Origin of the sequence: Flavobacterium sp. (assembly GCF_040382755.1) — a bacterium.
Taxonomy (GTDB): domain Bacteria; phylum Bacteroidota; class Bacteroidia; order Flavobacteriales; family Flavobacteriaceae; genus Flavobacterium.
In genome coordinates this window covers 1-57,671 of the sequence record NZ_JBEIET010000002.1, presented here as the reverse complement: position 1 = coordinate 57,671, position 57,671 = coordinate 1, and the positions used below count along the sequence as shown (strand labels likewise).

General features: G+C 30.7%; 59 protein-coding genes (1 of these 59 running past the window's edge). 42 read left to right on the top strand and 17 right to left on the bottom strand.

The window, feature by feature from the left end; translation table 11 throughout:
• From gldG to ABWO04_RS00495, 30 genes are all read left to right on the top strand, one after another.
• Positions 1–533 carry the end of a gliding motility-associated ABC transporter substrate-binding protein GldG gene (gene gldG / locus ABWO04_RS00640; RefSeq protein ID WP_353076529.1) on the top strand. The gene continues 1,150 nt to the left of window position 1, outside the view, so only the last 533 of its 1,683 coding nucleotides appear in the window; the start codon falls outside the window, past its left edge; the stop codon is at positions 531–533.
• Positions 534–603: 70 nt separating this feature from the next.
• Positions 604–1,722 (top strand): DNA polymerase III subunit beta, encoded by a 1,119-nt coding sequence (gene dnaN, locus ABWO04_RS00635; RefSeq protein ID WP_291242309.1) that lies wholly within the window; start codon positions 604–606, stop codon positions 1,720–1,722.
• 438 nt (positions 1,723–2,160) lie between these two features.
• On the top strand, positions 2,161–3,567 hold the full coding sequence (gene mnmE, locus ABWO04_RS00630) for a tRNA uridine-5-carboxymethylaminomethyl(34) synthesis GTPase MnmE (RefSeq protein WP_353076536.1): 1,407 nt from the start codon (positions 2,161–2,163) through the stop codon (positions 3,565–3,567).
• 235 nt (positions 3,568–3,802) lie between these two features.
• The gene (locus tag ABWO04_RS00625; RefSeq protein ID WP_353076528.1) at positions 3,803–4,156 is read left to right on the top strand and encodes a helix-turn-helix domain-containing protein; all 354 of its coding nucleotides are present in this window, start codon (positions 3,803–3,805) and stop codon (positions 4,154–4,156) included.
• A gap of 3 nt (positions 4,157–4,159) precedes the next feature.
• The gene (locus ABWO04_RS00620) at positions 4,160–5,278 is read left to right on the top strand and encodes a tyrosine-type recombinase/integrase (protein ID WP_353076527.1); all 1,119 of its coding nucleotides are present in this window, start codon (positions 4,160–4,162) and stop codon (positions 5,276–5,278) included.
• 71 nt (positions 5,279–5,349) lie between these two features.
• On the top strand, positions 5,350–6,177 hold the full coding sequence (locus ABWO04_RS00615) for a hypothetical protein (RefSeq protein WP_353076526.1): 828 nt from the start codon (positions 5,350–5,352) through the stop codon (positions 6,175–6,177).
• 123 nt (positions 6,178–6,300) lie between these two features.
• A complete protein-coding gene (locus ABWO04_RS00610; RefSeq protein ID WP_353076525.1) occupies positions 6,301–6,657 on the top strand; it encodes a helix-turn-helix domain-containing protein in 357 nt (118 codons plus the stop codon).
• Positions 6,657–7,844 (top strand): hypothetical protein, encoded by a 1,188-nt coding sequence (locus ABWO04_RS00605; protein WP_353076524.1) that lies wholly within the window; start codon positions 6,657–6,659, stop codon positions 7,842–7,844. Before ABWO04_RS00610 ends, ABWO04_RS00605 begins: the two co-directional genes overlap by 1 nt.
• A 116-nt stretch (positions 7,845–7,960) precedes the next feature.
• Positions 7,961–8,827, top strand: a complete 867-nt coding sequence (locus ABWO04_RS00600; protein ID WP_353076523.1) for a DUF6371 domain-containing protein — start codon at positions 7,961–7,963, stop codon at positions 8,825–8,827.
• A gap of 165 nt (positions 8,828–8,992) precedes the next feature.
• Positions 8,993–9,340 carry a hypothetical protein gene (locus tag ABWO04_RS00595; RefSeq protein ID WP_353076522.1) on the top strand — a complete coding sequence of 116 codons (348 nt, stop codon included), beginning with the start codon at positions 8,993–8,995 and terminating at the stop codon, positions 9,338–9,340.
• On the top strand, positions 9,337–9,531 hold the full coding sequence (locus ABWO04_RS00590) for a hypothetical protein (RefSeq protein ID WP_353076521.1): 195 nt from the start codon (positions 9,337–9,339) through the stop codon (positions 9,529–9,531). Before ABWO04_RS00595 ends, ABWO04_RS00590 begins: the two co-directional genes overlap by 4 nt.
• Positions 9,518–9,706 (top strand): hypothetical protein, encoded by a 189-nt coding sequence (locus ABWO04_RS00585; protein ID WP_353076520.1) that lies wholly within the window; start codon positions 9,518–9,520, stop codon positions 9,704–9,706. Before ABWO04_RS00590 ends, ABWO04_RS00585 begins: the two co-directional genes overlap by 14 nt.
• 171 nt (positions 9,707–9,877) lie before the next feature.
• Positions 9,878–10,081, top strand: a complete 204-nt coding sequence (locus ABWO04_RS00580; protein ID WP_353076519.1) for a recombinase family protein — start codon at positions 9,878–9,880, stop codon at positions 10,079–10,081.
• A gap of 286 nt (positions 10,082–10,367) precedes the next feature.
• Positions 10,368–10,613 (top strand): hypothetical protein, encoded by a 246-nt coding sequence (locus ABWO04_RS00575; protein WP_353076518.1) that lies wholly within the window; start codon positions 10,368–10,370, stop codon positions 10,611–10,613.
• 94 nt (positions 10,614–10,707) lie between these two features.
• Complete coding sequence (locus ABWO04_RS00570) at positions 10,708–11,034, top strand: DUF6660 family protein (RefSeq protein WP_353076517.1); 327 nt, start codon at positions 10,708–10,710, stop codon at positions 11,032–11,034.
• A 95-nt stretch (positions 11,035–11,129) separates the two neighbouring features.
• Complete coding sequence (locus ABWO04_RS00565; RefSeq protein ID WP_353076516.1) at positions 11,130–15,479, top strand: CusA/CzcA family heavy metal efflux RND transporter; 4,350 nt, start codon at positions 11,130–11,132, stop codon at positions 15,477–15,479.
• 11 nt (positions 15,480–15,490) lie between these two features.
• Entirely contained in the window at positions 15,491–16,780 is a 1,290-nt protein-coding gene (locus tag ABWO04_RS00560; protein WP_353076515.1) for an efflux RND transporter periplasmic adaptor subunit, read from the top strand.
• 26 nt (positions 16,781–16,806) lie between these two features.
• A complete protein-coding gene (locus ABWO04_RS00555; protein WP_353076514.1) occupies positions 16,807–17,124 on the top strand; it encodes a heavy metal-binding domain-containing protein in 318 nt (105 codons plus the stop codon).
• 15 nt (positions 17,125–17,139) lie between these two features.
• A complete protein-coding gene (locus tag ABWO04_RS00550) occupies positions 17,140–17,496 on the top strand; it encodes a heavy-metal-associated domain-containing protein (RefSeq protein WP_353076513.1) in 357 nt (118 codons plus the stop codon).
• A gap of 20 nt (positions 17,497–17,516) precedes the next feature.
• The gene (locus ABWO04_RS00545) at positions 17,517–17,864 is read left to right on the top strand and encodes a DUF3703 domain-containing protein (protein ID WP_396164658.1); all 348 of its coding nucleotides are present in this window, start codon (positions 17,517–17,519) and stop codon (positions 17,862–17,864) included.
• Positions 17,865–17,874: 10 nt separating this feature from the next.
• Positions 17,875–19,866: a heavy metal translocating P-type ATPase gene (locus ABWO04_RS00540; RefSeq protein ID WP_353076511.1), complete on the top strand. Its 1,992-nt coding sequence runs from the start codon at positions 17,875–17,877 to the stop codon at positions 19,864–19,866.
• Positions 19,867–19,925: 59 nt separating this feature from the next.
• Complete coding sequence (locus tag ABWO04_RS00535) at positions 19,926–20,303, top strand: hypothetical protein (RefSeq protein WP_353076510.1); 378 nt, start codon at positions 19,926–19,928, stop codon at positions 20,301–20,303.
• Between the two features lie 192 nt (positions 20,304–20,495).
• A complete protein-coding gene (locus tag ABWO04_RS00530; protein WP_353076509.1) occupies positions 20,496–21,368 on the top strand; it encodes a DUF3347 domain-containing protein in 873 nt (290 codons plus the stop codon).
• A 6-nt stretch (positions 21,369–21,374) separates the two neighbouring features.
• A complete protein-coding gene (locus ABWO04_RS00525) occupies positions 21,375–21,839 on the top strand; it encodes a TlpA family protein disulfide reductase (RefSeq protein WP_353076508.1) in 465 nt (154 codons plus the stop codon).
• A gap of 1 nt (position 21,840) precedes the next feature.
• The gene (locus tag ABWO04_RS00520) at positions 21,841–22,338 is read left to right on the top strand and encodes a heavy-metal-associated domain-containing protein (protein WP_353076507.1); all 498 of its coding nucleotides are present in this window, start codon (positions 21,841–21,843) and stop codon (positions 22,336–22,338) included.
• Positions 22,338–23,153: a hypothetical protein gene (locus ABWO04_RS00515; protein ID WP_353076506.1), complete on the top strand. Its 816-nt coding sequence runs from the start codon at positions 22,338–22,340 to the stop codon at positions 23,151–23,153. The genes ABWO04_RS00520 and ABWO04_RS00515 overlap by 1 nt, the downstream gene beginning before the upstream one ends.
• Positions 23,154–23,168: 15 nt before the next feature.
• Positions 23,169–23,897 (top strand): DUF3347 domain-containing protein, encoded by a 729-nt coding sequence (locus ABWO04_RS00510; RefSeq protein ID WP_353076505.1) that lies wholly within the window; start codon positions 23,169–23,171, stop codon positions 23,895–23,897.
• Positions 23,898–23,900: 3 nt separating this feature from the next.
• Positions 23,901–24,461, top strand: a complete 561-nt coding sequence (locus ABWO04_RS00505) for a helix-turn-helix domain-containing protein (protein WP_353076504.1) — start codon at positions 23,901–23,903, stop codon at positions 24,459–24,461.
• A 93-nt stretch (positions 24,462–24,554) separates the two neighbouring features.
• Positions 24,555–25,268, top strand: coding sequence for a heavy-metal-associated domain-containing protein (locus ABWO04_RS00500; RefSeq protein WP_353076503.1), 714 nt, complete (start codon positions 24,555–24,557; stop codon positions 25,266–25,268).
• A 16-nt stretch (positions 25,269–25,284) separates the two neighbouring features.
• Positions 25,285–27,543 (top strand): multicopper oxidase domain-containing protein, encoded by a 2,259-nt coding sequence (locus ABWO04_RS00495; RefSeq protein ID WP_353076502.1) that lies wholly within the window; start codon positions 25,285–25,287, stop codon positions 27,541–27,543.
• 258 nt (positions 27,544–27,801) lie between these two features.
• Here the strand turns inward: ABWO04_RS00495 and ABWO04_RS00490 are convergent, their stop codons facing one another.
• Entirely contained in the window at positions 27,802–28,299 is a 498-nt protein-coding gene (locus ABWO04_RS00490; protein ID WP_353076501.1) for a hypothetical protein, read from the bottom strand.
• 78 nt (positions 28,300–28,377) lie between these two features.
• On the opposite strand from ABWO04_RS00490, the gene ABWO04_RS00485 reads away from it, so the two are divergent.
• Positions 28,378–30,474 (top strand): LTA synthase family protein, encoded by a 2,097-nt coding sequence (locus tag ABWO04_RS00485; RefSeq protein WP_353076500.1) that lies wholly within the window; start codon positions 28,378–28,380, stop codon positions 30,472–30,474.
• Positions 30,475–30,492: 18 nt separating this feature from the next.
• On the opposite strand, the gene ABWO04_RS00480 is transcribed toward ABWO04_RS00485, so the two are convergent.
• The 4 genes from ABWO04_RS00480 to fabG form a co-directional block, all read right to left on the bottom strand.
• Positions 30,493–31,590, bottom strand: a complete 1,098-nt coding sequence (locus ABWO04_RS00480; protein ID WP_353076499.1) for a VIT1/CCC1 transporter family protein — start codon at positions 31,588–31,590, stop codon at positions 30,493–30,495.
• A 17-nt stretch (positions 31,591–31,607) separates the two neighbouring features.
• Positions 31,608–33,635, bottom strand: a complete 2,028-nt coding sequence (locus ABWO04_RS00475) for a hypothetical protein (protein ID WP_353076498.1) — start codon at positions 33,633–33,635, stop codon at positions 31,608–31,610.
• A 65-nt stretch (positions 33,636–33,700) separates the two neighbouring features.
• Entirely contained in the window at positions 33,701–34,069 is a 369-nt protein-coding gene (locus ABWO04_RS00470) for a four helix bundle protein (RefSeq protein ID WP_291242441.1), read from the bottom strand.
• A gap of 94 nt (positions 34,070–34,163) precedes the next feature.
• Complete coding sequence (gene fabG, locus ABWO04_RS00465; RefSeq protein WP_353076497.1) at positions 34,164–34,910, bottom strand: 3-oxoacyl-[acyl-carrier-protein] reductase; 747 nt, start codon at positions 34,908–34,910, stop codon at positions 34,164–34,166.
• Between the two features lie 134 nt (positions 34,911–35,044).
• On the opposite strand from fabG, the gene ABWO04_RS00460 reads away from it, so the two are divergent.
• On the top strand, positions 35,045–36,235 hold the full coding sequence (locus ABWO04_RS00460) for a cytochrome-c peroxidase (RefSeq protein ID WP_353076496.1): 1,191 nt from the start codon (positions 35,045–35,047) through the stop codon (positions 36,233–36,235).
• 57 nt (positions 36,236–36,292) lie between these two features.
• Here ABWO04_RS00460 and ABWO04_RS00455 read toward each other — a convergent pair whose 3' ends face one another.
• From ABWO04_RS00455 to ABWO04_RS00405, 11 genes are all read right to left on the bottom strand, one after another.
• Positions 36,293–36,721: a hypothetical protein gene (locus ABWO04_RS00455; RefSeq protein ID WP_353076495.1), complete on the bottom strand. Its 429-nt coding sequence runs from the start codon at positions 36,719–36,721 to the stop codon at positions 36,293–36,295.
• A 109-nt stretch (positions 36,722–36,830) separates the two neighbouring features.
• Positions 36,831–37,703 (bottom strand): succinate--CoA ligase subunit alpha, encoded by an 873-nt coding sequence (sucD, locus tag ABWO04_RS00450; RefSeq protein WP_291242445.1) that lies wholly within the window; start codon positions 37,701–37,703, stop codon positions 36,831–36,833.
• 141 nt (positions 37,704–37,844) lie between these two features.
• Positions 37,845–38,786, bottom strand: a complete 942-nt coding sequence (locus ABWO04_RS00445) for a UDP-3-O-(3-hydroxymyristoyl)glucosamine N-acyltransferase (RefSeq protein WP_353076494.1) — start codon at positions 38,784–38,786, stop codon at positions 37,845–37,847.
• A gap of 69 nt (positions 38,787–38,855) precedes the next feature.
• Complete coding sequence (gene efp, locus ABWO04_RS00440) at positions 38,856–39,416, bottom strand: elongation factor P (protein WP_353076493.1); 561 nt, start codon at positions 39,414–39,416, stop codon at positions 38,856–38,858.
• Between the two features lie 32 nt (positions 39,417–39,448).
• Positions 39,449–40,234 (bottom strand): acyl-ACP--UDP-N-acetylglucosamine O-acyltransferase, encoded by a 786-nt coding sequence (gene lpxA / locus ABWO04_RS00435; RefSeq protein WP_291242448.1) that lies wholly within the window; start codon positions 40,232–40,234, stop codon positions 39,449–39,451.
• Between the two features lie 65 nt (positions 40,235–40,299).
• Positions 40,300–41,694, bottom strand: a complete 1,395-nt coding sequence (locus ABWO04_RS00430) for a bifunctional UDP-3-O-[3-hydroxymyristoyl] N-acetylglucosamine deacetylase/3-hydroxyacyl-ACP dehydratase (RefSeq protein ID WP_353076492.1) — start codon at positions 41,692–41,694, stop codon at positions 40,300–40,302.
• A 4-nt stretch (positions 41,695–41,698) separates the two neighbouring features.
• A complete protein-coding gene (gene lpxD / locus ABWO04_RS00425; RefSeq protein WP_353076491.1) occupies positions 41,699–42,718 on the bottom strand; it encodes a UDP-3-O-(3-hydroxymyristoyl)glucosamine N-acyltransferase in 1,020 nt (339 codons plus the stop codon).
• A 25-nt stretch (positions 42,719–42,743) separates the two neighbouring features.
• Positions 42,744–43,973, bottom strand: a complete 1,230-nt coding sequence (locus tag ABWO04_RS00420; RefSeq protein ID WP_353076490.1) for an HD domain-containing protein — start codon at positions 43,971–43,973, stop codon at positions 42,744–42,746.
• 157 nt (positions 43,974–44,130) lie between these two features.
• Entirely contained in the window at positions 44,131–44,514 is a 384-nt protein-coding gene (locus tag ABWO04_RS00415; protein ID WP_353076489.1) for an HU family DNA-binding protein, read from the bottom strand.
• A gap of 346 nt (positions 44,515–44,860) precedes the next feature.
• Positions 44,861–45,379: a hypothetical protein gene (locus ABWO04_RS00410; protein ID WP_353076488.1), complete on the bottom strand. Its 519-nt coding sequence runs from the start codon at positions 45,377–45,379 to the stop codon at positions 44,861–44,863.
• 107 nt (positions 45,380–45,486) lie between these two features.
• Positions 45,487–46,860, bottom strand: a complete 1,374-nt coding sequence (locus ABWO04_RS00405) for an SNIPE associated domain-containing protein (RefSeq protein ID WP_353076487.1) — start codon at positions 46,858–46,860, stop codon at positions 45,487–45,489.
• A gap of 625 nt (positions 46,861–47,485) precedes the next feature.
• On the opposite strand from ABWO04_RS00405, the gene porX reads away from it, so the two are divergent.
• From porX to ABWO04_RS00355, 10 genes are all read left to right on the top strand, one after another.
• Positions 47,486–49,066: a T9SS response regulator signal transducer PorX gene (gene porX, locus ABWO04_RS00400; RefSeq protein ID WP_353076486.1), complete on the top strand. Its 1,581-nt coding sequence runs from the start codon at positions 47,486–47,488 to the stop codon at positions 49,064–49,066.
• Between the two features lie 51 nt (positions 49,067–49,117).
• A complete protein-coding gene (gene tsaE, locus ABWO04_RS00395) occupies positions 49,118–49,534 on the top strand; it encodes a tRNA (adenosine(37)-N6)-threonylcarbamoyltransferase complex ATPase subunit type 1 TsaE (RefSeq protein WP_353076485.1) in 417 nt (138 codons plus the stop codon).
• Positions 49,535–49,708: 174 nt separating this feature from the next.
• Positions 49,709–50,230 (top strand): hypothetical protein, encoded by a 522-nt coding sequence (locus ABWO04_RS00390; RefSeq protein ID WP_353076484.1) that lies wholly within the window; start codon positions 49,709–49,711, stop codon positions 50,228–50,230.
• 251 nt (positions 50,231–50,481) lie between these two features.
• Complete coding sequence (locus tag ABWO04_RS00385) at positions 50,482–50,781, top strand: nucleotidyltransferase family protein (protein ID WP_353076483.1); 300 nt, start codon at positions 50,482–50,484, stop codon at positions 50,779–50,781.
• Positions 50,774–51,112 (top strand): HepT-like ribonuclease domain-containing protein, encoded by a 339-nt coding sequence (locus ABWO04_RS00380; protein WP_353076482.1) that lies wholly within the window; start codon positions 50,774–50,776, stop codon positions 51,110–51,112. The genes ABWO04_RS00385 and ABWO04_RS00380 overlap by 8 nt, the downstream gene beginning before the upstream one ends.
• 149 nt (positions 51,113–51,261) lie before the next feature.
• Complete coding sequence (locus ABWO04_RS00375) at positions 51,262–51,921, top strand: hypothetical protein (protein WP_353076481.1); 660 nt, start codon at positions 51,262–51,264, stop codon at positions 51,919–51,921.
• A gap of 210 nt (positions 51,922–52,131) precedes the next feature.
• Positions 52,132–53,328, top strand: a complete 1,197-nt coding sequence (locus tag ABWO04_RS00370) for an alanine dehydrogenase (protein ID WP_353076480.1) — start codon at positions 52,132–52,134, stop codon at positions 53,326–53,328.
• 19 nt (positions 53,329–53,347) lie between these two features.
• Entirely contained in the window at positions 53,348–54,436 is a 1,089-nt protein-coding gene (locus ABWO04_RS00365) for an AI-2E family transporter (protein ID WP_353076479.1), read from the top strand.
• Positions 54,436–55,611 carry a THUMP-like domain-containing protein gene (locus ABWO04_RS00360; protein ID WP_353076478.1) on the top strand — a complete coding sequence of 392 codons (1,176 nt, stop codon included), beginning with the start codon at positions 54,436–54,438 and terminating at the stop codon, positions 55,609–55,611. The genes ABWO04_RS00365 and ABWO04_RS00360 overlap by 1 nt, the downstream gene beginning before the upstream one ends.
• A 95-nt stretch (positions 55,612–55,706) precedes the next feature.
• Positions 55,707–56,285 (top strand): hypothetical protein, encoded by a 579-nt coding sequence (locus tag ABWO04_RS00355; RefSeq protein ID WP_353076477.1) that lies wholly within the window; start codon positions 55,707–55,709, stop codon positions 56,283–56,285.
• Between the two features lie 7 nt (positions 56,286–56,292).
• Here ABWO04_RS00355 and nhaA read toward each other — a convergent pair whose 3' ends face one another.
• The gene (gene nhaA, locus ABWO04_RS00350; RefSeq protein ID WP_353076476.1) at positions 56,293–57,441 is read right to left on the bottom strand and encodes a Na+/H+ antiporter NhaA; all 1,149 of its coding nucleotides are present in this window, start codon (positions 57,439–57,441) and stop codon (positions 56,293–56,295) included.
• Positions 57,442–57,671: the final 230 nt, after the last annotated feature.

The following is a 57,671-nucleotide window of genomic DNA, read 5'->3' as shown; positions in this document are numbered from 1 at the left end:
TTTTAATGGAAAGTTCAAAATATTCTAAAGTAATTGGTACTCCTAGTATAGTTTCTTTAGAAATGATTGGAGAAGAAACTTCAGAAAAAGATTATATTAATGGTGGATTTATTCCTGTAGCAGCTTTATTAGAAGGTTCATTCACATCCATGTTCAACAATCGTGTTTTACCTTTTAAAGATGGGAAATTTCTATCAAAAAGTTTTCCTACAAAAATGATTGTAATTTCAGATGGAGATGTGATTAAAAATCAAATTGACAAAGGAGCACCTATTGAATTAGGATATGATAAATACACCAGTCAATATTACGGAAACAAAGAATTTATACTAAATAGCGTAAATTATTTATTAGACGATAACGGACTTATTAACATAAGAAGTAAAGATGTCACCCTTCCATTATTAGATAAACAAAGCGTTCAAGACAACTACAGTCAAACACAAATGCTAACTGTGGCGTTACCCATTGTGTTATTAGGAATTTTTGGTTTATTATTTACCTACTTAAGAAAGAAAAAATATAATCGTTAGTTGTTAATAAGTATATTTTTAGATTTAATTGTAACCCATTATATTTGTAAAAGAAAAAAATTAGAAAATGATGAATTTTATAGTATCCAGTTCGTATTTATTGAAACAATTACAAGTTTTAGGAAGTGTTATTAATAGTAACAACACCTTACCTATTCTTGATAATTTTTTATTTGAATTAGATAATAATCAATTACACGTTTCAGCTTCCGATTTAGAAACTACTATGTCGGCAAGCTTAGAAATCGAATCAAACAGCAAAGGAAGCGTTGCTATACCAGCAAAATTGCTTTTAGATATTTTAAAAACGTTTCCAGAGCAACCTTTAACGTTTACAGTTGAAGAAAACAGTACTGTAGAAATTAGTTCAAATTCTGGTAAATATGCGATTGCATATGCTGCTGGTGAAGAATTTCCAAAAGCAGTTGCGTTAGAAGACCCTTCTACAACTATTGTTCCTGCAGAGGTATTAGCAACAGCAATTGGTAAAACCATTTTCGCAACTGGTAACGACGATTTACGACCTGTTATGAGTGGTGTATTTTTCCAGTTTTCTACAGAAGGATTAATTTTCGTAGCTACAGATGCTCATAAATTAGTAAAATATGCTCGTGCAGATGTAAAAGCATCTCAAAGTGCCGAATTTATTATGCCTAAAAAACCTTTAAATATTTTAAAAGGAATTTTAGCCACTTCAGATGCAGAAGTTAAAGTAGAATATAACGATTCTAATGCTACCTATTCATTTGAAAACTACATCTTAACGTGTCGTTTAATTGATGGAAAATATCCAAATTACGAAGCGGTAATTCCAAAAGAAAATCCAAATAAATTAATATTAAGTCGTGTTACTTTTTTAAATTCAGTGCGTCGTGTGGCTATTTTTGCTAACAAAACTACGCACCAAATTCGTTTAAAAATTGCAGGAACCGAATTAAATATTTCAGCAGAAGATATAGATTATTCAAACAAAGCAGACGAACGTTTAACGTGTGATTACCACGGAGACGATTTACAAATTGGTTTCAACTCTCGTTTTTTAACCGAAATGTTAAACAACCTAACAAGTGATGAAATTCAATTAGAAATGTCATTACCAAACAGAGCCGGAATTCTTACTCCTATTGATGGATTAGATGAAGGCGAAACTGTTACTATGTTAGTAATGCCAGTAATGCTTAATAACTAAAAAATTTACAACCAACCTAACTACTACTTAAAACCACAATAGCTTTTAGCTTTTGTGGTTTTTTTATTGGTGTTTGGGTACACAGATGAAGCAGATTAGAATGAATTAAACTGATTTTTTAATTTGATAATTCGTTACATAAAAATAAACCCAACGTTTGTCACCCTGAAAGGGTCTCACGCAATACGCTTCACTTTTGTAATTAAACAAACTAAAAGAGATCCTTTCAGGATGACAAACGTAGTGGTCATTGTGTGTGGTTACTGAGTTACTCAAATCTTCCGGTGGCTGAGGCTCTCGAAGCCACCGGATATATCAATAGTGGCTTCGAGAGCCTCAGCCACCATTAACAAATTAACTCCTCAAAAAAAACTATTCACTAATTACTATTTACTAATAACTAAAATTTTATCTTTGCCAAGAAACAAAACGTATCATATGATTTTACAAGAAACCATAGTTGCCTTAGCTACGCCATCTGGCGCTGGAGCAATTGCTATTATTCGATTATCTGGGAAAGACGCTATTAGTATCGCTGCCGAGGTATTTCAATCGGTTTCTGGTAAAAATATTGCGGTGCAAAAAACGCATACCATTCATTTAGGACATATTATGGATGATGCAAAAACATATGATCAAGTATTAATTTCCATTTTTAAAGGTCCAAATTCATATACAGGCGAAAATGTAGTAGAAATTTCTTGTCACGGCTCTGTTTTCATTCAACAACAAATCATTCAATTACTGCTTCGCAAAGGAGCGAAAATGGCGCAAGCTGGAGAATTTACATTACGTGCCTTTTTAAACGGAAAATTAGATTTATCCCAAGCAGAAGCTGTGGCCGATTTAATCGCATCAGATAACGAAGCAAGTCATCAAATTGCTATGCAACAAATGCGCGGTGGATTTAGTAACGAGATTGCGAAATTACGTGAAGAATTATTAAACTTTGCTTCATTAATTGAATTGGAATTAGACTTTGCAGAAGAAGATGTTGCTTTTGCTGACCGAACCGCTTTTAACGAATTATTAGCACGTATAGAATTTGTTTTAAAACGTTTAATTGACAGTTTTGCAGTAGGAAACGTAATTAAAAACGGAATTCCGGTAGCCATAGTGGGCGAACCCAATGTAGGAAAATCTACGCTATTAAACGCTTTATTAAACGAAGAACGCGCCATAGTTTCAGACATCGCTGGAACCACCCGAGACACCATTGAAGATGAACTGGTAATTGACGGAATTGGTTTCCGATTTATTGATACCGCTGGAATCCGTGAAACGAAAGATGTGGTGGAAAGCATCGGAATTCAAAAAACATTTGAGAAAATTGAACAAGCGCAAGTGGTTCTTTTTTTAATTGATAGTTTACAATTGATAATTGAAAATGAAAACAAATTTAAAATTGAAATTGAAAAAATCAAGAATAAGTTTCCTCAAAAACCACTTGTAATGATTATTAATAAAATAGATTTTTTAAACGAAGAGCAACATAAACTCCTTTCAGAAAAATTATCCATTATTAATTATCCATTATCCATTTCAATTTCTGCCAAAGAAAAAACAGGCATTGACGAACTTAAACACACCTTGCTTTCATTTGTAAATACAGGTGCTTTACGAAATAATGAAACCATTGTAACCAACTCACGTCATTACGATTCGTTATTAAAAGCGTTAGAGGAAATTCAGAAAGTAAAATGGGGCTTAGATGCTGGAATTTCATCTGATTTAATGGCAATTGACATCAGAAGTGCTTTATATTTCTTTGGTGAAATTACGGGCGAAGTAACTAACGATGAGTTACTTGGTAATATTTTCGCTAACTTTTGTATCGGAAAGTAATAATACTATTACTTAATATAAAACAATCTGACTTAATCTATACAAATCCTTATATTATAAGACTTTATATAGTACTTAAAATTATTTTTATTAATATCTACTTGTATATAATAATATAAAAATTGTATCTTTGATGTATCTTAATGCTTCAGGGTACAATTATTTACATAAATAATATATTATTACGATACTTCCTGTTACATTATGTTACAAATTTTTACAATAATTTATACAAATGAGCAGCAACATTATAATACCCAAAATTTGTTTAGAGTGTAATAAAGGTTTTATTGCTAAAACTACCGTTACAAAGTTCTGCTCACAAAAATGTGCAGCAAAAGCATACAAGAAAAAAAAGAAATCTCAAAAAATAGCAAATACTCAAAAAATTGAATATGAGAAATCAGTAGGAATAAATATGCAGTTAATTCAATCTAAAGAGTATTTAAGTATTAAAGAGACTTGCTTACTACTTGGAATTAGTAGAATGAGTTTATATAGGTACATAAAGAACAAGACGATTGCTACTTCTAATATTGGGGGAAAAGTAATAATAAAAAAACAAGTAATTAACGACATAATAAAATAGAAAATGGGAGTTCATTTAAGAAAAAAGAAAATAGCCAATGGGAGAGAAAGTTTGTTTTTAGACTTTTATCCCCCAATAAAAGGAAGCAATGGAAAATTTACACGTAGAGAATATCTAAACAGATATATTTATGAAAAACCAAAAACAGCAGAACAAAAACGCCATAATCAAGAGAATATTAATTTTGCTGAAGGAGTTAAAAATAAAAGGGAAAAAGACATATTAAATGAGCAAGATGGAATTTTCAATTCTCAAAACAAGAAACGAGACTTTTTAGTTTTTTTTCAACATTTGTGCGAAAAACGTAGAGAAAGTGATGGTAATTACGGTAATTGGTTAAGCGCATTAAAATACTTGAATGACTTCACTAACGGAAAATGTGTAATGGGAGATATAACTGAAGATTTTTGTAATAAATTTAAAGAATACCTTTTACATGCTGACCGATTAAACACAGTTAAAGGCTTAAGGCTATCTCAAAACTCTGCATTAAGTTACTTCAATAAATTTCGGTGTGCCATCAACGAAGCATTTGATGGAAGACAATTAAATGAAAATCCATTACGTCACATTAAGGGAATCAAACAAAAAGAAACTAAGAGAGAGTTTTTAACACAAGAAGAACTTCAAATTCTGGCACAAACAGAATGTGATTCAATAGCATTAAAAAATTTAGCCCTTTTTTCTGCGCTTACAGGGTTAAGATGGTCTGATATTAAGAGTTTAAAATGGATTGATATTCAACAAACAGCAAAAGGTTATTTTATACATATCATTCAAAAGAAAACTTTAGACGTTATTATGCACCCAATAAGCGAAACAGCAGTTAAACTACTTGGGGTAAAAGGAAAACCAAATGAACTAATTTTTGGAGGTTTAAAGTATTCAGATAGTAATAATGACAAGATTAAAAGATGGATATTAAGAGCAGGTATCCACAAAAAAATAACACTACATAACTTTCGTCATACCTATGCAACTTTACTTCTAAATAAGGGTGTCGACATATATACTGTTTCTAAAATGCTCGGTCATAAAAAAATTGAGACAACAATGATTTATGCAAAAGTATTAAGCGAAACAAAGGTAAATGCAGCAAATTTAATTTATATTGAGTTATGACAGAAGATAGTCACCTTAGAACATCATACAGACACGTATATGATGTTGATGCATTTGAAATTCTCGATAGAATGAAAGAGAAATACAAGTCAAATAATAATATTATATCAGTGAAATCTTTAAAATTTGAAGAAGATAATTTAGTTAAATTTTTGATTGAAGAAGGCTTCAATGAGGTTGAAAATCAAAAAAATAGAAATTTTATTCTTCCTTCTAATTATAATTTGTACAATAAATTTCTTAGTTATAAATTATTGACTATGGATGTGTTTAAAATTGAACCATTATTATCTTATCAGTCTGTATTATTCTTGGGTAATGAATATGCATCTAAAGATAATTTTATTGGACTTCTTGAGTTTTTAATTTATGATATTGTTAAAGAAAAGGTATTGCCAAATGAGCAAATACGGTTAGAGAAAATGGTTAATTGGCTTGAAAGAAACAGAACATTTTTAAATAAGAAAGCATATTATAAAACTCCAAGGATAAATGATTCAGAAAATAAGAGAATAGTTACTATGGATACTGATTTTGCAAATGTATTTTTTGAAAAATTTAAAGTCTTTTTTAAAGGACAAGAAACTGAATTATTTGATTTTTTAATTAACAATGAGTCAACAGAATTATTGAACTTCAATGGAAAATCGAATCAATTGGCGGAGTTATTCAAAAGATTAAGATATAATTCAAAAATTCAAGTTTCCAGCATTAAAGAATTAGCAAATTGGATAGTTAAACATTTTACTGCAAAGAACAAACAAAAGGAATTTGTGGAATTAAAAATTAATACTATATCTCAAGTATTAAGTAAACCAAAAGCAGAACCAATAAAAACAAAAAGGATTTTATTAGATGTAGCAGAATTTATCCCCCAAAATCAAAGAAAAGAAAAATAATTATTTAATAAAAGAAAAAACAATACCCTAAACAATACCCTAAAAATTTAGGTTATTGTTTAGGGTATTTCGCGCTCATTAATTTTGTGTCATATTTATTCATAACATTTAAATTTAATCAAAATGAACAAAGAGCAAGTACCAGTAAGTGACTTACTACCACAGATTTTCCATCACATTAACGTGGTGGTTCGTTCCTCCGTTAAAGAAGCAATGGAACAAATTTCAAAAAACAAATCATCCAAAGAACCAAATATGGATGAGGATTTTCTTTCGGCTGAACAAGCGGCATCATTTTTAAAAATCAAACTTAATACTATTTATTCTAAAGTGGAGAAAGGAGAATTACCTTATTCCCGCAGCGGCAAACGTAAACTGCTTTTTTCAAAAAAAGAGTTAGAGAGATATATTGCTAACAGAAAGGTAAAAAGCAACGATGAGATAAAAGAAGAAGTAGAAAATTATATTGGTAAGAAATAATGAGCGACATTAAAGACGATAATTCAGAAAGAAAAATAACTTCTGAAGGTTTAAAAAAAGAGATTGAGGGGTTAGCAAAAAATACTATTATATATTCGGAATCGTTATCAAAAATAATGTTGACAACAGAAAAAATTAAAAAAATAAAAGAAAGCGATATACGATTTGCAGACCCAATATTAAGGCAAAATGATAATGCTATAATATTTCCGCACACAATCAATGTTATACAGGGACAAGCAGGTGTTCACAAAAGTAGATTAGCCGAATTTATATGTGCTGCTATGTTAAAGCGAAACGGATTTAACAAAGAATTATTAGGCTACAAACGGGAAAACTTTGAAGCAAACAATACTGTTGTATACGTAGATACTGAAAGAAACCAATCGGAGCAATTTCCTTACGCTTTACAATGTATTCAAATTAAAGCAGGGTATGACAAAAAAGACCATCCCGAAAATTTTAAATACATATCTCTATTAGAAATAACCCGTAAAGAAAGATTTGCAGTTTTAGATGAGTACCTAAAATTATTAAAACAAGAAACCGAAAATCCACTCTTTATTGTTCTGGATGTTTCAACAGATTGTATTGAAGACTTCAATAAAACTGATAAGAGTATGGAGTTGATAGATTTAATGAATGTAGCAATAAACGAACATAATGTTGTGTTTCTATGCTTAATCCACGAAAATCCAAAAAGCGAAAAAGCAAGAGGGCATTTTGGAACTGAATTAATGAATAAGGCAAGTACGGTCATACAAGTTTCTTATGAAAAAGATACTAAACAAAGAGATACCAATTTAATTAAGATAAGATACCTAAAATGCAGAAGTACTGCCCGACACGAACCTTTTTTTGCATTATATTCAGAAGAACAAAAAGGGTTGGTTTTAGCAAGTAAAGACGATATTCAAGAAGTTATGAGTGGTAAAAAACAAAAGGCTGATTTGGAGTTGGTTTGTGAACTTTTGGAAATGTATTTAGGAGATTCCACCTATTTAACCCGAAGAGAATTGCTGGACAAACTTATTGAAGAATTGGATGCTTCTGAAAAAACTATTGAAGATAGGCTTAAAGAAATTTTCATCAACAAAAGAACACTTCTTAATCAAAATGGTCAAGAGTGCTTCTTGGAGAAAGATAAAAGTGAAAAAGTAATGAGATATTTTTTATGCAAAAAATAAGCACTATAACCAATGTTTGTAATTGCAAAGAAACTTTGTAAATCAATTTACAATGATTGTATCCTTGTAAGGCCTTATATAGGCGATTGCAATTACAAACATATAAGACTAATTTTATGACAGATTATAAATTAAATAGTAAAAACCGTTTTAATGTTAAAAGTTGCCCTTGTGGAAAGGGAAATAATGATGGGAAATTTGTACCATTTGATGATTTCATAAAATTTGGATTTTGCCATTCTTGCGGAGAAACATTTCTGCCTAATATACAATCGAAAACTGAAATTGGCTATTACCATTCACAAAATAGAGAAGAAAAAATTATTTATATACCTTCAAACTACTTAGACAAAAGCATCAGTAATATTTACGCAAACAATTTTGTAAATTTTTTAAAAGTACAATTCGGAATTGAAGATACTAAAAGTGTTATTGAATTATATAAAATTGGAAGTTCAAATAATTGGAATGGTGCAAATATATTTTGGTATATAGACAAGGATAATAATGTTAGAACTGGTAAAATAATGTTATACAATAATGATAGTGGCAAACGTATAAAAGTTCCATACAATCACATAACTTGGGTACATAAAAAACTTAAAATACCAAATGAAAATATCCGTAAGTGTCTTTTTGGCGAACATTTACTTCCGATTTATCCGAATAGACCTATTGCTTTAGTAGAGAGCGAAAAAACAGCAATTATCGCAAGTTTGTTTTTTCAAGATTTTATTTGGATGGCGACGGGTGGTATTAGCAATTTATCATCTAAATATTTAGAACCATTAAAGAATCGAAAAATCATTTTGTTTCCTGATATTGGTGCTTATGATTTATGGATGGAAAAAACTAAAAAACTTGAAAAGAGTTTCGATATTAAAGTTTCTAAATATTTAGAAGATAATGCTTCAATTGATGATAAAAGAGAAAAATATGATGTCGCAGATTTTATTTTAAATTTTAGAAAAAAATCATCTTAATGTATTTCACCGCGTATTAAAATAAAATAAATGCGATTGTTAATAACTTTTATGCACTTATTATTCACATTAAAACAAATTAAAACACATTTTCAAAATTAAGCAATTTAACCCTATTGGGTAAGTCTATTTTACATCATATCTTTGAGTAAAAACATATAGATTATGATTAGAAAAGACTTATTTACAGGTGAACCATTTGTTCCAAAAAGAATTAATCAGCGCTTTGCAAATTCATTTAACCGTATATCTTATTACAACAAAAAAGCTAATGAATTGAGACATAGTGCAGCATTTATAAACAAACCTTTGCATATTAACCTCCGAATACTTAACGAACTTATGGTTGGAGAAAATGAAAAAATATTTTTCAAGCAGTACCTTTTGGGAAAAGGTTTTTCATTTAACGTTCATAATAATGTTAAAAAGCACGATGGGAAAAACCACTATGCTGTTTATGACTATGTAATTATTACTTTAACTAATGAACAAATTAAAATAATAAAAAAATGATAGATTTCACAACATTAGAAGCGAACCCTATTCCACCTCCAATTTCAGATTTGCAAAAACAAAATGTAATACTTAATGGAAAAAACAAAGTGTTTGAAAAAATTATTTTCGGTGTTATTGCAACAAGTGCATTGGTATTGATTTATCATGTGATTAAAACTTCTTACCCAAGAGAAAATGAAAAAGACTAATATAGGAAGTATAAACCAAATCTTAAAGGAAGAATTGCATAAAGACAAGTATGTAAAAACGACTATATACATTGCAGCAGGTGTTGTTGGGTTATTTGCTTTAGGCTTCGTTTTAAAGGCTTTAAATTATGCTCTGCATAACTACAAAGCATTAAATAGAACATTAAAATCATAAATTTATGGAAAATATTAATGATTCAAATCACAAGTCGCCATCTATTGCCGCGTTTCCAAAAGTCGGTAAACAAATGAAAATCAAAAGATTAGATTTTTGCAATATACCTCTGATTTAGCATATAAATTTGACCTTTATGAAGAAGTGTAAAGCAGTCACAAAACTCGTCCCGTGAAGCATGAACTGTTGATGAAACTTCGTGAGGGAGAGTATTCGTCTATTATTGTTTATAAATTGGATAGATTTGCGAGGTCATCAAGAGAACTTATTCTTGAGATACAGGAGTTAGTTGATAATGGTATCGGATTGATATCGATTTCAGAAGTTCTATGGGGAGATTATATTTCCAAATTTAGCAGCCTTTGCAGAATTTGAAAGTAGTCTAATTTATAAAAGAACAAAAGTACAAGGAACAATACTTTGCAGACCGAAAGGTAGTAAAGATTCCAAACCAAGACCAAAGAGTGGCTATTTGACGCGTGAATTGAATAAACGTAGAAGCAAAGAAAAAAAGGAAAATTATAAGTCTATTGACAGTTGCATTTATTAAAAACCTACATATTTCATTTTTTGCTTTATTGGTAATTTTAAAATTTCATTTTCAATATTAACTCTTACGGATTCAAAATTAACATTAGGGTATTGAATATTTTTATTTATTATGTTGTCGATAATACGACAAACATTAGCATCGTGTAAATCGTCAGCAAAAAGTGTACTGATTATTCCAGATATGAGCGAAAACGCTGTCAGCATAATACTAAATAAAATACCATTTCTTATTTCATTAGGAATCAATGCCAAAATATGGGATATGACCGAAGGCAAAACTGATGAACAATTAAAATTTGAAGGGATTTACAATAATGATTTAGAAGACGTTTTTAGAGAAATCAATACTATATAATTAATTTGCAAAATTAATCTTCATGAGTTATAAAACAAAAAACACAATTCGTAATTATTTTTATTTATTGTAAAAAAATATTACTTTTACAACAATGAAAATACTAAACATCATATTATCAATATATATAATTATGCTTACTGCCTATCCTTGTGCAGATAATCATAATGATGCTTTAGTGAAATCTTCACACACACAAACAAGCTCACATCATAATCACTCACACGATGAAGAAACAGATTTATGTTCTCCTTTTTGTGTTTGCAATTGTTGTGGTCAACAAACATTAAGCTTTTTTGAAATACAATCCTTTCAATTTTTAGTACAATTTCAAGAAATAAAAACTTCTATTTCTTTTTATAAGTCAACTTCTTTTTCAAATTTCTTCGGAAGTATTTGGCAACCACCTCAGTTAGTATAATGAAGCCCGAGTAATTTCGGGTTAATAAGTTGTGTCTTTTAAGTAACTTAAAAAGAAAAACAGTTATCTGTTTATTAATTCATTATACAATAAAAATGTTAGATAAAATCATTCATTTTAGTATCAATAATAAATTTATTATTGGACTTTTTACACTCGTATTAGTTATCGTTGGTAGTTATTCATTATATACTTTACCAATTGATGCGTTACCAGATATTACAAACAATCAAGTACAAATAATTACGAGTTCACCTACTTTGGCAACCCAAGAAGTAGAGCAATTTATCACTTATCCAATAGAACAATCAGTTAAATCAATTCCTGATATTGTTGAACTTCGTTCAATAAGTCGTTTTGGTTTAAGTGTTGTAACAGTAGTATTTAAAGAAGAAGTAGATATTTATTGGGCAAGAGCACAAATTACTGAACGAATAAAAGAAGCCGAAAACACCATACCAAAAGGAGTCGGTACACCTGAAATGGCTCCAGTTAGTACAGGATTGGGTGAAATATACCAATATGTAGTATTTCCAAAAAAAGGGTATGAAGAAAAATACAACGCAACCGATTTAAGAACAATTCAAGATTGGATTATAAAACCCCAATTAATTGGGACAAAAGGTGTTGCTGAAGTGAATACACTTGGTGGAAATCTTAAACAATATGAAATTGCTGTTCAGCCAGATAAACTGAAAAGTATGAATACTACAATTACCGAAATTTTTGATGCGTTAGAAAATAACAATGAAAATACAGGTGGTGCATACATTGATAAAAAGCCTTATGCTTATTTCATTCGTGGTGTGGGAATGGTAAATGGTATTGAAGACATCAATAAAATTGTAGTTAAAAATCAAAATGGAATTCCAATTCTTATTCGTGATGTTGCAAAGGTTCAAATAGGTAGTAGTATCAGATATGGAGCAGTTACAAAAGATGGAAAAGGCGAAGAAGTATCAGGAATGGTAATGATGCTTAAAGGCGAAAATAGTGGTGAAGTTGTTAAAACAGTCAAAGAAAAAATGGAACAAATCAAAAAATCACTTCCTGAAGGTGTAGAAATTGAGGCGTTTATGGATAGAACAGTTTTAGTGGATAAAGCCATTAGTACTGTTCAAACCAATCTTATTGAAGGTGCATTAATTGTAATTTTCATTTTAGTATTACTTCTTGGTAATTGGAGAGCAGGTTTAGTAGTAGCTTCGGTTATTCCATTAGCTTTATTATTTGCCATTTCAATGATGAAACTTTTCGGAGTGAGTGGAAATTTAATGAGTTTGGGAGCAATCGATTTTGGATTAATCGTTGATGGTGCTGTTATTATTGTAGAAGCAATAATTCATCGACTCCAAGTCAGTAATAAAGGTAAACTCACCCCACAAGAAATGAATGATGAAGTGTATAAAGCATCTGCAAAAATTAGAAGTAGTGCCGCTTTTGGTGAAATAATAATTTTGATAGTATATCTGCCAATTTTAGCCTTAGTAGGAATCGAAGGGAAAATGTTTGGTCCAATGGCACAAACTGTTTCATTTGCCATATTAGGAGCATTTATATTGTCATTAACTTATGTTCCAATGATGTCTGCTTTGGCATTAAAAAAAGAAACAGGACATAAAAAGAATTTTAGTGATAAAATAATAGATTCCATTTACAATTTCTATACGCCAATTTTAGAAAAAGCATTACGAGTTAAAGCTGCTATTATTGGTATAGCTATTACGTTATTTATAGGTTCGTTAGTCTTATTTAACACATTAGGTGGCGAGTTCATTCCCACACTTGATGAAGGTGATATTGCTACGCATTTGATTATAGCTTCAGGTAGTTCTTTATCACAAGAAGTTGATGCAACAACAAAAGCAGAACAAATTTTAAGAGACAAATTTCCTGAAATTAAAATGATAGTAACCAAAATTGGTTCGGCTGAAATTCCTACTGACCCAATGCCTATTGAAGCAGGTGATATGATTATCCTCTTGAAAGATAAAAGTGAATGGACATCAGCTGAAACCAAAGAGGAATTAATGGAAAAAATGGAACACGCTTTGTCTGATATTCCAGGTGCATTTACAGAGTTTTCTCAACCAATTCAAATGCGTTTTAATGAGCTAATGACAGGTGTAAGAAGTGATGTTGCCATTAAAATTTTTGGTGATGATATTGATATGTTAGTCAGCAAAGGTGAAGAAGTAGTTCAGTTAATTAATGGTGTTGAAGGTGTTTCTGATGCTAAAGCAGAACGAGTTGCAGGGTTACCACAAATTACAATTCGTTACAATAAAGACAAATTAGCACTTTACGGTTTAAAAATTGGCGACTTAAACAAAGTAGTCAGAATGGGATTTGCTGGAGAAACGGCAGGTGTTGTTTATGAAGGTGAAAAACGTTTCGATTTAGTTGTACGATTAGATAATGACAGTAGAAAAGATATTGAAAATCTAAAAGCTTTATTTGTAACCTTACCATCAGGTAATCAAATACCTTTAGAACAAATTGCAGATGTAAAATATGAAGATGGACCAATGCAAATTTCTCGTGAAAATGGAAAACGTAGAATTGTCGTAGGTTTCAATGTTCGTGGTGCTGATGTAAAAACGGTTGTAGAAACCATTCAAGCTAAATTAGACGAAAAACTTAAATTACCTGAAGGATATTACACTACTTATGGTGGTCAATTTGAAAATCTTATCGAGGCTAACAAACGACTTTCTGTTGCTGTACCAGTAGCATTAGGTTTAATTTTAGTACTGCTTTATTTTACTTTTAAATCAATCAAACAATCATTATTAATATTTACTGCTATTCCATTATCTGCTATTGGTGGTATTGTTGCCCTTTGGTTACGAGATATGCCATTTAGTATTTCGGCAGGTGTTGGATTTATTGCTCTTTTCGGTGTAGCTGTACTGAATGGTATTGTTTTAATTGGATATTTTAATGAACTTAAAAAGCAAGGTGTGGACAATGTATATGACAGAATAAAAGAAGGTACTAAAGTAAGATTAAGACCTGTTATATTAACCGCTGCTGTTGCTTCACTTGGATTTTTACCAATGGCAATTAGTAGTAGTGCTGGTGCAGAAGTTCAAAAACCATTAGCAACTGTTGTTATAGGTGGGTTAATAACAGCCACTTTACTTACATTAATTGTCCTTCCAATTCTGTATTTGTATTTTGAGAAAGGCATTAAAATCAAAAGAAAAACTATGAATAATTCGGCTTTAGTAATTACATTTTTATTTGGGATATTCGGAGCAAATGCACAGGAAACTCAGAAACTTGATTTAAAACAAGCGCTTGAAATAGGCTTAAAAAATAATCAAAGTATTCAAGCTTCAGAATTAGAAGTAAAAATGCAAACACAATTGCAAAAAACTGCATTTGAACTTCCTAAAACGGAATTGTCAGGAACATTTGGACAGATAAATTCACAAGCTCAAGACAAAAATTTTGGAATCAGTCAAAGTTTTAATCCATTTCAAATAAGTGCTAAAAGAAGTTTACTTGCAGCATATAGTAATGCAAGCGCAACGAAATTAGGTGTTTCAAAACAAGAAGTGACTTATTCTATTAGGCAATCTTGGAATACTTTATTGTTTTATGAAAAACAAAATGCTGTTTTAGAAAAACAAAATACAGTGATGCAAAAATTTGTAAAGTCAGCCAATCTAAAATTTCAAACAGGTGAAACAAATGCTTTAGAAAAAACAATTGCATTAGCGAAACAACAAGAATTAGAACAAAAAATAAAGCAAAATAAAACACAAATCGCCATTGAAAAATCAAAACTAAAAGCAATTTTAGATTTAAAAACCGAATTTATAGCAACGGATACTTCATTTGTTCCTTATCCTGCTATGGCGAAAGTTGATAGTTCAATGGTAAAACAAAATCCAATTGTTCAATTAGCAGATCAACAAGTTAAAATAGCACAAGCCAATCATAAAGTAGAAAAATCAGCATTGTCTCCAGATTTTTCATTAGGTTACTTTTTGCAGTCAATAACTGGTAATCAAGATGTAAACGGATCACCAACATATTATAATAGCACACCTCAATTTCAAGGTGTTGTAATTGGTTTGTCTGTTCCAATATTTGCAGGTAGTAGTATTGCAAGAGCAAAATCTGCAAAAACAAATATTGAACGAGAACAGAAAAATGCCGATTATATAAATCAGCAATTTAAGAGTCATTTAGAGCAACAATCTGAGCAATTAGCTACATATGCTTCATTAATTGATTATTATAAAAATACAGCAGTGCCAAATGCTAATTTAATAATTAAAAATGCAACAAAAGCATATCAAAACGGTGATATTTCATATGTGGAATATGTTCAAAGTTTAGAAACAGCAAGTCAAATTCAATTAAATTATAGCGAAGCGATTTATAATTACAATCAAACTATAATTACAATTCAATACAGTATCAATCAATAATAAAAAGTAAAATGAAAAAATCGAATATAATATATGCATCAATAGTAGGAGCAATAATCCTTGCTATTATTTTATATTTTTCTTTGCGTCATACTGAAGGCGATGGACACGTACATACAGATGGTGAAGCTCATACAGAAGAAAGTCACTCTGAAGAAAAAGAGCCAACAGCAATTAAAGAAGTTGAATTAAATGAAGCTCAGTTTAATGCATCAAGTATAGAATTAGGTACTTTTTCAGATAAAAATTTAAGTGAAGTAATTAAGGCTAACGGCTATACGAAGTTGCCACCACAAAATCAAGCTGATGTATCTGTTTTTACTACAGGAATTGTAAAAACAATAAATGTAATCGAAGGACAAAGAGTAAGTAAAGGACAAACTATTGCTACAATTGAAAGTCCTGAATTTACTAAAATTCAAGAAGCATATCTAACTTCAAAAAGTAATTTAGAGTTTCTAAAATTAGAATTTGAAAGACAAAAAACATTAAGTGATGAAGAAGTAAATTCTAAAAAAGTTTTTCAAAAAACTAAATCAGATTATGAAATTGAAAGAGCAAGGTTTAATTCATTACAAAAGCAATTGAACACTTTGCACATTAGTGGTAACGGAAACACAACTGCAACTGTTCCTGTTATAGCTCCAATTTCAGGAAATATTACAGAAATTTATATTAAAATTGGTAGTAATGTAGAAGCAGGTAAACCCTTAATGAATATAGTTGATAATTCTAAATTACACGTAGATTTATTGGTGTACGAAAAAGATTTATTCAAAGTAAAACAAGGTCAAAATGTTCGTTTTATCCTAACTAATCAAGGTAATAAAGAAATTAATGGAAAAATATTTAGTGTGGGTAAATCATTCGAAAATGAAACAAAATCGGTAGCCGTACACGCTGATATTTCAAACTTTCAACAAAAATTAATACCAGGAATGTATGTAAATGCACTTATCGATGCAGGAGCAAATACAGTTAAAGCTTTACCATCGGAAGCAATTATAAAAGCAGATGGTAGAGAATTTGTTTTTGTTTTAGAAGAAGGTCATAAAGAAGAAGTAGCTCACGATGAAAAAGACGGACATAATCACGAAGATGGAGACAAGCACGAAGAAGCAGAAGGAAAAACATTTCACTTCCAACGTATTGAAGTGAAAACAGGAACTTCACAATTAGGATATACTCAAGTAACATTGCTTCAAAAAATTGAACCAAACGCAAAAATTGTCTTAAAAGGAGCTTACTACATTCAAAGTCATTTACTGAAAAGTGAAGGTGGCGGCGGTCATGAACATTAATAATTTAACTTTAATAAACATAAAAAATGAGGAAATCAATTTTAATAATAGCTTTTGCTATTGCAACATTTAGTACAGTTTCTTGTAACAAAAAAGAAAACTCAGAAGCTACAACTGGACACGAAGGACATAATCACAAAGAAGGAGAAGCTCACAAATTAGCTTATGAATGTCCAATGGATTGTGAAAAAGGTAAAACGTACGATAAAAAAGGAAACTGTCCTGTTTGCAAAATGGAATTAATTGAAGCCAAAGCTGATAGTCACGAAGGTCACGACCATTCAAAAGAAAATCACGAAGGACACGACCATTCAAAAGAGAACCATGACGGACATAATCATTAATCTAATAAATAAAACATGAAGAATTCAATTTTAAAATCATTAGTCTTAGCTGTATCATTATTTTTCTTTTCAAATTTTGTTTCAGCACAGAAAACAACTCAAAAAGTAGTAATAAAAACATTTTTACATTGCGACCATTGTAAAGAATGTGAAACTTGTGGACAAAAATTCAAAACTGAAATGCTTAAAATTAAAGGGGTTAAAATGTATGAGTTAGACGATAAAGCAATGACTTTTACTATTTATTACAATTCAAAGAAAACTACTTTGCAAGCCATTAAAGAAGGTATTTCTAAGTTAGGTTATGATGCAGATGATGTAAAAGCTGACCCAGAAGCTTATGAAAGTTTAGACGGTTGTTGTAAAGCATAGTAATGGAATTCAATATTAAAATGCCAAATAAACTAATTCCTTTTTATCAAAAAGAGTTAGAAGCATTTAAGGATAATTTAGAAAAAGATAATTTGCAGAATGCTTGGTATCATTTAGAACGAGCGCATATTATTGCACAAAAATTTCCGTGTGAACACACATTTGTACATTGGAAAATGTTACAATTTGGCATTAAGATAAAAAGTTCAAAAGAAATTATTGGTCAAATACCACGATTATTGGTAGGAGGTGTAAAATCATTTGTTGGTCAAATTCCAGTAGGTAATACAGGTGGTGCAAATGTGCCACCTTTAAAGGTGATTGAAATACCCGAAGATATTAAAGAAATATTAAATTCTAATTCATAACAATTACATTATGGAACATCAGCACATTTATGACAAAAATGGAAAACAAATTTGTTGCTCGTTTGAAGAAAAAATAAATCAAAGTACGGAACATCATTCCGATGATGACGGACACAACCACGACCATTCAAGAGAGGAGAAATCAACCTTTCTAATGTTTTTACCAGCAATAATAAGTTTCGTTTTATTAATGGTTGCTATTGGTTTTGACAACTATTTTACACAATCTTGGTTTACTGGTTGGGTACGTATAGTTTGGTATATTGTAGCTTATATTCCTGTTGGAATTCCAGTAGTTAAAGAAGCGTTTGAAAGCATTCGAAAAGGTGATGTATTTTCAGAATTTCTATTAATGTCAATTGCAACAATAGGAGCATTTGCAATAGCTGAATTTCCTGAAGGTGTAGCTGTAATGTTATTTTATGCTATTGGAGAAATATTTCAAACATTGGCAGTTCAAAGAGCAAAAGCAAACATCAAAACATTACTCGACCAAAGACCAGACGAAGTTACTATTTTAGAAAATAATGTGGCTAAAACAATCAAAGCATCAAAGGCAAAAATTGGAGATATTATTCAACTCAAAGCAGGTGAAAAATTAGGTTTAGATGGCGAATTACTTTCAGATACAGCTTCATTTAATACAGCAGCACTTACAGGCGAAAGTAAACCAGATACGAAAGCAAAAGGCGAAACTGTTTTAGCAGGAATGATAAACCTTAATTCTGTTTGTCAAGTTAAAGTTACAACCGCTTATACCGATAGTAAACTGTCAAAAATACTCGAAATGGTGCAAGATGCTACAGCTAAAAAAGCACCAACAGAATTATTTATTAGAAAATTCGCAAAAATATATACACCAATTGTAGTTGCTTTGGCAATTGCAATATGTGTTTTACCAATGTTTTTTGTAGAAAATTATCAGTTTAATGATTGGTTATATCGTGCGTTAATTTTCTTGGTTATTTCTTGCCCTTGTGCATTAGTAATTAGTATTCCGTTAGGTTATTTCGGCGGAATTGGAGCAGCTTCTAAAAACGGAATTCTGTTTAAAGGAAGTAATTTTCTCGATGTAATGGCTTCTATTCAAAATGTGGTAATGGACAAAACTGGTACAATGACCGAAGGAGTTTTTAAAGTTCAAGAAGTCGTTTTTAATTCCGATTTTAATAAAGATGAAATACTGCAAATGGTTAATGCTTTAGAAAGTCAAAGTACACATCCAGTGGCAACTGCCATTCATCAATTTGTTGGAAATATTGATAGTACAATTCAGCTTAAAGATGTAGAAGAAATTTCAGGACACGGTTTAAAAGCAAACATAAACGGAAAAGAATTATTAGTGGGTAATTTTAAATTAATGGATAAATTTTCTATTACTTATGATATTGACCCTTCAAGTATAGTTTATACCTTAATTGCGGTTGCATATGATAAAAAATTTGTTGGTTATTTAACTATTGCAGACAGCATCAAAGAAGATGCACAAATCTCCATTGACAAACTAAAAGCCTTAGGTATAAAAACCACAATGCTAAGTGGTGATAAAAATACAGTAGTACAATTTGTAGCTCAAAAACTCGGAATTACAAACGCTTTCGGAGATTTGCTTCCCGAAGATAAAGTAAACAAAGTCAAAGAAATCATTGCTAAAAATGAAACGGTAGCATTTGTTGGTGATGGTGTAAACGATGCGCCAGTAGTTGCTTTAAGTAACGTAGGTATTGCAATGGGTGGTTTAGGAAGCGATGCTACAATAGAAACTGCCGATGTCGTTATTCAAGACGATAAACCAAGTAAAATCCCAATTGCTATAAATATTGGCAAACAAACCAAGAAAATAGTCTGGCAAAATATTATTTTAGCATTTAGTGTTAAAGCAATAGTTTTAATTCTTGGAGCAGGTGGTTTAGCTACAATGTGGGAAGCTGTTTTTGCAGATGTTGGTGTAGCGTTATTAGCTATCTTAAATGCGGTAAGAGTACAGAGAATGAAATTTTAACATCATTTTATTATTAAATAATAAGTTTTTATTAACTTTGCTGTATTATCATTTTTCAAATGAAAAAATACCACATCATATTAGTAGTTCTTTTAAGCATATTCTTTATGCCTGATACTGCTATGGCTTGTGGTAGTGATAATTTGAAACACACTTGTAAAAAAGAGGTTTCATCTACAGAGACAGAGAAAAAGTGTTGTTGTGGTAACGACAGTTCTAAAAGCAAGGAAGATAAAGGATGTAAAGGTGATTGTGGTCATTCAAAATGTGGTTGTTCTTCAACTTGTTCTTCTTCTTCAGTAAGTTTTTTACCAGAAATTATTTTTAAAATTAACTTTATTCGTTATTCTTCAATAGAGAAAGTTAAATTTTCATACACAACTCCATCAATTTCAGATGGTTTTCATTCAATTTGGCTAATACCTAAAATAAGCTAAATTCATTTTTTGACAGCCATTATTGTGTCAAATCCTTAGCTATAAGCTATAATTTTCAAACAGTTTAATGAATAATTTTTGCTTTACAATTATTGTATTGCATTAACTTTTATTTCCAAACTGCTATTTATTCAAATTTATTTTTATCAATCAATCAAAGTGAAATACTTTGATTACTAATACATTATTAAAATGAAAAATTCATTTAAAAATATAATGGTTGCAACTTTCGTATTGCTATCATTTACAATCAATGCACAAATAAAAAATTCAAAAACAGAAACAGTGAAAATCTATGGTAACTGTGGAATGTGCGAAACCAATATTGAAAAAGTAGGAACTATTAAAAAAGTTGCTAAAGTTGACTGGAATCAAGAAACTCAAATGGCAACTCTAACTTATGATACAACTAAAACTAATCAGGACGAAATACTAAAGAGAATTGCATTAGCTGGTTATGATAGTGATAAGTTTCTTGCGCCTGATGATGTTTATAATAATCTTCACGGATGTTGTCAGTATGACAGAGTAGCAAAAGTTCCTGTTAAAGAAGAAACTAAAACTGATGTAACTACTGAAAATCATAATAATCACGGTAACCATACAAAAACACCAAAAACAGAAGTTCAAGAAGTAAACCAACTTAAAGCTGTTTTTGATAATTATTTTGTTGTAAAAGATGCTATGATTTCTTCAGATGGTAATGCTACTTCAATTGCTTCAAAGGAGCTATTTACAGCAATCAGCAATGTTATAATGGAAAAATTAGAAATGGATGTACACGTTGTTTGGATGAAAGTTTTAAATCAAATTAAAGAAGATTCTGAACACATTGCAGATACAAAAGACATTAAGCATCAACGTGAACATTTTACAACATTATCAAAAGATATTTATGCATTGTTAAAAGTTGCAAAATATGATGTACCAGTTTACTTTCAATTCTGTCCAATGTATAATGATGGTAAAGGTGCAAATTGGTTAAGTAAAGAAAATACAATAAAAAATCCTTACTATGGTTCAATGATGTTAAGTTGTGGAAAAACAGTTGAAACTATTAAATAATCTAAAATGAGAAGAATAGTTTTTGCGTTTTTTTTAATTGCTAATATGGCTACTGCACAAATTAATGTTGGCGATTCAATACCGTCAATTACATTGAAAAGCAGTAGTAATAAAGATATAAATATTACATCTTTTAAAGGAAAACATATACTTATTGATTTTTGGGCATCTTGGTGTGCACCATGCCGTTTGGGTAATAAAAAATTAGTCAAGTTATATAATGAAGTGAGTTCAGATAAAATTGAAATTATAGGAATTTCAATTGATACAGATGTAAATAAATGGCTTAAAGCTGTTGAAAAAGATAAAATTAAATTTACTCAATTGATAGATTCCAAAGGTTTTGATGCTGAAACAGCTGTACAATTTGGTGTTGATGAATTGCCTTCAAAATACTTGTTTAATCAAGAAGGTATTCTAATTGCAAAAAATCCAACAGAAGAGGAAATAATAAAATTAATAGAAAAGTAAAATGAAAAAAATAAATAAAGTTTATATAATGGTTGCATCAATGATTTTGATGTTTTCGATAAAAAGTAACGCACAAATTGTAAAAGCTGAAATTAGAGCAACTGGTTTAACATGTTCAATGTGTTCAAATGCGATTAACAAACAACTAAAAGCATTACCTGAAGTAACAAATGTTGAAACAGATTTAAATACAAATACATTCACTGTAACACTTAAAGAAGGAAATGAATTAAGTCCAAAAACATTTAAAGAAAAAGTAGAAAAAGCAGGTTTTTTCATTGGCTCATTAATAATAACTGCAAAATCTGAAACTATTAGTAAAAGTCCTTACATTTTAGTTAATGAGAAAAAAAATAACGCTACGGAAGTTCAATTTCAGATAGTTGACAAAGGGTATGTTACAGAAAAAGAGTTTAAAAAATTATCTAAATCATATAAAGGTATTGCAACTTATGTTGCAAATAGCGAAGATGATTTTCATATTAAAATTTTAAACTAATGAGAAAAGTTTTTTTGTTTTTCATTGCGATATATTGCCAAAATATTTATAGTCAAGAATTATTTGTAATTACCGACCCTGCAAGCAATGTTCCCGCAAATTCACTTGGAGTTAATGTAATGCAGTCACTTTTTAAAGAGGAAATGAAATCAGGTTATAATTATCATTTTATGCCCGAAGTATCATATGGATTAAATAAAAATATAATGTTTCGTGCTTCTGCTTTTGTGAGTAATAGAAATAGCCAATTAGTTACTGAAGGTGGTAGTTTTTATACGAAATATCGTTTTTATTCTACAGATGATTTAAATAGTCATTTCCGATTAGCAGCTTATGGTAGATATAGTTTCAATAATGCCGACATTCATCAAGAACAGATTGAAATTTTAGGACACAATTCAGGTTTTGAAACAGGATTAATAGCTACAAAATTGATTAAAAAAGTTGCAATAAGTTCTTCAATAAGTTTTGAGAAAGCTTTAGATAACAAACCAAGTTATCCATTTCCGGATAATATTGGTGATAATGCAACTAATTATACACTTTCTTTTGGTAAATTGATGTACCCAAAAAAGTACACCAATTATAAGCAAACAAATATTAATTTAATGGTTGAATTTGTTGGACAAACTATTAATGAAAATGGTAAATCATATTTGGATGTAATGCCAGCAGTACAATTCATTTTTAATAGTCAAGCACGTTTGGATTTTGCATACCGTCAAGAGTTAGTAAGTTCTATGATTCGTTCTGCTCCAAATGGCTTTTATTTCAACCTATACTATACTTTTTTCGACTTAAAGAGTAAAAAATAATTTAAAAATATACATATGAAAACACTTTTTTTAACTGCTATTTTAGCAATCACTTTAGTTTCTTGCAATCATAAAACTAAAGAAACGGAAAACAAAACTTCTTTAAATTCAAATGAGATATTTGCTTGTTCAATACACCCAGAAGTCACTGGGAAAAAAGGAGAAGATTGTTCAAAATGTGGAATGGAATTAACTGAACCTGTTGCTCAATCTGAGAACCACAATGACGGAACTCATGTTGATAAGGATAGTACAAAATTACCAAGCAATGAAACTAAAAAAAATGTTGTTGAAACAAAAACAGTTACAACTACGTTTTCAATAAGCGAAATAGTTACAAACTATTTGAAAATTAAAAATTCATTGACGAAGGATGATTCTAATGGTGCCGCAAATGCAGGAAAAATTTTATTCAAAACTTTAAATACAACTGGCACTAATGATTTAACATCAAATCAAAAAAAGGACTATTTAAAAATTGTTACTGAAGCCAAACAAAATACAGAACATATAAAAAACAATACTGGCAAAATTGAACATCAAAGAGAACGTTTTGCTATGCTTAGTAAAAATATGAATGATTTGATTAAAATGTTTGGAGCTAAGCAAAAATTATATCAAGATTATTGTCCAATGTATAATGACGGTAAAGGCGGTATTTGGATTAGTGAAATAAAAGAAATAAGAAATCCATATTATGGTTCTGAAATGTTAAATTGTGGTACAATTAAAGCAACCTATTAATTAATGAAGCTTTATGTAAAAAATATGGTTTGTGACCGATGTAGGTGGGTAGTTAAAACTGAAATTGAAAAGTTAGGTTTTAATGCTAATGTAATTGATTTAGGAGAAGTTGAACTTGAAGCCAACATTGATGCAAAGCAGAAAAATCAAATTAAAATAGCTTTAGAAAATTTTGGTTTTGAATTGATTGATGATAAAAAAAGTAAAATAATTGAAAAAATTAAAACTTTAATTATTGATTTGGTACATCAGAAAAACAATGAACTCTCAACTAATCTTTCGGAATATCTATCAAATCAGTTATCACAAGATTATTCTTCACTTAGTAATTTGTTTTCAGAAGTGGAAGATGTTACTATTGAAAAATACTTTATTAGTCAAAAAATTGAAAAAGTAAAAGAGTTATTGGTCTATGATGAATTAACATTAAGCGAAATTGCTTTTCAACTTAATTATAGCAGTGTGGCATATTTGAGTAATCAGTTTAAAAAAACAACTGGTTTTTCGCCATCACATTACAAACAACTAAAAGACAAAAAGAGAAAACAAATAGAAGATTTATAAATATTACAATTCTTACCCAAAATTTCACAACATTGATGAACTCGTAATTTCAGAACTTTGTATTATAATTTTTAACAATTAAAATTCAAGATTATGACACACCAATATCAAATAACAGGAATGACTTGTAGTAGTTGCGAAGCTAAAGTAAAATCAGCTTTGCTTACAATTGAAAATGTAACAAGTGTTGAAGTTTCAAAAGATACTAATTCAGCAACAATTACAATGGATAAGCATATTGTATTATCAGATTTTCAAAAAGCATTAGACAATAAATGTCAAATTTCTGCTGTAAATCATAGTGAAATTGAAGAACAGGCTAAATCGTGGTTAGAAATCTATAAACCAATTTTATTGATTTTTTTCTACATTAGTTTGATAACAATTCTAATACAACAAAAAAATGTAGACTTCAATTTAAGGGAAGCAATGCAACATTTTATGGCAGGTTTCTTTTTAGTGTTTTCTTTTTTCAAATTGCTTAATTTAAAAGGGTTTGCAGAGAGTTATGTCATGTACGATGTAGTAGCAAGGAAAATTCCAATTTGGGCATACATTTATGCTTTTACAGAGTTAATACTCGGTTTAGCTTTTCTTACTGGTTTTAATCCCTTGATAACAAATAGCGGTACATTTTTAGTAATGAGCGTTAGTATAATTGGAGTATTACAATCTGTACTAAATAAAAAGAAAATTCAATGCGCATGTTTAGGAGTAATATTCAATTTACCAATGAGTACCGTAACAATCATTGAAAATGCTTTAATGATTATAATGAGCGGATTAATGATAATCCACCTAATTTAAAAATGAAACTATTAAAATGGATATACAAAACATTCTTTCAAAAAAACTGTTGCAAATAGTAGTATTACTTTTGACTACTCAAGCTTTGTTTTCTCAAAATATTGTACGATATGATTTATACGTGCGTGATACAATTGTAAATTATTCTGGAAAAGAAAAAAGAGCTATTGCAGTTAATGGTCAAATTCCTATGCCAACACTTACATTTACTGAAGGTGATATTGCCGAAATTTATGTACATAACGAATTGAAAGAAGAAACTTCTTTGCATTGGCACGGACTATTTTTACCTAATAAAGAAGATGGTGTACCTAATTTAACACAAATGCCAATCAAACCTGGTACTACTCATAAATACACTTTTCCAATCATACAAAATGGAACGCATTGGTATCACAGTCATTCAGGCTTACAGGAGCAAATCGGAATGTATGGAATGTTTATTATGAACAAAAAGCAAAATGATAAAACATTCCGAAAAGGAATAGATGATTTACCTACTGTTCCAATAATTTTAAGCGAATGGACTGATTTAAAGCCCGAAAATGTTCATAGAATGTTGCATAATGCTACCGATTGGTTTGCTATTAAAAAAGGAACAACACAAAGCTATACGGAAGCCATAAAGCAAGGTCATTTCAAAACAAAGGTTGCAAATGAATGGAAACGTATGAATGCTATGGATGTAAGTGATGTATATTATGAAAAGTTTCTTATAAATGGTAAAAATGAAAGTCAATTATCGCAATTCAAAGGTGGTGATAAAGTTAGACTTCGTATTGCTAATGGTGGTGCATCATCTTATTTTTGGTTAACCTATGCAGGCGGTAAAATTACTGTAGTTGCCAGTGATGGAAACGATGTTGCACCAGTTGAAGTTGATAGATTGTTAATTGCGGTATCTGAAACTTATGATATTATATTTACAATTCCAGCAGATAATACTTCCTATGAGTTTTTAGCTACCCCTGAAGATAGAACAAAATCGGCATCATTATATTTAGGAAATGGTATCAAACAATTGATTTCTCCTTTACCTAAATTGAAATATTTTGAAGGTATGAAAATGATGAACGGTATGATGAAAATGAATGGAGATTTGGACGATATGGGAATGCAAATGTCATTGAACCAAATGGATATGAATGTAGTGATGTATCCAGAAATAACTGGTGTTTCAAAAACAGAAAACAAGCATACTATGAAAATGGAAGATAATAATTCCAATCAAAATCAATACAATGCAAATGCGTTATCTAATATCACAACGCTTAATTATGCAATGTTAAAAGCCACAGATAAAACAACTTTACCAAAAAATGCACCAGTTAAAGAATTACGTTTTGAATTAACTGGAAATATGAACCGTTATGTTTGGAGTTTAGATAATAAGGTTGTTTCTGAAATTGATAAAATACTGATAAAGAAAGGCGAAAATGTAAGAATTACACTTTATAATGGTTCAATGATGCGTCACCCAATGCACTTGCACGGTCACGATTTCAGAATTATTAATGGTCAGGGAGATTATGCACCTTTAAAAAACATAATGGATTTAATGCCAATGGAAACCAATGTAATTGAGTTCAATGCGAATGTAGAAGGCGATTGGTTTTTTCATTGTCACATTCTTTATCATATGATGGCAGGAATGGGAAGGATTTTTACTTATGAAAACCAAGCTCCAAATCCTCTAATTCCTAATCATAAGTTAGCGCAAAGAAAACTATTTGCCGATGATAGAAAATTTCATTTTATGGCAGAAAATGATTTTGCTACAAATGGAAATGATGGTGAAGCAATGTTAGGAAACACACGTTGGAATATTGGAACAGAATGGCGTTTAGGTTACCAAGAGCATCACGGTTATGAAGTTGAAACCCATATTGGAAGATATGTAGGAAAAATGCAATGGATAATGCCATTTATTGGTTTTGATTGGCGTTATAGAAAAATGGGGATAGACGAACACGAAAGAAATCTTTTTGGTCAAGAAGATACAAAAGACAAACGAGGTGTTTTCAGTGCAGGTCTTGAATATACTTTGCCCATGCTTATTAAAGCACAAGCAGAAGTATTTAATGACGGTAATTTCAGATTACAATTTGAGCGAAAAGACATTCCTGTTTCTAAAAGGGTGCGAATGGGTGCTATGTGGAATTCAGACTTTGAATACATGGCTGATGTAAAATACATTTTTACAAGAAATTTTAGTGCCCGTGTACATTATGATAGCGATATGGGAGCTGGTTTAGGATTGAATTTGAATTATTAAGAACTATATATACTTCTAAGTTAACATCTAAACAACCATTGCAATGAAATAAAAAAAAATCAATTGTTGTTTGTATATGTCTTTTCTTTAAAGGAATTATAAAATTAAATTTTCATTCATTTGTACCTCATTTGTACCTCAAATCAAAAACGGTCTTTAAAATAAATAGTTTAATATTTCTGTATCGGAAAGTAACATAAAAAAAACCAATTCAAAATGACTTCTAAATTGGCTTTACGATTATAAATAACGTTTTTATTAATCCTCGTGCGTTTCTTCTATCGTATTCGTTTCTGAATTAGAACCAACGGTTGTGTTCGCTCTAATCTCTGTATGACGAACTTCTCCGCCAGTTGTACCCGTTTGTTTTCCTAAGAACACAGCTACTAAAGCGATAACAAAAGCAAAATAAGAAACTAAATTTGCTTTAGTGTGCTTTTTAAAATTTAAATACAATCCTACTAAAGAAATTCCCGCTAAAACATACAATACTAAAGCCAATTTCTCAGCCATTTCTTCATGTTCATGAATAATTTGATCCGTTACAGAAGGTAGATTTTCAGCAATTTCTTCGGCACCTTCGCCAGTAAACATACTTGCAAATCCAAAAATAGCCGAAATACAAAAAAGTACATACGCTACATTTTTTACAACGTTGTTTTTCATTACAATCCCTGTAATTAAAATTCCTAATCCAAAAATGGTTCCAATAATTGGAAAGTGGTTTACCACCATGTGTACATGTGCATCGTTCATAATGTTGTTGTTTTTAATTGTTATTTTAAACCTAACTTAAAGTTAATTTATTGTATATTTGACTAAAATTTTAAACCCATGAAAAGCATTCTAAAACATCATTTAGTATACACAAATATAGCGATTTTTTATTTGATTGTAAGCTTTTTAACCCGAATAATTTTACTATTTCATCCTATCACACAAAGTAAATTTTCTGGTTTAGAAATCTTAAAAATATTTGGATTTGGACTTCTATCCGATTTGTTTATTTTCGTATTTGTAGGTGCTATTTTATGGTTGTATTTGCTATTTTTATCCAATTCTAAATTTAAGAAACCTTACGGATATATTATTTTAGGTGTATTTGTAGTGTTACTAATTTACATTCTTTCTGGAAAAAGTATTTTAAGTGAATATGGTGGTGTTTTGCCAGAAATAGGAATTGCTTTTGTTAGTTTAAAAACTATATTTTTTGCAGCCTTATTGTTTACTGAAAAATATAGAAAACAAATTCGTTTGGCTTTATATTCTTTAACCATTTTCTTGTTTGTTTTATTAATTATACAAAATGCAGTTAGCGAATTTTTCTTTTGGAATGAATTTGGTGTAAGATATAACTTCATAGCTGTAGATTATTTAGTGTACACCAATGCGGTTATTGGAAACATAATGGAATCTTATCCTGTTGTGCCGCTTTTTGCATCGGTAGGAATTTTATCGTTTGCAGCTTCTTATATAATAATAAAAAAATCAAAATCGTTTTTAGAGGATTTACCTAATTTTTCAAATAAACTAAAAATTATTGGAGTGCAATTACTATTGCTTGTTAGTGCTTTCCTTATTCTTCCTATTATTACTTCTCAACAAAATAGTTCGAATGTATTTGCAAATGAATTACAAAGTAATGGGCTTCAAAAATTCTATAAAGCATTTACCAATAGTGAATTAGATTATTTTGAATTTTACGAAATACTACCAGAAAATGAATTGGCGCAATTTGAAACAATAGTCAATGTAAATTACAACAACAATACGAATACCATTACTTCTGAAGGAACGGAAACTAAGAAAAATGTTGTTTTAATTACTGTTGAAAGTATGAGTGCTGAGTTTATGAAACATTACGGCAATACAAATGCTATTACGCCATTTTTAGACCAATTAGCAGATGAAAGTTTATTTTTTACGAATTTGTACGCCACTGGAAACAGAACCGTTAGAGGATTAGAAGCGGTTACCTTATGCTTACCTCCAACTCCAGGAGAAAGTGTTGTAAAACGAATAGATAATAAAAATAAATTTACAACAGGAAGTGTATTTCAATCAAAAGGATATACTACAAAATTTTTATATGGTGGTGATGCGTATTTTGATAATATGCAAGACTTTTTTGGAGGAAACGGATATGATATAGTAGACAAATCCAGCTTAAAACCAAACGAAATTTCGTTTTCAAATATTTGGGGTGTTTGCGATGAAGATATGGCTAAAAAAGCCATTCAAGTTATGAATGAAGAAGCTAAAACAGGTAAACCGTTCTTCAATCATTGGATGACTGTAAGTAATCACCGACCTTTTACTTATCCAGAAGGAAAAATTAGCATTTCAGGTACTGCAAAATCAAGAGAAGGTGGTGTAATGTATACCGATTATGCTTTGAAACAATTTTTTGAAATGGCAAAAAAACAAGCCTGGTTTAAAAACACAGTATTTGTTATAGTAGCCGATCATTGCGCCTCAAGTTCTGGAAAAACGGAATTACCAATGGATAAATATAGAATTCCTGCCTTTATTTATGCCCCTGGATTTATTCAACCACAAAAGATTGATAAATTAGTTTCGCAAATTGATGTAATGCCAACCGTTTTAGGTATTTTGAACTTTAAATACCAATCTAAATTTTTTGGAAAAGATGTTTTAAAAACAAATTATATACCAAGAGCTTTCATTGCAACCTATCAAGATTTAGGATATATAAAAAATGATGTTTTAACGATAATATCACCTATTAAAAAAACAAAACAGTTCGATTTAATTCAACAAAAAAACGAAGCATTAGGCAATGAATACAGTATCATCTTCGAAGAAAAACCGAAAACAAAAATAGATGTGAAATTAAAAAAAGAAACCATTGCTATCTATCAAACCGCTTCTCATATTCTAAAAACAAAAAAATATGAGAAAATTAAATAGGTAAAAATCTAATATAATTTATCCAACCGATACACCAATTAGTTTTCCTATACCGAAAGTAATAGCAGCAGCTAACAAGCCAAATAGCACTTGTCTAAAACCCGAATACCATACACTTTTACCTGTAAACAAGGTAATTATAGCACCTATTAAAAATAAACCAACAGCACTTAAAGCAGTACTAATAACTACTGCTTTCATTCCTCCGTAAAAGAAAAAAGGAAGTACTGGAATTATCGCACCAATGCCAAAAAGCACAAATGAAGTTATAGCCGCTTCCATAGCCGAGCCTTTTAAATCTTCTTTATTTATGCCTAATTCTTCTTTAATTAAAAATTGATGTACCAATTCTTTATTGGAAATAATATCAGTTGCCATTTGATTGGCTTGGTCTTGCGGTATGCCTTTAGACATATAAATTAAGGCTATTTCTTTTCGCTCGCCTTCAGGGTTAGCTTCTAATTCGTCCATTTCTAATTGCATTTGGTTTTCATACAATTCTTGAGAACTTTTAACCGAAATCCATTCGCCTAATGCCATAGATAATGCGCCTGCTAACAAACCAGCCATTCCTGCAAGTAATACTTCACTTTGTCCGCTTGTAGCACCTGCAATTCCCATTACTAAACTAAAATTGGAAACCAAACCGTCATTTCCTCCCAAAACAGCAGCTCTTAAGGCATTACCTCCTACAGAACGATGTCTTTTTTCAAAACGAGCTAAATTGGAACCAGAAACTTTAGTACTCGTATTTAATATGTTTTTTAATATTGTAACGTGAGCCGTATCGGAGATAGATTGTGCCGAACTGTATTTTTTTCTTGCACCTATAACTGAATTTGATATGCTTTTTTCAGTATCTAATAAAACACCTAAAACATAATCGTAACCAAAAATAGCTCCAATTTTATGTAATGTTTTGGCTCTAAATGAAGGCGAGGGCAAATCGGATTCCGTTAAATTATTTTTCTGAATAAAAGCTACAGCGTGACTGTGCTCAATTTCACTCATTTGTTTAAAAACTTCTGCAACCGCTTCCTCTTCTTCGTGTTCAGCAAGTATTTTATACAAATAACTGGCATCAATTTCTATTTGTATACTTTTTAAACTAATCATCTTTTGAAGTTTTAAGTTTATAATAATCCGTTGTATTTTCTAATGAACCATTCGGTACTTAAAGATACAACAATAATAATTAGTAACCACAAGAAATCAATTAAAGGTGAATTTTTAATTATAGTTTTTTCTACTGGCAAATAGGTGTTTTTTTGCAATAGCTTCTGAATTAACGCTTCCATTTGATTTGGAAAAATAAGTGTTCCATTATTCTGGTTAGCCAATTGTTGTAATTTGGCAACATCTGGATTTACAAATTGTTTTTCTACATCAAAATCTAAAACCTCAAAAGCACCATTATAACTTGCGTTACTCGTGTTTTCTTTTACTTGAAACGTATAATTTCCTGGTTCTAAACCATCAAAAAGGGCTTGATACCCATTATTTGCTTTTGAGAAATTGTAGTTTTTTATGGCCTTAGTAGCTTTGTTTATTAAAGTAATAGACAAATTTGCATTTTCTTCTAATTCATAACTTTTATTAAAATACTGTGCGAATATCTCTATTGTTTCTCCAGAATTATAAAAACTTTCGTGTTCAACCAAAAGTGATTTCTTAGCGGAATTAGTAGATAAATACTGAATAATCTTGTCAATAAACAGGTCGTATTTTTCGTAAGATTGATTTAATATAAAACTCTCCATACGCCATTTCCAAGAGTTTTCACCTAATAAATAGGCATTTCTATTACTGCCTTTTTCAGAAAAAGTTAAAATAGGATTTCCAACTTCAATACCATTTACCTTTCCTTTCAATAAGGTGTTTACATTTCCTTTCTCTGTAATTTTACCAAAAGGATTTTCTAATGGTGGAAATTGCGAAAACTGTATATCAGATTGTGCGAAAAGATTAAAATCGGATACAATTGAAGCTGTAAAATCTTCTTTTTTATTGGTTAATTTAAACACTAAATCGGATTGCATTTGATTTAATAAGTTAAAATCAGTCGCCATTCCTGTAACAATAAAAGTATTAATGTTTACGTTTTTGTTAGCTTCAAATAGTTTCTTAAAAGAAGCAGTTGGCTGATACAAAATCAATACGTTATATTTTTTTAAATCAGAAATTTCATTTGGTTTAACAATAGTTACTTTACGCTGTGCATTAGATTCAATAGCCCGTTTTATTGCACCTATATCTGGATGAGAAATATCGGATACAATTGCAATTTCTTTTTTCTGATCTAATACTTCTACTGCAAAGTTTTTAGTATTGTTATAATTGTTTTTTTCTTTTACAGATGAAGAAAGTACCGCTTTGTATTTTTGCAGTCCTACTCTATCCGCTTCTAATAAAATTTGAACCGATTGCACTTTGTTTTTCTTATCGAAATTTACAGTTTGACTGGTAACTTTTTTTCCGTTTTTTTCAATAGAAAAAGTAGTTGAAACAGATTTATTTCCATTGTATTGCAAAAATACTTCAACCGGAAATTTATTCTTTAAAAAGGCGTATTTATTCGCGTTAAGCTGATTGATTTTTAAATCGAATGTGGTAGTCGTATCACCTAAAACAACAGGAAAAACTGTAGTTGATTCTTGAAAACTATACACATAATCATTTCCAATAGTTTGATTTCCATCGGTTAATAAAACAACTGGATAAAACGTGTTTTTATGCAATTGCTTCAAATTAATAGCTACATCATCAATATTCGATTGATTTCCCTTGAAATCCAATGGTTTTTCAGCAAAAAAAGCAGCATCAAAAGTATACGTTTGAATGTCAAATTTTTCCTTTAAAGCTGCATTTGAAGTCAATTTTTCAACCCATTCTTTTTCAACATCAACAGCTTTTAATTCATTTATTGAACGCGAATTATCTGCTACAATAGCTAAAGGAATTTTATTTGTTTCTATTGATTTTCTGGCTATTATTGGATTAATTAGCAATAATAATAACGCGAAAACCGAAATAAAACGCAAAAAAGCCAATATCCAATTTGTTTTCTTTTGGATATTGGCTTTAAATATATATTGATAAAAAGCAACAACTCCAGAAATAATAACCGAAAGTAATATTAAAAGGATGGTGCTTGACGTCATTTTGAGTTTAAATGTTTATATGGTTAAAAGTTTAAAAGTCTTTATGGTTATGGATTAAGTTAATGTTATTTTATATTAGAAATTTGCGACTTATACAAACCATCAATTAGCATATTTACTTCAATTATTTTTTCTCTTATTAAAATGGATTGATTTTCATCTACATATTCAAAATCGCGACATAAAATAACTTGATTTAATAATTCTAATGAAGAACTGTAAGCAATTTCGGAAAATCTAGCTTTATCTTTCATAGAATTTCTTCCTGAACCTTCAGCTAGGTTTGATGCAATAGAAACAGAACATCTTCTCATTTGACTAGTTAATCCAAATAATTCGTCTTTTGGGAATTTTTTAGTTGTTGTAAATATCAACATTGCTAATTCTCTGCTTTTTTGCCAAGCAATCAACTTTTCAAAACTAAATATTCTCATTGAAATACTATTAAATTTATAAATTTCAAGCTAGATTCAACCCAAAACCTTTTAAACTTATAAACACTTAAACCTTTAAACCTTATTTACAATGCTATGTCAACATTCCCCCATCTACATTAATAACTTGTCCTGTAACGTAAGCGCTCATTTCAGAACTTAAGAAGACACACACGTTTGCAACATCTTCTGGCGTTCCACCACGTTTTAAAGGAATAGATTCTCTCCAACCTTTTACAACATCTTCGTTAAGTTTAGCTGTCATTTCAGTTTCAATGAAACCTGGAGCGATAGCATTACAACGAATATTACGTGAACCCAATTCTAACGCGATAGATTTTGTAAAACCAATCATACCTGCTTTAGATGCAGCGTAATTTGCTTGACCTGCATTTCCTTTTACTCCTACTACACTACTCATATTTACAATAGAACCAGCACGATTTTTAAGCATTACTTTTTGTACCGCTTTGGTCATATTAAATACCGATTTTAAGTTGATATTCATTACCGCATCAAAATCTTCTTCAGACATACGCATTAATAAATTATCTTTAGTAATCCCGGCGTTGTTTATTAAAATGTCGATATTTCCAAAATCAGCCATTACGTCATCTACTAATTTTTGCGCTTCGTTAAAATCTGCCGCATTCGATTTATATCCTTTAGATTGAATTCCTAAAGCATTTAATTCGTTTTCTAATGCTAACGCAGATTCTGCAGAAGAACTATATGTAAAGGCAACATTTGCTCCGTTTTGAGCAAAAACTTTAGCAATTCCGCTTCCAATTCCTCTACTTGCACCAGTAATAATGGCTACTTTTCCTTCTAATAATTTCATACTATTTTATTTAAATGATATACGTTCTTATAAAAGTCAAATATAATAATAATTTAAAGCAATAAAAATTTCTTTTACATTAAACCTTTTTGTTTATTTTTGGTCTAAACAGAATTAACCAAAACAAAAAGCCTATGAAAGCCTTCAAAATCTTACCATTTTTAGCAATTGCTATTTCAGTAGTTTCATGTAATGATTCTAATGAAGACAACTACACCGCTATAACAGAAACCTACCCTGCTGTTCAAGCAGAATTTGGAAATTCAGTTGATTTAAATAATTTAGCCAATTATGCGAACCAAACTGTTCCAGCCTATATTACTAAAGACAATAGTACCTTAAATCCTATTTCAAATAAAGGTGCTACTTTAGGAAGAGTTTTATTTTACGATAAAAAAATGTCTTCTAACAACACCGTATCTTGTTCAAGTTGTCACAAACAATCAGTTGCTTTTGGAGATGATTCCGTTGCGAGTACAGGTGTTAACGGAACTACTGGACGCCATTCCATGCGATTAATCAATACGCGTTTTGCCACAGAATCTAAATTCTTTTGGGACGAGCGTGCCGCATCTCTAGAAGTTCAAACTACTATGCCGATTAAAGACCACGGAGAAATGGGATTTAGTGGCACTAATGGCGATTTAAATTTTAACGCTTTAGTAACAAAATTAAGTGCTATAAATTATTACAAAGAGTTATTTAAATTTGTATATGGATCCGAAGAAATTACGGAAACTAAAATTCAATTTGCTTTAGCACAATTTATTAGAAGTATTCAATCCTTTGATTCTAAATATGATGTTGGACGTGCAGCTGCACCAAACGACGGAGCACCTTTTGCGAATTTCACAGCACAAGAAAATCAAGGAAAAAACTTGTTTTTAACACCTCCAACCTTTAATGCTTCTGGAGTCAGAACAGGTGGCGGAGTGGGTTGTGCCGGTTGTCATAGAGCGCCCGAATTTGATATCGATCCAAATACAGGAAATAATGGAATAATTGGAAGTATAAATAATACAGGTATAGATGTAACCAACACAAGAGCGCCTTCTTTACGTGATTTAGTAAAAGTAGATGGAACTACTAACGGACAAATGATGCATACGGGAGTAATTACTTCACTTCAACAAGCCATTGGTCATTATGGTACGATAAATATTGCACCAGGAAATACCAACTTAGATCCAAGATTAAGACCTGGTGGAAATGGACAACAATTAAATTTAACCGCAACTGAAGTTAATGCAGTTGTTGCCTTTTTAAGAACCTTGTCTGGTACAGATGTTTATACGAATTCCAAATGGTCTAACCCATTTAATTAAAACAAAAAAATCCCGCTTCGTAATAATTGAAGCGGGATTTTTTTATCTATTTATTTTTTAGAAAGCTACATTCCATTTTGGAAGTGTACCGTTGTCTTTTAGAAAACTTTGTAAAACAGTCGCTTCAACAAATGTTGGAATGCTTTTTGTTTTTCCTGTAAAAGTTTCATACCATACTACTTCTAAAGCTGTAATTTCTTCCTTTTTCATTTGTGCTGGCCAAGAATATTTTCTTCCTGTTTTAGCAAATTGATGTCCGTTTACAATTTTATCGTATAAACCACCACTTTTCACTTTCAACGTACCATCATTCTGGACAGTACCTGTTGAACCTACCATAATAAGTTGTTTTTCTTCGTTACTTGCATCAAATACTAAGAAAACACCACTTGCACCGTCAGGTGCATTACAAACCTCTTCTAAGTTCAAATCCGTTGTAAATAAAAAACTATTTGTTGATTTGTATTTTTTTAATTCTTTTTCCATTTTTATTTTATTTGCCACTCAGTCTGATTACTAAGTGAACTTGATTAGTATAAGTAATAAAAGCTCCATAAAAGGAGCTTTTATTATTATGTATTTTAAATACAGGAAATTATCCCATTATTTCTTTTACTTTTTTTCCAATTTCTGCTGGAGAATCTACAACGTGAATTCCACATTCTCTCATAATTCGTTTTTTAGCTTCTGCAGTATCATCTGCACCACCTACAATTGCACCTGCGTGACCCATTGTTCTTCCTTTTGGAGCGGTTTCACCAGCGATAAAACCAACAACTGGTTTACGATTACCATCTGCTTTTACCCATTTAGCAGCATCAGCTTCTAATTGACCACCAATTTCACCTATCATAATGATACATTCCGTTTCAGGGTCGTTCATTAATAATTCTACAGCTTGTTTAGTTGTAGTTCCAATAATTGGATCTCCACCAATACCAATTGCTGTAGTAATTCCTAAACCTTGTTTTACAACTTGGTCTGCAGCTTCGTAAGTTAATGTTCCTGATTTAGAAACAATACCAACTGTTCCTTTTTTGAATACGAAACCTGGCATAATACCAACTTTAGCTTCACCTGGAGTAATTACTCCCGGACAGTTAGGACCTACTAAACGACAGTCTTTACCTTGAATAAAATCATATGCTTTAATCATATCTGCCACTGGAATTCCTTCCGTGATACAAATAATTACTTTAATTCCTGCATCAGCAGCTTCCATAATCGCATCTGCAGCAAAAGCTGGCGGTACAAAAATGATTGAAGTATCTGCTCCAGCTGTTTTAACAGCATCTTTAACCGTATTAAAAACAGGTCTATCTAAATGCAATGTACCACCTTTACCTGGAGTTACACCACCTACTACATTTGTACCGTATTCAATCATTTGAGAAGCGTGAAACGTTCCTTCACTTCCTGTAAATCCTTGAACTATAATTTTTGAATTTTTATTTACTAAAACACTCATGAGGTTATTTGTTTTTTAAAAGTTGAGCAAAAATAAGTTTTTTGCCAGTAATAAATTAATTTTTTTATACTTTTTTTTCTACTATTTTGCTAATTTGGTATCCATTTGGTTTTTCAAACAAATAGATAGAAAGCGCTATTTTTATTTAGACGTGTTTTTCAAAGTTTCTAAAATCTCAGGAATACGTTTAATATTAGCCAATTGCTTTAATTTTTCGCGAGATTCCTCAATTGGTGTTCCAAAATAAGATTTTCCACCTTCAACAGATTTTGTTACTCCGGTTTGTCCCATAATTACAGCCTTCGCACCAATAGTTATACCGCTGGTGGTACCTACTTGACCCCAAAGCGTAACCTCATCTTCAATTATTACACAACCTGCAATTCCGGTTTGGGAAGCAATTAAACATTTTTTTCCAATAATGGTGTCGTGTCCTACATGAACCTGATTGTCAATTTTTGTACCTTCACCAATAGTAGTATCGCCTGTTACGCCTTTATCAATAGTACAAAGTGCACCAATTCCTACATTGCTTTCTATCACAACTCGTCCACCTGAAAGCAATTGATCAAAACCTTCTGCACGTTTTTTATAATAAAAAGCATCGGCACCTAAAATAGTTCCTGCATGTATAATTACGTTGTCACCAATTACAGTATTATCGTAAATGGAAACATTGGAATGAATCAAACAATTTTTACCAATTTGAACTTGATGTCCTATAAAACAATTGGGTTGAATTACAGTTCCTTCTCCAATAGTAGCTGTTTCTGAAATAGAAACATTTGAAAACTGAAAAGGTCGAAAATAGTTGGTTAAAATATTAAAGTCTCTAAAAGGATCATCCGAAATTAATAATGCTTTTCCTTCTGGGCATGTTACTTCTTTATTGATAAGTACAATTGTAGCTGCAGATTGCAACGCTTTATCGTAATATTTTGGATGGTCTACAAAAACAATATCGCCAGGTGTTACCACATGAATTTCATTCATACCATGAACTGGAAAATCATCCGCTCCAACATAGTTAGAATTGATGATTTCGGCAATTTGTTTTAATGTATGTGTTTTGTTAAATTTCATTTGTATTGTAAAAATCGAAAATAAAAAAAGTGAAAAGTTTCTACTTCTCACTTTTTGCATATTACTAAATTATACGCGCTCCATGTATTTTCCTGAAGCTGTATCAATTTTAATTTTATCACCCTCATTAATAAACAAAGGCACATTAATTGACGCTCCTGTTTCTACAGTTGCAGGTTTAGTAGCGTTTGTAGCTGTATTTCCTTTTAATCCTGGTTCGGTATAAGTAACTTCTAAAATTACAGAAGCTGCCATATCAACAGAAAGTGGTAAATCAGTTTCTGTATTGATTTGAATCATTACATTTTCGCCTTCTTTTAATAAATCTGGTGCATCTAAAATATTTCTATTTAGTGTTATTTGCTCAAAAGATTCGATATTCATAAAGTGAAAATCATTTCCTTCTGGATATAAAAATTGGTACGTTTGCGTTTCTACACGAACTACATCTATTTTATGTCCTGCAGAAAAGGTATTGTCTAATACTTTTCCGTTAGTTAATGATTTTAATTTTGTTCTTACAAACGCAGGGCCTTTACCTGGTTTTACGTGTAAGAATTCGATAATTTTATAAATGTCGTGGTTAAATTTAATACATAACCCATTTCTAATATCTGATGTACTTGCCATTTTATTTTGTTTTTATATAATATTTTTAATTTTTAAACGCTTCCAGTATACCCTTTCATGATTCCGCGAGAAGAATTTCTAATGAAATCTAAAATTTCATCTCTTTCTGGAGTCGCTTCCATTTCGGCTTCAATAATACTCATTGCTTGAGACGTATTGTAATTTTTTTGGTATAAAATTCGGTATATATCTTGAATTTCTCTTATTTTTTCTGTGGTAAACCCTCTTCTTCTTAATCCTACAGAATTAATACCTACATATGATAAAGGTTCTTTTGCTGCTTTTGAAAAAGGTGGCACATCTTTTCTTACTAAACTTCCACCAGAAACCATTGCGTGGTCGCCAATGGAGATAAATTGATGTACTGCAGCCAAACCACCAATTACAGCATATTGACCAACTGTAACATGCCCAGCTAACGCTACACCATTTACAATAATAGCATTGTCGCCAATCATGCAATCGTGTGCAATGTGTGCGGTTGCCATAATAAGGCAATTTTTACCAATTACTGTTTTTCCAGCCGCCACGGTACCTCTATTAATAGTAACACATTCTCTAATTGTAGAGTTATCACCTATTATTGCTAAAGAATCTTCACCACCAAACTTTAAATCTTGTGGTACAGCAGAAATGACTGCTCCTGGAAAAATATTACAATTTTTACCAATTCTTGCGCCTTCCATAATGGTTACGTTAGAGCCTATCCAAGTTCCTTCTCCAATTTCTACATTATTATGAATGGTAGTAAACGGATCGATAACTACATTTCTTGCAATTTTTGCTCCTGGATGAACGTATGCTAATGGTTGATTCATATATTTATATTTTATGTCTAAATAGTTAGAAGTCAATGATTACTTCTAAATATTACGTTTTTTATTTAATCGTTTTTAACTTTTACAATTTGCGCCATTAATTCAGCTTCCGAAACTAATTTTCCGTTGGCATACGCATAGGCTTGCATGTGGCAAATTCCTCTTCTAATTGGTGTAATTAATTCGCATTTAAATACAACAGTATCACCTGGTAACACTTTTTGCTTGAATTTTACATTATCTATTTTCATAAAGAAAGTTAGATAATTTTCTGGATCTGGTACCGTACTTAAAATTAAAATACCTCCCGTTTGTGCCATCGCTTCCACTTGTAATACACCAGGCATTACAGGTGCACCAGGAAAATGCCCTACAAAGAAAGGCTCGTTCATGGTTACGTTTTTCAAGCCCACTACATGAGTTTCAGATAACTCTAAAATTTTATCTACTAATAAGAATGGTGGTCTGTGTGGTAACAAATCCATAATTCCGTGGATATCAAGTACTGGATCCTTATGTAAATCATAAACTGGAATTTGGTTTTTCTCTTCCAATTTGATAATTTTTGAAACTTTTTTAGCAAATTGAGTGTTTACAAAATGCCCTGGTTTGTTTGCAATTACCTTTCCTTGAATTCTTCTTCCAATAAGAGACAAATCACCCACTATATCTAATAGTTTATGACGCGCTGCTTCGTTTGGATGATGTAACGTTAAGTTATCTAAAATTCCGTTTTCTTTAACCGAAATATGTTCTTTATTGAAGGCTTTCTTTAAATTACCCATAGTTTCTTCAGAAATTTCTTTATCTACGTAAACTATGGCATTATTTAAATCGCCACCTTTAATTAATCCGTTATTTAACAGTGCTTCTAATTCATGTAAAAAACTAAACGTTCTACAATCAGCTATTTCCGATTTAAAGTCAGAAATGTTTTTCATATTTGCATTTTGTGTTCCCAAAACTTTTGTACCAAAATCAACCATTGCTGTAACACAATACCCATCACTTGGAATAATAGTAATTTCGCTACCTGTAGCTTCGTCCAAATAAGAGATAACATCTTTTACAACGTATATTTTACGCTCTGCATCTTGTTCAACACAACCTACTTTTTCTAACGCTTCTACAAAATATTTTGAAGAACCATCCATAATAGGCAATTCAGAAGAATTTAATTCAATAATCACATTATCTAAATCACATCCTACTAAAGCGGCTAAAACATGCTCAGGTGTTTGAATCATGACACCTAATTTTTCTAAATTAGTACCACGTTGTGTATTTACTACATAATTGGCATCTGCTTCAATTATAGGACTTCCTTCTAAATCGACACGTACAAATGTAAAACCATTGTTTATGGGTGCAGGTTTAAAAGTCATTGTTACTTCCTGACCCGTATGAAGTCCGACACCTTTTAAAGAAATTTCGCTTTTTAGAGTTGTTTGTTTTAACATGATTTTATATATTATTCTTTTTTAATTCTTCTATTTCATTAACTATTTTAGGTAAATTTCTAAAGTGTACGAATGACTTTGCAAAATCGCCATAATTAAATGCTGGGCTACCTTGCACAACTTCTCCATCTTTTAAACTTTTTCCGATACCTGATTGGGCTTGAATTTTCACCCTATCGCCTATTGTAATATGTCCTGCAATTCCTACTTGGCCACCAATTAAACAATTTTTACCAATTTTAGTAGAACCCGCAATGCCCGTTTGAGCTGCAATAACCGTATTTTCTCCTATTTCTACATTATGTGCCACTTGAATTTGGTTGTCTAACTTCGCGCCTCTTCGGATATATGTAGTACCAAGTGTGGCTCTATCTACTGTAGAACATGAACCAATTTCTACATGGTCTTCGATAACAACATTTCCAATTTGTGGAATTTTAGCATACGAACCGTCTTCTTGTGGAGCAAAACCAAAACCATCAGAACCGATAATCGTTCCTGAGTGAATGGTAACATAATTGCCTATTTCCGATTCTGAATACACTCGTACACCTGCAAAAAACACACAATTATCGCCAATTGTAACATTGTCGCCAATAAAACTATTTGGATATATTTTTACATTATTTCCAATACGTACGTTTTTACCAATGTAGCAAAAACTGCCTAAATATAAATCGTCTCCATAGGTTACACCATCCGAAATAACAGAAGGTTGCTCTATACCCGATTTCATTAGTTTAATTTGATTGTAATATTCTAATAATTTTGAAAAAGAGCTGTACGCATCATCAACTTTAATTAATGTGGCTTTTACTTCATTTTCAAGCTCATACGATTTATTTACTATAACTATAGTGGCGTTTGTGCTATATAAATAATTGGAATACTTAGTGTTAGCTAAAAAAGTTAGCGAACCTTCTGTTCCTTCCTCTATTTTAGCTAATTTATATACTTCAGCATCTGGATTTCCGAAAACTTCTCCATCCAATATGCCTGCTATTTGTCCTGCTGTAAATTTCATCTGTGCAAAAATATAAAAATTAACCTTAATCTATCGCTTTCGGATAACAAATAAAATATTTGATTACCGTTTTTGACAATGCTTTTAAGTGCATTTGATCTGAGGCTTCCACTACATTTTCAATTGTTTTATCTTTTTTTAGAATTCTAATAGGCTCCGAAGACTTGCTATAGGCTTCGTTTTTCAGTTTGCCTTTGAATACAAAATACCCTACTTCATTTTCTGAAATAGCGTACTGTTTCATGTATTTTTCTTTTAGCTCTAAGAATTTGATTTTGTTTACTTTATCTTCGTTTAATTCAATCTTTAGTAGATTTCTATTGATCACCATTTTACTTAAAGAACTCAGTACAAAATCATCGTGAAATTGCCATTGCTTAATCGCACCTAACACATCGTAATCATCTAAATTAGAAAACGTATCTAAGATGGTTTTGTCTATTTGATTTAATTCAATTTTATTATTTAAAAAGAATAATAAAAACGGACTTCCAAATAACACATCACCTTTTGATGTAAGCTCTTTTGCTCGTTTTAATATCTTTGTCAATGTTAATTCTGCTACTACGCTGGTTTTATGCAAATACGCTTGCCAATACATCAATCGGCGCGCCATAAGAAACTTTTCTATAGAATAAATTCCTTTTTCTTCCATTACCAACACGTCGTCTTGTACGTTTAACATTTGAATTAATCGTTCGCTATTTACGTTTCCTTCATTGACACCCGTGTAAAAACTATCACGTTTTAGGTAATCCATACGATCCATATCTAACTGACTGGAAATCAATTGCAACATAAATTTTCTATGGTATTCGCCTTTAAAAACCTGAATGGCTAAAGCTAATTTTCCGTCAAATTCAGTATTTAGCTGCTCCATAAACAATAACGATAACTCTTCGTGATGCACTTCTTCCAATACACTATTTTCTAAGGCGTGACTAAAAGGCCCATGTCCTATGTCGTGTAATAAAATCGCTACATATAATGCATTTTCTTCTTCATCGGAAATGGCTACGCCCTTAAATTTAAGAGTTTGAACCGCCTTTTGCATAATATGCATACAGCCTAAAGCGTGATGAAAACGGGTATGATGTGCCCCTGGATAAACCAAATAAGACAAGCCCATTTGAGAAATACGACGCAAACGCTGAAAATACGGATGCTGAATTAAATCGTAAATTAGCGTATTGGGAATGGTAATAAAACCATAAATAGGATCGTTTAATATTTTTAATTTATTGATTTGGCTCACAATATATTTTTTTTTGAGTAACAAATGTAAGAAAAAAAGGGATAATTGAAAAGTAACTTATGAATAGTAAGTAGTAAAATTAGGTAAAACCCGACTTCTCAATTAAAAAATTTTCTATTATCCATGGTTTATGTATATTTTTTAAAAAAAGATAGGATTATCTAATTCTTTTATAGGTAATATTTTTTAAAATTCGTTTTAAATTTAAAGCTGGTTTGTATAAAATTTTAGCTGACTTAATCAAGTCTTTACTTAACTTTTCAGGTGTATTCGTACCAGAACCCTTAAGTGTGAGTGCAAATGTCCCTAATCGGTCTATTTTTACAATATTACCTTGTGATAATTGCTCACCGATTACATCACTCATGGCAATAAGCACACCATAGCAATCGGCAACACTAACTGTACAACGTCCTGCAACTATTTCTGCTAAATAGTCTAAATCGACTTCGCCTTTACTAACTGCACATGGATAATATTTTGTTTCAGGTGGTGATGCAATATTATTTTGTTTGGGTACTAATTTAAAATCTACAGCCATATTATTTTAATTATTAGGTTCTATATTCATTATTTCTGTACAGAAGCTAAACCATTTCTCTAGGGAAATTAAACTATTTCCCTAGGGAGTTTTTGTAATTACTGTACAGTACTCTATTTTATTATAAGTAAAAATACAAAATATATTGCTTTTAGTAAAACAATACCATAAGTAAATTTTAATAATAGCTTAATTTTTAAATTATAAATAAGTTTACATTTTTTAAACACAATCCTAGAGAAACGAATAACATCAATATTGAGGATTCAACTGGATCCAATCAATTTCAATTCGCGACAGTTGCAAACTTTGGATAATAATAAATTACGAGAAATAAATACGTTTTTTACTTTACCCATGTAGTACTTTTATAAGTCAATCGATCAATTAAATTCGTTTTATCATTAGATTTAGAAAAAATAATATTTTTAATTTTCCATCCGTTTATATTTTCTAATATAATTTTATCTGTCCATATTATTTTAGGGGTGCTTTCATATTCAAATTCTACTAAAACATCTGCTCTATTTTCCTTGAAAGTAATATTCTTAATGGAAAATTTAGAATACCCGTCTGGTAACGAACTAAACACACTTCCTTCAAGTAAAAAAGGTTTATCTGTTGGCGAATTGCTTTGTTTAATTCTGGCTTTATCTAATTCGGTGATATATCGAATATTCTTCATTTTATGTATTAGCTCTTGCGTAAACAATACGGTATCCAACTTTATTTCGTAAAATGGAGCTTTGTTTTCATAAAACGAATTGACTTTTTTAAAAATTTCATCTTGCGACTTTTCATCTGTTTTGCAATTGATAAATAACAGAAGTAAACTACTGAAAATAATACATTTAAATGCCTTCATTATGAGTGTTTTTTTTTTATTCAGTTGTTATTTTATATTCTGAAACTAGTAATATGTTTTGAAAGTAAAATTTCAAAATACATGTAACCAAGTAGGTTGCAAAATATTTATTTTTTATTTTGTTTTTGGAGCATTTTTGTTTCTCTAAACTCTTTAGCCTCAGGCGTTTTAAGTAATGTTACCTGACTACCTAAAGCGTTTACTTTTTGTTCGATAAGATCCCATGAAACGTTGAAAAAAGTAGAATTTTCATGTATTAGATTTACTTTATTACCAGCAAATGCAACATGCAATTCCCGTTCTAAACGAGTAACTTCTTCAGAAAAAATTAGTCCATGAACGTCAAAAGGAAAAGGTACTGCTGAACTTAATGAATTGATACTAGATAATGGTTTTAGACTTTTTGTTATTCCAATTTTATATATATTTTCACCAAAAGATCCAATATTAGAGACTATATAAACATAACCTACATCTGAATTTTTTACCAAAAGTTCCATTTTATCTTTACGAACACTGGCTTCTTTTATTTTAATTTCTAAATTTTTAAATTTTTTCTGTAATAAGACAAGCACGGATCCAGTGGACGTATTTAAATTAAGTTTTACATCTTCAATTTGGGTTTGATAACTGCTTAACTGCTTAACTGCTGTTTCATATTGACGTTGTATTCGATCTGATTCTTTTTGCTTTGCAGCTTGTGTTTTGGCTATTTCTCTCTCCTTTTGTTCTTTTAATTGAAATTCATATTCTAAAAACAATTCTTGTAATTTTAAATCTAAATATTCTTTTTGAATTTGAACTGCAGACTGCTCTGCAACTTTATTAATTAACTCAAACGATTTTTCAATACGCTCTTTTATTTGTACAACAGAATTCCAACTTACATTTGCAATTAACGCATTACATTCCGAGTTAAATGCTCGTAAAACTAGCTTCATAAAGTTTTTTGAATTGGCTTTTCCTTTTGACAAACTTCCATCTACAGACCAATTCACATTACATACAACAGCTTTTTCATCTCGAATTAATGCCTTTTGGTTTTCTAAAATTTTAAGCAACTCTGTTCTATAGGTTTCGGATTTTTCAAAGTCATAAAAGGGTTCATATAGTCCAAAATCAAAAACATCAAGCACTGCTTCATATGCATTTATTTCTTTTTCCAAATTGGATAAAACAGTTTGAGACTGTTTGTAATTATTTTCAAGAAGTTCAATTTTACGTTCAAGAGTTACAATTTCTTTCTTTTTTTCAACAACCACTGTATTTAACGATGACTCATTATTTCTTAAAGTTTCATTAAATTCATGTTCTTGACTTTTTAGGAGTTGTTGTTTTTTGAGCTCAATAGTTTTGAGTTCAAGCATTTTTGCTTTAAAATCTTCTTCAATTGCCAGTAGCGGCTTCGCTTTTTCTAATTGGAGCTCCATTTGTTTTATCTTCTCCAACTCATTTTTCTTTAAAAAATCGAAAATTCGCATGCGTTTTATGTTATATTAGTTTTTAGATTGGGGTCCGTTTTAGTTCAATTTAAAGTAATGAACTTGAGTTTTCAAACTTATAAAATAATTTACTTTGCGAGCTGTAGAATGTTTTCTACAAAAAAATCAGGAAGTAGTAATGTGATTTTAATAAAAACATTACAATTGTTATAAAAAAAAAGACTTCAAGTTGGTACTTAAAGTCTCTTTACAAAATTACGCTAAAAAAAAGTGTGCTTGTTAAGTTTTATACAACTATAGCTGGGGAAACTAATTATTGTATATGGTTGGGGCAAAACATGTTACAAATTTAAAAAAAAGTTATAACCCATAGTTATTATAAATGTTAAAACTTTTGTAGAATTTTTCCTACAAAAAGCAGCTATTTTGTAGCGTAAAGTTTGGATAGAAATAATTAAATTAATTATCTTTACCCAAGATTTGACGAATTAGTTACCTACAACTAGAAGTCTCTTTACAAAATTACGCTCGGAAATTAAGGTGCTACCTGATATTTTTGAGCTTTTTTTTTACATTAAATAGTTAATTTCTTAAAATTTTACACAATTTTTAAGAAAATTTACGTTTAACATATAGTAACTTGCACTTTTAAATTAGACATACGATGAACAATATAAAAATACTTTGGGTAGACGACGAAATTGACTTATTGAAGCCACATATCTTATTTTTAGAAAAGAAAAATTATGTTGTCACTACTTGCAATAACGGCCAAGATGCTATTGACTTATATAAGGAAACCGCTTTTGATGTGGTTTTTTTAGATGAAAATATGCCTGGACTTTCGGGTTTAGAAACGCTTTCGGAAATGAAAGAGTTTAAATCTTCTACACCTGTAATTATGATTACAAAAAGTGAGGAAGAATACATTATGGAAGAAGCCATTGGTAGTAAAATTGCCGATTACTTAATAAAACCCGTAAATCCGAATCAAATTTTATTGAGTTTAAAGAAAAACTTAGACCTTTCGCGTTTGATTTCTGAAAAAACTACGTTAGATTATCAGAAAGAATTTAGAAAAATCGCTATGGAAATGTCGATGGTAAATTCGTTTGATGAATGGGCGGAATTCTACAGAAAATTAGTGTATTGGGAAATCGAATTGGAAACCATTGAAGACCAAAACTTAATTCAAATATTAGAAAGCCAAAAAGCGGAAGCTAATTTGCAATTTGGAAAATTTATTGAACGCAATTACGAAGATTGGTTTGCTTCGCCTGTTCGCCAAGGCTCGAGTGACGAAAAAGCAGACAAACCGATTTTATCTCATAAATTATTTGGCGAATTGGTAGCGCCAGAAATTCGTAAGAAAGACAAACCTATTCTGTTTGTAGTGATAGATAACTTGCGTTTGGATCAATGGAAAATTTTCGAAAACATTGTATTCAATCATTACAAACCTGAAAAGGAAGTGAACTACTACTCTATTTTACCAACCGCTACACAATATGCAAGAAATGCTATTTTTTCTGGCTTATTGCCTTTAGAAATGGAAAAGAAGTTCCCGCAATATTGGAAAAACGATACCGATGAAGGTGGTAAAAATATGCACGAAGCTGATTTTTTAAACGAACAACTAAAACGTTTGGGTTTAAACATCAAGAGCGAATACTATAAAATTACCAATTTACGTGATGGAAAAAAACTTGTAGATAATTTTAAATCGTGTAAAAACAATGATTTAACTACTATTGTGTACAATTTTGTAGATATGTTATCGCACGCTAAAACCGAAATGGATGTGGTGAAAGAATTAGCGTCTAACGACAAAGCGTATCGTTCTTTAACACTAAGTTGGTTTAAAAATTCGCCTTTGTTAGAAATGATTCAGCAAGCACAACAAATGGGTTTTAAACTTATTATTACTACCGACCACGGAACGATTAATTGCAAAAATCCATCGAAAGTTATTGGCGATAAAAACACCAGTTTAAACTTACGTTACAAAACAGGAAGAAGCTTAACGTACGAAAGCAAAGATGTATATGCCGTAAAAGATCCTAAAAAAATTGGTTTACCAAGCATAAATATGACCAGTTCTTATATTTTTGCCAAAAGCGATTTCTTTTTGGCGTATGTAAACAATTTTAATCATTATGTTAGCTATTACAGAAATACGTATCAGCACGGAGGCGTTTCATTAGAAGAAATGATTATTCCGTGTATAGTTTTGAATCCTAAATAGAAAATAAATGGTGACTTCGAGTACCTCAGTCTCCATTAATTAAAAGAAAAAATGACTGCAACATTCACATTAGAAGAAATAAATAAAGTAGCGAAAGAAATTCTTGCTACACCTCGTTTAAAAAAAGTAATCACTTTTCACGCCACTATGGGAGTGGGTAAAACCACTTTAATTAAGGAATTAGTAAAAGAATTAGGCGTTGCAGGAAACTCAAGTAGTCCTACTTTTTCGTTAGTTAATGAATATTTATCCGATAGTGGAGAAACCATTTATCACTTTGATTTATATCGAATTAACTCTGAAATGGAAGCCTATGATATGGGAATTGACGAGTATTTTTATTCTGATAATTGGTGTTTTATAGAATGGCCTGAAAAAGTACCGCACTTATTGCCTTTAGACCACGCCTCAATTGTAATTAGACAATTACCCAACGGAAAAAGAGAATTGACATTGAAAAATGATTAAAATAGGGTTATCACTGTAAAAATTTCAAAATAATTTATTATATTTGATTATAATAATGCGAAACAAACTTTCGTCAATCTTGCCAATTTGGAATAAAAGTAGTTTGAAAGTTTCGCATATATACAAGTTAGCGGTCAGGCTAGCGCACAGAATAAACGAAGACATTATATGACAATGAAAACTATTATAACATCTATTTTGACTTTTTTAGGTTTAAGACAACCAACCGAAAAAAATAACGAAAAATTGAATAGTAACAGTAAACTAAAAATGGATATAAATAGTGGTTTCCAAATTGAAAATCCAAACATTTTTGTGCCTTGGAAAATTGACGAGAAAACATTTACTGATTTATTTAATGGAAAAGATTTAAAACACGTTACGACTGGTTATTATACTATGAAATGTAAATCGTTAGACAGTTTAAATTGTATGATTGGCTTTCATTTTGAGCCACGAAAAAATGGACAATTGAACGAACTCGAATTCTTCAGAATGAACTATGATAATCAACAAAAGTCTTTTGACGAATTTCAAAATTCTTTTACAAACGCTTTTGGAGAACCAACAAGCAAAACAAAAGGGAATGAAGGTTTTAGTAACTATCAATGGAGTTTAAACGATGTTCAAATCGTGCATTATGTTTTTGATAGATTTGGCCCAGAAGAACATATGAGAATAAAAAAACTAAAATAAATATAAATAGTTACCGACAATTAAACTTGAAGAAAGAAGCCCGAACCGCTAACAGGCGTTTAGCAAGATTGCGAATTTTGTAGTAAATTCACGTTTACATATCGCAAGAAATTTTATCTTTAACAGAAAATAATCGGTTCAGAATCCTTGCACCTCTTGAAGCTGGGAATCTTTGGTGGCAAGGCTCCAAAAAATCATTAAAAATTGAAACTTAATGTTTTTTATGTATTTTTGTTTAAAATAATAATTATATGAACTTAATTGAAAATCATAATAATGACATCTTTAATTTATGTAAAACACATAAAGTAAAATCTTTATATGCTTTTGGCTCTGTTTTAACCGACAAATTTAACAGCGAAAGTGATGTTGATTTAATTGTTGATTTTGAAAATCAGGATGTTTTAGATTATGGAGATAATTATTATAACTTAAAGTTTTCACTTGAAAACATTTTAGAAAGAAGTATTGATTTATTAGAAGAAAAAGCTATTAAAAACCCATATTTTAGAAAGATTTTAAATCAAAATAAAGTATTAATTTATGGATGATACTATAAAAACTTGGCTTTATGATATTTTAAGCTCAATAAATGAAATCGAAAGTTACTTTATTGAAACTCCAAAAATGTTTGAAATTTATCAAAATGATTTAAGAACCAAAAGAGCTGTTGAAAGAAACATCGAAATCATTGGAGAAGCAATGAGTCGAATTCTAAAAGAAAATAATGAAATAGAAATTTCAAACTCAAGAAAAATTGTTGATGTAAGAAATAGAATAATTCACGGATATGATTCAGTTTCAGATGATGTTATTTGGGGAATTGTAATCAGAAATCTACCTGTTTTACAAAATGAAGTAGAAAATCTATTGAACGAATAAAAGCACTATTCAGCAAAAGCAGTTCCTCGAAATTGTGAATTTTGTAGTAAATTCAAGTTTATTTCTCGCAAGAAATTTTATCTTTGATATAAATAAACGGTTCTGAAGCTGGCAAAATCGCTAAGCGCCGGAACGTTACCAGCAAGCTGATGAGCAACCTAAAAAAAATAACGCCTTTCCTAATAATTGGAATTCTTTCCATAGTCTTTGCTGTTTATAAATGGATTTATAATAGTAACGGATTAGATATGATATCTGTTTATTTACTATTAATTGTTGGAATAATTGTGCTTTTAGTTGACTTTGGATTTAGAAAGTGGTTGAAAACGTTTAAAAAAATAGCTTTTATAGAACTTATTATAATCGGAATATTGATTTCAGCCAATCAGTATAAATACAATAGAGTAAAAACTCTCGAAATCCCAATTGATTTGAGCAATCAATATATAACTATCATATACGGCGTAGACGGACAGCCTGATTTAGGAATAACGGACTTTACTTTGGCAAAAAACATAAAGATTCCCGATAATGGAATTTTAATGACTTCAACTGAATATGATATAGATTTACCCAAAACAAAAATTAAAACTACCGATGACGAATATTTTAAAACAAAAGAATCGAATATGACTTTTGGGCAATTTGGTGGAAAATTTAATTACAACAACAAAATTTATAGATTTAGAAGTTGGCAGTTTGGAGAAAAAGAAAATTGTTGTTCTCATACTGGAGAAGAAATGCAAATCTATACAGCAGAATTAAAGAAAGTGTTGAAAAATAAAGCCAGCAGGCAACAGCCATTTTGAGCTAGCTGGAATGTGGTAGAATTACCGTTTCGCAAGTATTTTTATCTTTAACAGAAAATAATCGGTTCCGAAGCTCGCAACTATTACAAGCCACAAAACCTCTCGTACTGAATTTTTCTATATCTCAAACCATTGTTTTTCTGCATTATTTAGCCGCTCACTTGTAACTTTATAGAAAATTACTTAATTTGGCTACAAAATAAAACAAGTATGTCCATTTATTCTCCGTTTTCAGCCAAACAATTGCTTCCTCAAGAAGAAAAATTGGAAATTGCCAAACACAAAAGTGAGTTGTTTATCGGTATTCCGAAAGAAACGTCTTACCAGGAACGTCGTATTTGTTTAACGCCCGATGCGGTGAGCTCATTGGTAAGTCACGGACACCGTGTAATGATTGAAAGCGGTGCAGGAAAAAACGCCAGTTTTACAGATAAAGAATATTCAGACGCAGGCGCAGAAGTAACACAAGATACTAAAAAAGTATTTTCTTGTCCGATACTTTTAAAAGTAGAACCGCCTACTTTAGAAGAAATAGAAATGATGAACTTAGAAGCCATTCTGATTTCAGCCATTCAATTAAAAACACAGAAAAAAGACTATTTTGAAGCGCTAACCAAAAAGAAAATCACCTCATTAGCGTTCGAGTTTATAAAAGATAGCGACGGTTCGTATCCAGCAGTAAAATCGTTAAGTGAAATTGCAGGAACCGCATCGGTATTAATTGCAGCCGAATTAATGATTAACAATAACGACGGTAAAGGGTTGCTTTTTGGAAACATAACGGGCGTTCCTCCTACAGAAGTTGTTATTTTAGGCGCAGGAACGGTTGCCGAATATGCCGTGCGAACTGCATTAAGTTTAGGAGCCAACGTAAAAGTATTTGATAATTCTATTACGAAATTACGTCGATTACAAAATACACTAAATCAAAGAATATTTACTTCTACCATTCACGATAAAGCCCTTTTAAAAGCCTTACGAAGATGTGATGTGGCTATTGGCGCCTTAAAAGGGGAAAACAGAACACCTATTGTAGTTACTGAAACAATGGTAGAATATATGAAAAAAGGAGCCGTAATTGTTGATGTAAGTATTGATACCGGTGGTTGTTTTGAAACCTCAGAAATTACCACGCACGAACACCCTACCTTTATAAAAAACAATGTCATTCATTATTGTGTGCCAAATATTCCTTCACGCTATTCTAAAACAGCCAGTATTTCAATTAGTAATATTATCACGCCAACGTTAATAAATATTGCTGAAGATGGTGGTATTGAAACGGCTATTCGTTGCAATAAAGGATTGAAAAATGGGATTTATTTTTACCACGGAATTTTAACCAATAAATCTATTGCGGATTGGTTTAATTTAGAGCATAGAGACATCAATTTAATTGTTTTTTAATTCAATTACCCATTACAAAATGACATCTAAAAACATTTCTAATGCTTTACTTCGCACGCTGTTTATTCTTGCAGGCATTGTGTTTTTGGGCTATATTATTGGAGTAATTTCGTCGGTACTACTTTATGTCATTGTAGCGATTTTATTAAGTTTTGTGGCACAACCAATTTCTGATTTTTTACAAAAAAAGTTGCGCTTTCCTCCTATTTTGGCTATTATCGTGTCTTTAACACTTTTTATTGTTTTAGCGTTTGGCATCATGTTATTGTTTGTGCCTTTAATAGTTAGTCAGAGTAAAAATTTAGCGTTACTTGATATGGTGGCGTTAGAAAAAAATTCTGTATTATTCCTCAATCAAGTCGATGTTTGGTTACAAACCTATGACATTCAGTATAAAAAATTAATAGACATTCAGAAGATTACTCAATCGTTCAATTTTAATTTTATTACCGATATATTGAATTCGATAATTGGTTCCATAGGAAATTTTGGAATGGCTATTTTCTCGATATTTTTTATTTGTTTCTTTTTATTGAAAGATCAAAAACTTATTACAACAAATTTACGTGCTGTTTTACCTGCAAACCACAGATGGCGTATTTTAGCTTCGCTTTTGCGTATAAAAAATATGCTATCTAAATATACCATTGGCTTATTAACACAGCTATTATTGGTATTTGTAATGTACTTAATTGTCTTGTTAATTTTTGGTGTAGAAAATGCGTTTATTATTGCGTTTTTAGGCGCTATTTTAAACATTATACCTTATATCGGACCTATAATAGCTTTAGTAATGACGGCGTTTTTAACCATATTGGGGCACATTCACGAAGATTTTCAATTGGTAGTTATGCCTACCACTTTATATGTTATTATTGGTTATTTTATTGTGCAACTTATTGATAATAATGTAAGCCAACCCATTATTTTTTCTAAAAGCACGAATTCGCATCCTTTAGAAATCTTTTTGGTAACACTAATTTCTGGAACGCTATTAGGAATAGTGGGAATGATTATTGCCATTCCAGTATACACGGCTTTAAAAGTGGTACTGAAAGAATTTTATCCTAAAAGTACATTTATTCAAATTGTAACCAAAGGTTTATAATGCAGCTATCACTTCTTTCCGCCGAAATTCAAGAATTTATTAATTCGTCTTTACAAGCCAATATTTCAAAATTAGCGTTATCCAAAAACCCTTTTCCTGAATTAGATTGGAAAGAAATAATCAATCAAATTGTATCTAAAAACAAATCACAACACAAACTTCCAACTTGGTTTAACACGGATAACATTTACTATCCGGCAAGTATTTCCATAGAGCAAACGTCTTCTGAGACAACTGCTAAATACAAATCGGAATTAATTTCTGGCACCTCGCTAATTGACTTAACCGGTGGTTTTGGCGTAGATGATTATTATTTTTCGAAAAAATTTGAGCGTGTTATTCATTGTGAAAAAAACGCGGCACTTTCAGAAATGGTACAGCACAATTATGGTGTGTTGAACGTAAATAACATTACTTGTTTGGCACAAAATAGTACAGAAGTAATTGAACAATCTGAAAATGCTTTCGATTGGATTTATATTGATCCAAGCAGACGAAGTGATGTGAAAGGTAAAGTGTTTTTACTTAAAGATTGCTTGCCAAATGTTCCTGAAAATTTGAGTTTGTATTTTTCTAAAAGTCAGTCTATTTTAATTAAAACAGCACCATTATTAGATATTACCGCAGGTTGTATGGAATTGGAAAACATAAAATCCATTCATATCGTAGCCATTGAAAACGAAGTAAAAGAAATTCTATGGCTTTTAGAAAAAGGTTATGATGCTGAAATTGAAGTTAATGCCGTAAACATTCAAAAGGAAAAAACAGATTGTAATGCTTTTATTTTAGGTGAACATACGCCTGCTCGCTTTAGTTTACCACAAGAATTTTTATATGAACCAAATGCGCCATTACTTAAATCTGGAGGTGTAGATTATTTGTGCGATGCGCTGCATATTTCTAAATTACATCCGCATTCGCATTTATTTACCCATTCGGAATTAGTAGATTTTCCAGGTAGACGATTTAGTATTAATGAAGTGATTCCGTTTAAAAAAGAAAATCTTAAAAAGCAACTTGAAGGTAAGAAGATGAATATTACCACTCGTAATTTCCCTTTAACCGTTGAAGAAATTAGAAAAAAATATAAAATTGCAGACGGTGGCACTGTTTATGCTTTTTTTACCACCAACATAAATAACGAAAAAATTGTATTAATTTGCACAAAAATTTAGATATGAAATCGCCACAAACAAACTCGTTTGCTTGCAAACACCAATGAAAATAAAGCGATACCATATTACCTTAAAAAAACAATAAATATTTAAATATGAAAACCTTAAAAATAACTGTTTTACTTTTTTTAACTCAATTTATGTTTTCACAAGACAAACCTTGCGAATATGAAATTGACGTAGCCACTGATACCAGTAGCACTCGTGTTTTAAAAGATAAAATTATAGATGAAAGTGTATTTGGAAATACTACATCATTTTTAACTTTTAAGCTTTTTAATGTAGATGGTTTTATAGGTTTGAATTTTCAATACTTACAAAAAAGTAAAGACTTCTTAACTCCAATTTGCATTGATAAAAACACAAAAATATATTTAGAAATGGCGAATGGCAAACAAGTGAAACTTATCAATTCTTTAGATACTGAAACGTGTAACGACTTGCAATACGACAATGTAAATAAAAACAACCTGCGAATTTTGTCTGGTTTCTTTTATTTTACTCCTGAAAATTTTGAAGATTTAAAAACGTCAAAAGTGTATTTAATTAAAATTGCAGCAGCAACAGGTGATGTAAATTTTGTAATTAAACCAGAGTTAAAATCGGAAATTTATAAAGACACTTCTAATCCTGATACTTATTTTATAAATAACCTCAACTGTATGGGGATTTAATCAACGGTTAAGCTTCTTGATTTTGATTTAAAGTTGTTTTTAAGAACAAAAAACCAACGATTCCCGCTATTAAAGAAGAAAATACGATGATTAATTTCGTGTTATTAATAATTATTGGGTTTTCAAACGCTAAAAGTGTAATAAAAATAGACATTGTAAAGCCAATTCCACCCAAGAAACCCACTCCTAACACAGATTTCCAATTCATATCGCTTGGAAGCGTACACCATCCTATTTTAACGGTTAAAAAAGTAAGTAAAAATATACCAATAGGTTTTCCTATAACCAATCCCAACGCAACGCCTAAACTATAGTTTTCCGTAACAACTTCAGCTAAATTACCATTCATTACAATAGCGGTATTCGCTAAGGCAAAAATTGGCAAGATTATAAATGCTACAGGTTTATGTAAAATATGTTGTAAAATGTAGGATGTAGATTTAGTTCCACCATTTCCAAACGGAATAGCAAAAGCTAATAGCACACCTGTAATTGTGGCGTGTACACCTGAATGCAGCATAAAATACCACATAAAAACCCCACCAATTAAATATGGAAGTAGGTTTTTAACTTTAAAATATTTACCCAAAACGTAAAGGAATACAAATATGCCTAAAGCGATGGCTAAATTACTCCACAAAATGGTTTTCGTATAAAAAATGGCGATAATTAATATGGCTCCTAAATCGTCAATAACGGCTAAAGCAGTTAAAAATATTTTTAATGACAAAGGCACACGATTTCCTAACAACGATAAAATTCCAATAGCAAAAGCTATATCAGTTGCCATAGGTATTCCTGCACCTGATTGTGTAGCTGTACCAAAATTAAATACTAAATATATTCCCGCAGGAATTGCCATTCCACCAATAGCCGCAAATATGGGTAATAAGGCGTCTTTAATGTTTGACAATTCGCCTTGATAAATTTCTCGTTCTAATTCTAATCCAATTAATAGAAAGAAAATGGTCATTAAGCCATCGTTAATCCAATATTCTAAAGGTTTACCTGAAAATTCGGTTAACCAAAAATGGTGGTAACTTTCTCCAAATGCTGAATTAGCAAGTAGTAAAGAAGTAATTGTACAAAGTAATAAAACAAAACCGCCTAATTTTTCGCTTTCAAAAAAATCTTTAAATAATTGCGTTAGTTTCATATAGGTATAATTAAATTAAATGCGGTAAAACATACTATTTATACTGCAAAAATACTGAATTTCAAGCTATTTTGTGCTGTAAACATTGGAAATTCGTATGATTAAAAACAAAAAGCCCAAGTAACTTTCGCTACTCGGGCTTTTAAAACAAATTAACTTTTGCTAATATTATTAACTATTAGCCACGTGAAATTCTATTAATCCGTCTATTGGACGTCTTAATACATTCC

Excerpts from the sequence above, each read along its gene's own strand:
- dnaN (WP_291242309.1), top strand. The coding sequence starts at position 604 with ATGAATTTTATAGTATCCAGTTCGTATTTATTGAAACAATTACAAGTT.
- mnmE (WP_353076536.1), top strand. The coding sequence starts at position 2,161 with ATGATTTTACAAGAAACCATAGTTGCCTTAGCTACGCCATCTGGCGCT.
- ABWO04_RS00625 (WP_353076528.1), top strand. The coding sequence starts at position 3,803 with ATGAGCAGCAACATTATAATACCCAAAATTTGTTTAGAGTGTAATAAA.
- ABWO04_RS00620 (WP_353076527.1), top strand. The coding sequence starts at position 4,160 with ATGGGAGTTCATTTAAGAAAAAAGAAAATAGCCAATGGGAGAGAAAGT.
- ABWO04_RS00615 (WP_353076526.1), top strand. The coding sequence starts at position 5,350 with ATGAAAGAGAAATACAAGTCAAATAATAATATTATATCAGTGAAATCT.
- ABWO04_RS00610 (WP_353076525.1), top strand. The coding sequence starts at position 6,301 with ATGAACAAAGAGCAAGTACCAGTAAGTGACTTACTACCACAGATTTTC.
- ABWO04_RS00605 (WP_353076524.1), top strand. The coding sequence starts at position 6,657 with ATGAGCGACATTAAAGACGATAATTCAGAAAGAAAAATAACTTCTGAA.
- ABWO04_RS00600 (WP_353076523.1), top strand. The coding sequence starts at position 7,961 with ATGACAGATTATAAATTAAATAGTAAAAACCGTTTTAATGTTAAAAGT.
- ABWO04_RS00595 (WP_353076522.1), top strand. The coding sequence starts at position 8,993 with ATGATTAGAAAAGACTTATTTACAGGTGAACCATTTGTTCCAAAAAGA.
- ABWO04_RS00590 (WP_353076521.1), top strand. The coding sequence starts at position 9,337 with ATGATAGATTTCACAACATTAGAAGCGAACCCTATTCCACCTCCAATT.
- ABWO04_RS00585 (WP_353076520.1), top strand. The coding sequence starts at position 9,518 with ATGAAAAAGACTAATATAGGAAGTATAAACCAAATCTTAAAGGAAGAA.
- ABWO04_RS00575 (WP_353076518.1), top strand. The coding sequence starts at position 10,368 with ATGTTGTCGATAATACGACAAACATTAGCATCGTGTAAATCGTCAGCA.
- ABWO04_RS00570 (WP_353076517.1), top strand. The coding sequence starts at position 10,708 with ATGAAAATACTAAACATCATATTATCAATATATATAATTATGCTTACT.
- ABWO04_RS00565 (WP_353076516.1), top strand. The coding sequence starts at position 11,130 with ATGTTAGATAAAATCATTCATTTTAGTATCAATAATAAATTTATTATT.
- ABWO04_RS00560 (WP_353076515.1), top strand. The coding sequence starts at position 15,491 with ATGAAAAAATCGAATATAATATATGCATCAATAGTAGGAGCAATAATC.
- ABWO04_RS00555 (WP_353076514.1), top strand. The coding sequence starts at position 16,807 with ATGAGGAAATCAATTTTAATAATAGCTTTTGCTATTGCAACATTTAGT.
- ABWO04_RS00550 (WP_353076513.1), top strand. The coding sequence starts at position 17,140 with ATGAAGAATTCAATTTTAAAATCATTAGTCTTAGCTGTATCATTATTT.
- ABWO04_RS00545 (WP_396164658.1), top strand. The coding sequence starts at position 17,517 with ATGCCAAATAAACTAATTCCTTTTTATCAAAAAGAGTTAGAAGCATTT.
- ABWO04_RS00540 (WP_353076511.1), top strand. The coding sequence starts at position 17,875 with ATGGAACATCAGCACATTTATGACAAAAATGGAAAACAAATTTGTTGC.
- ABWO04_RS00535 (WP_353076510.1), top strand. The coding sequence starts at position 19,926 with ATGAAAAAATACCACATCATATTAGTAGTTCTTTTAAGCATATTCTTT.
- ABWO04_RS00530 (WP_353076509.1), top strand. The coding sequence starts at position 20,496 with ATGAAAAATTCATTTAAAAATATAATGGTTGCAACTTTCGTATTGCTA.
- ABWO04_RS00525 (WP_353076508.1), top strand. The coding sequence starts at position 21,375 with ATGAGAAGAATAGTTTTTGCGTTTTTTTTAATTGCTAATATGGCTACT.
- ABWO04_RS00520 (WP_353076507.1), top strand. The coding sequence starts at position 21,841 with ATGAAAAAAATAAATAAAGTTTATATAATGGTTGCATCAATGATTTTG.
- ABWO04_RS00515 (WP_353076506.1), top strand. The coding sequence starts at position 22,338 with ATGAGAAAAGTTTTTTTGTTTTTCATTGCGATATATTGCCAAAATATT.
- ABWO04_RS00510 (WP_353076505.1), top strand. The coding sequence starts at position 23,169 with ATGAAAACACTTTTTTTAACTGCTATTTTAGCAATCACTTTAGTTTCT.
- ABWO04_RS00505 (WP_353076504.1), top strand. The coding sequence starts at position 23,901 with ATGAAGCTTTATGTAAAAAATATGGTTTGTGACCGATGTAGGTGGGTA.
- ABWO04_RS00500 (WP_353076503.1), top strand. The coding sequence starts at position 24,555 with ATGACACACCAATATCAAATAACAGGAATGACTTGTAGTAGTTGCGAA.
- ABWO04_RS00495 (WP_353076502.1), top strand. The coding sequence starts at position 25,285 with ATGGATATACAAAACATTCTTTCAAAAAAACTGTTGCAAATAGTAGTA.
- ABWO04_RS00490 (WP_353076501.1), bottom strand. The coding sequence starts at position 28,299 with ATGAACGATGCACATGTACACATGGTGGTAAACCACTTTCCAATTATT.
- ABWO04_RS00485 (WP_353076500.1), top strand. The coding sequence starts at position 28,378 with ATGAAAAGCATTCTAAAACATCATTTAGTATACACAAATATAGCGATT.
- ABWO04_RS00480 (WP_353076499.1), bottom strand. The coding sequence starts at position 31,590 with ATGATTAGTTTAAAAAGTATACAAATAGAAATTGATGCCAGTTATTTG.
- ABWO04_RS00475 (WP_353076498.1), bottom strand. The coding sequence starts at position 33,635 with ATGACGTCAAGCACCATCCTTTTAATATTACTTTCGGTTATTATTTCT.
- ABWO04_RS00470 (WP_291242441.1), bottom strand. The coding sequence starts at position 34,069 with ATGAGAATATTTAGTTTTGAAAAGTTGATTGCTTGGCAAAAAAGCAGA.
- fabG (WP_353076497.1), bottom strand. The coding sequence starts at position 34,910 with ATGAAATTATTAGAAGGAAAAGTAGCCATTATTACTGGTGCAAGTAGA.
- ABWO04_RS00460 (WP_353076496.1), top strand. The coding sequence starts at position 35,045 with ATGAAAGCCTTCAAAATCTTACCATTTTTAGCAATTGCTATTTCAGTA.
- ABWO04_RS00455 (WP_353076495.1), bottom strand. The coding sequence starts at position 36,721 with ATGGAAAAAGAATTAAAAAAATACAAATCAACAAATAGTTTTTTATTT.
- sucD (WP_291242445.1), bottom strand. The coding sequence starts at position 37,703 with ATGAGTGTTTTAGTAAATAAAAATTCAAAAATTATAGTTCAAGGATTT.
- ABWO04_RS00445 (WP_353076494.1), bottom strand. The coding sequence starts at position 38,786 with ATGAAATTTAACAAAACACATACATTAAAACAAATTGCCGAAATCATC.
- efp (WP_353076493.1), bottom strand. The coding sequence starts at position 39,416 with ATGGCAAGTACATCAGATATTAGAAATGGGTTATGTATTAAATTTAAC.
- lpxA (WP_291242448.1), bottom strand. The coding sequence starts at position 40,234 with ATGAATCAACCATTAGCATACGTTCATCCAGGAGCAAAAATTGCAAGA.
- ABWO04_RS00430 (WP_353076492.1), bottom strand. The coding sequence starts at position 41,694 with ATGTTAAAACAAACAACTCTAAAAAGCGAAATTTCTTTAAAAGGTGTC.
- lpxD (WP_353076491.1), bottom strand. The coding sequence starts at position 42,718 with ATGAAATTTACAGCAGGACAAATAGCAGGCATATTGGATGGAGAAGTT.
- ABWO04_RS00415 (WP_353076489.1), bottom strand. The coding sequence starts at position 44,514 with ATGGCTGTAGATTTTAAATTAGTACCCAAACAAAATAATATTGCATCA.
- ABWO04_RS00410 (WP_353076488.1), bottom strand. The coding sequence starts at position 45,379 with ATGAAGGCATTTAAATGTATTATTTTCAGTAGTTTACTTCTGTTATTT.
- ABWO04_RS00405 (WP_353076487.1), bottom strand. The coding sequence starts at position 46,860 with ATGCGAATTTTCGATTTTTTAAAGAAAAATGAGTTGGAGAAGATAAAA.
- porX (WP_353076486.1), top strand. The coding sequence starts at position 47,486 with ATGAACAATATAAAAATACTTTGGGTAGACGACGAAATTGACTTATTG.
- tsaE (WP_353076485.1), top strand. The coding sequence starts at position 49,118 with ATGACTGCAACATTCACATTAGAAGAAATAAATAAAGTAGCGAAAGAA.
- ABWO04_RS00390 (WP_353076484.1), top strand. The coding sequence starts at position 49,709 with ATGAAAACTATTATAACATCTATTTTGACTTTTTTAGGTTTAAGACAA.
- ABWO04_RS00385 (WP_353076483.1), top strand. The coding sequence starts at position 50,482 with ATGAACTTAATTGAAAATCATAATAATGACATCTTTAATTTATGTAAA.
- ABWO04_RS00380 (WP_353076482.1), top strand. The coding sequence starts at position 50,774 with ATGGATGATACTATAAAAACTTGGCTTTATGATATTTTAAGCTCAATA.
- ABWO04_RS00375 (WP_353076481.1), top strand. The coding sequence starts at position 51,262 with ATGAGCAACCTAAAAAAAATAACGCCTTTCCTAATAATTGGAATTCTT.
- ABWO04_RS00370 (WP_353076480.1), top strand. The coding sequence starts at position 52,132 with ATGTCCATTTATTCTCCGTTTTCAGCCAAACAATTGCTTCCTCAAGAA.
- ABWO04_RS00365 (WP_353076479.1), top strand. The coding sequence starts at position 53,348 with ATGACATCTAAAAACATTTCTAATGCTTTACTTCGCACGCTGTTTATT.
- ABWO04_RS00360 (WP_353076478.1), top strand. The coding sequence starts at position 54,436 with ATGCAGCTATCACTTCTTTCCGCCGAAATTCAAGAATTTATTAATTCG.
- ABWO04_RS00355 (WP_353076477.1), top strand. The coding sequence starts at position 55,707 with ATGAAAACCTTAAAAATAACTGTTTTACTTTTTTTAACTCAATTTATG.
- nhaA (WP_353076476.1), bottom strand. The coding sequence starts at position 57,441 with ATGAAACTAACGCAATTATTTAAAGATTTTTTTGAAAGCGAAAAATTA.